Here is a 57,671-nt window from a genome sequence, read left to right as displayed (position 1 = left end):
GGCGCGCCTTGGGCCACGGGTCGGGGAAGAAGGCGTGCACCGCGTCGAGCGACCCGGGTGCGAGGCGTCGTCGGACGAGGTCCAGTGCGTCGCCGTACCCGACGCGCACGTTCGTCAGGCCCGCGGACTCGACGAGCAGCAGCAGGTCGGCCAGCCCCGCGATGTGCACGTCCACCGCGAGGTAGTCGCGTCCGGCGTCCGCGGCCGCCATCGTGGCCGTCGTCCCGCCCATGCCGGGCCCGATCTCCAGCACCAGCGGCGCGGTGCGGCCGAACAACGCGTCGGTGTCGAGCGTGCCGGTCTCGACGCGGTCCGACTCGTCGCGAACGTCGAAGCCGAGGGTCGGCCACAGGCGACGCAGCGCGTCCTGCCGGACCGGGCTCAGCACGGCGCGTCGCGGGTGGAACGTGTGCAACGGCTCGTGCGGGCGCGACGCGACGTGCCGGAACGCGTCGGACGGGAGGCTCACGACGCCCAGCCTACGGAGGTCGTGCCGTGGGTCGGTCGCGTCGCTACTGTCGGGCTATGGCCGAACCGACGAGCGAGCCGCACGAGCCCGCGACGGAGTCCGCGCCGGCACCCGCGCGCGAGCTCGTCCCGCCGGCGTCGCTGCGCCGGCTGAGCCTGCTGGGCGCGCTGATCGGCATCCCGGTCGGGCTCGTCGCGTTCGGCTTCATCACGTCCGTGCACTACGTCGAGGGGTGGCTCTGGGAGGACCTGCCCGAGGCGCTCGGGACGAGCACGCCGCCGTGGTACCTGGTGCTCGGGCTCCCCGCGCTCGGCGGCGTGCTCGTTCACGTCGCGCGCATGCTGCCGGGCGACGGTGGGCACTCGCCGATCATGGGGGTCGCAGTCGGCGGGAACGCCCGCCCCCGCGACGTCTGGGGCGTCGCGCTCGCCGCGCTCGCGACGCTGCCGTTCGGCATCGTGCTGGGCCCGGAGGCCCCGCTCATCGCGCTCGGCACGATCGTCGCGGTGTGGCTCACGGGGTGGGCTCGTCTGGGACCGCGCGAGGGGCAGGTCGTCGGGGTCGCCGGCGCCGGCGCCGCGATGTCGACGCTGTTCGGCGGGCCGCTCGTCTCGGGCCTCATGCTGCTCGAGGGCGGCGTCGGGGCGGGCGCGCTCGTCATCCCGATGCTCATCCCCGCGCTCGCGTCGTCGGCCGTCGCCTACGTGCTCATCACGGGCCTCGGCACCTGGAGCGGGCTGCCGATGGCGGGCCTGGCGATCGTCGGGTTGCCCGAGTACCGCACGGTCCTGGTGCGGGACCTCGTCGTCGCGGTGGTCGTCGGAGTCCTCGCGGCGCTGCTCGCCCGGTCGGTGCGGTACGCCGCCACGAGGCTCGCGCAGCGCGAGTCGCCGACGACCCGCCTGCCGATCCTGGTGCTCGGTGGTCTGGCGGTCGGCGGGCTCGCGCTCGGTGCGCGCGCGCTCGGCGCGGACTCGCAGGACGTCCTGTTCTCGGGGCAGGCGTCGGTCGGCGGGCTGGTCACGCAGACCTCGGCATGGACGGTCCTCGTGCTGCTCGTGGCGAAGGCGCTTGCCTACACGATCAGTCTCGGCGCCGGCTTCCGCGGCGGGCCGATCTTCCCGGCGATCTTCCTGGGCGCAGCGCTCGCGACGTTCGCGGTGATCGCGTTCGACGTCTCGCCCACGGTCGCGGTGGCGATCGGGGCGGCGGCGGGGATGACGGCGATGACCCGCATGGTCGTCGCACCCGTGCTGTTCGCGGGGCTGCTCGTGGGACGTGACGGAGTCACGTCGATCACGGTCGCCGTGCTCGGAACGGTCACCGCGTGGCTGACGTCGGCCGCGCTGGACCACCAGGCGCTGCGGCACGAGCGGGGAGTCGACGCCGACCGGGCCGCGGTGAGCACCGCGCCCGCGGGCTCGGCGCTGCCGGGCGTGACGCACCACGAGGAGGCAGAGCAGCCGTGACGGCGCCGGACGGTCCGGGGCCGGACCTCACGGGTCCGACGTCCGACGAGGGTGCGGGCGGCGGCGAGAGCACGCTGACGGTCGTCGTCGCCCTGGGGGCGAACCTGCTGATCGCGATCGCGAAGTCGGTCGCTGCGGTGGTCACGGGCGCCGCGTCGATGGTCGCGGAGGCCGCGCACTCGTGGGCGGACACCGGCAACGAGGTCTTCCTGCTCGTCGCGCAGCGCAAGGCCGAGCGTGAACCCGACGAGAGCCATCCGCTCGGGTACGGACGCGAGGTGTACGTGTGGTCGCTGTTCGCGGCGATCGGGCTGTTCGCTGTCGGCGCGGGCGTGTCCGTGACGCACGGCATCACCGAGCTGGCGAACCCGGAACCCGCGACCGACTTCGCCGTCGCGTACGTCGTGCTCGCGATCGCGTTCGTGCTCGAGGGCGTCTCGTTCCTCCAGGCCAACAGGCAGGCGCGCGCCGCGGCGCAGCGTCGCGACATGGACCTGCTGCCGCACGTGCTGCGGACGTCCGACCCGACGGTGCGGGCCGTCTTCTTCGAGGACGCCGCCGCCCTCGTCGGGATCGTCATCGCGGCAGCGGGGATCGCGGCCCACCAGATCACCGGCTCGGCCGTGCCGGACGCGATCGGTTCGATCCTCGTCGGCGTGCTGCTCGGGGTGGTGGCCGTGGTGCTCATCGAGCGCAACCGCCGGTTCCTCGTCGGCGAGGTCGCCGACGACCGGGTGTGGGACGCGGCGCTCACCACGCTGCTCGCGCAGCCCGAGATCGCGCGCGTCACCGAGCTGCGGCTCGAGCTCGTCGGGGCGCGTCGCGTGCTCGTCACGGGTGCGGTGGACCTGCAGGGCGAGCCGACCGAGACGGCTGCCGCGCACGCGCTCGCGGTGCTCGAACGGCGCGTCGCCGCGCTCCCGGGGGTCGTGGGCGCGCTGCTGTCGTTGTCGGAGCCGGAGGAGCCTTCGCTCACGCCGCGCCTTGCGGCGGGCTGACCGACGGGCCGGCCGACGGGCCGGCCGACGGGTCGCGGGGCTCGTCGGTCACTTCGGTCCACCGCCCACCGCGCACGAAGCGCCCGACGGGCCCGTCGTCCGACGCGCATGCGTGCCCGATCGTCGTCGCGCCCACGACGACGAAGGACAGGACGAACAGCCAGCCGAGATAGGCGAACACGATCCCGAGCACGCCGAACTGCCGCGCGCCCGAGGACAGCACGATCGGCAGGTAGATCGAGCCGACCCGTCCGAGCACCGCGAGCGCGACCGCGGTGAGCACCGCCGTGAACGCGAGCAGGCGCCCCGGGACCTGCCGCTGCAGGAGCACCCACGGCGCGAACCACCAGACCACGCTCCACAGCACGATCTGGAGGACGAACTGGGTCAGCCCCCGCCACGGGCCCGCGACGAGGCTGCGCGTGAACGCGATGATGGTCGCGGCGAGCGCGACCGCGACGACGGTCGCGACCCAGCGCCACGCGGTGCCGACGCCGGCCCGGCGGACCTGCCAGACGCGCAGGTAGATGCGCTCGAGCGCGCGCGAACGACGTCGCGGAGACGATCGCGACGAGGATCCCCAGCACGCCGACGCTGCTCGCGACGGTCGCCGAGCTGGGGACGGCGCCGGCGAGTGCCGCTCGCGTCGTGTCGGACAGACCGAGGGAGTCCGCGATCACCTGCCCGCCGCCGCTCTGGTTCGGTCGCAGGGCGGCGGCGACGAGCATGAGCGGGACGATCGAGGTGAACGCCTGCGCGGCGAGCGTCATGGCGCGGTCGAACAGCTCGATCCCGAGGATCTCGCGCACGATCCGCTCCAGCAGCCGGCCCGTCGGGGTGTCGCGGATCCCCTCCCAGCGCCGCAGCCCGTACGCCCGGACGGACTCGACCCGCGTGGCAGCGCCCGTGATCGGGCGGGCCGGCTCGTCGGGAGCGTCGTCGTCGGTCATCGTCAGCCCGCGAGCCTGGCGTCGAGGAAGCGCACGACCTCCTCGAGGTAGCGCTCGCGCGCGGGCGCGGGGGACAGTGCGAGGTCGTGCGCGCCGCCGGGCACGGCGACGAGCGTGACGTCCGGGCCGAGCAACGGCGCGCGGGCCGCCATGTGCGCGACCTCGAGCACCGAGTCGGTGGTCACCAGCGCGTCGTGCTCGCGGTCGTCGGGACCGGACGCGTCGGAGGTGAGGACCAGGACGGGCACGTCGACCTGCAGGCCGTGCGCGACGCGCGCGTGGCCGCGCCGGATCGTCCGGATGAAGGACGCGCGGACCGGGAAGCCCTCGTGCGGCTTCCACGCGAGGTCGAAGTCCCACTCGCCGCCGGTGTCCGTGTGCAGCGCCCGTCCGTAGTGCGGCGCGAGGTGCCCGACGACGAGATCGGGCGCGATCCGGCCGAGCGGCCCGAGCGCCCACGTCAGCGGGTACCGCTCGAACCAGCTCCCGCGCAGGTCGAGCCACGGGGAGTTCAGCACGACCGCGTCGACGCCGTGCGGCCGGGCGTCGGCCCACAGCGCGGCGACGAGGCCGCCCGTGGAGTGGCCGAGCAGCGCGACCTCGTCGTGCTCCGCGCGCGCGAGCCCGACGGCGCGGTCGAGCTCCTGCGCGTACACCGCGAGCTCACGCGTGTGGTTCGGCGGCCGGCCGGGCCGGATCGAGCGGCCGTAGTCGCGCAGTTCCAGCGCGTACAGGTCGTAACCGGCCGCGTCGAGCGCGTCCGCGACGTGCGGGTGGAAGAAGTAGTCGACGAACCCGTGCAGGTAGACGACGGCCCGACGATGGCGCGGTGGCCGGTGCACGAGCGTCGCGACCGGGTCGACCCCCGTGCGCCCGGCCGTGTCGTCCGGGGGCAGGTGCAGCGTGATCGCGGTCCACGGCGAGCCGAGCACGTCGGGCTGCTCGTCGAGGCGCTTCGTGTCGGCCCTGTCGCCGGCCCAGTTGTCGTTCATGTCCGCATCGTCGCACCTCACACGACCCGCGGCGGGGTGTGCGAGGTGCGACGCGCGGTGCGTCAGGCGACCGTCGCGAGCGCGGCGGGCCGGGCGGCGATCGCGCCCTGGTCGGCGACGTCGAGCCCGATGGTGAGGATCTGGGTCCCGTCGTCGGTCACCTCGACCCTCGAGACCGACGCGTTGGGCAGCGGGACGAGCCCGACCGGTTCGAGCGTCGCGAGGTACGCGCCGAGCGCCAGGCCGTGCCCGACGACGAGGACGTGCTCGTCCGTCCCGGCGCGCTGCTCGACCAGGCGCGTGAACACGTCGCGTGTGCGTCCCATGAAGTCGGCCCCGCTCTCACCTCCGGGCAGCCCCGGGTGCGTGCCCGCGAGGACGTCGGCGACGAGGTCGGGCCAGGACACCACGGCGTCCAGCGCGCTCTCGGGGCGACGCTCGAACGCGCCGAAGTGGTACTCGCGCAGATCGGGGTCGGTGCGCAGGCGCAGGTCCGGGTGGTGGCGCAGCAGCTCGACCGCGGTGGCGACCGCGCGCCCCGAGGGCGAGCTCCACGCTGCGGTGAAGGGGGTGTCGGCGAGGTGCCGGGCCGTGGTCCGCACACCCTCGCGGCCGGCGCGGGTGAGCGGGGAGTCGCAGCGTCCCTGCAGGACACGGCGGGCGTTGAAGTGGGTGCGCCCGTGCCGGACGAGCGTCATGGTGAGGGTCATCGTTGCCCTTTCGTGTGTGTCGGTCGTTCGCGACGCTAGGGGCCCGCGGTGTCGCGACGACGACGCGCACGTGTCCGTGCGATGACGAGTCGGTGTTGGTCGTCCGGGTGAACTTGAGCGGAATAGACTCAACTTCGTCGCGTTGTGAGAGGAAGGTCAGTCCGACAGGCTGACGGCAGCACGTAGCTCAACGACCCGCGCGGGGTGCCGCGCATGGAGGACACGTGGACGCGAAGTTCACCACCCGCTCGCAGGAGGCGCTCGGCAGCGCCATCCAGTCGGCGAGCGCCGCCGGCAACCCCCAGCTCGAGCCGGCGCACATCCTGGACGCGCTGCTCCAGCAGGACGGCGGTGTGGCGAACGGCCTGCTCGATGCGGTCGGCGCCGACCGCGGCGCGCTCGGCCGCTCGGTGCGCGCGATCCTCGTCAACCTGCCGGCGTCGAGCGGCTCGACCGTCGCGCAGCCGTCCGCGTCGCGCGCCACGTCCGCCGCGCTCGAGGCCGCCAACGCCGAGGCGCGCTCGCTCGGCGACGACTACGTCTCGACCGAGCACCTGCTCGTCGGCCTCGCGGCCGGGCAGTCCGGCGTCGCCGACGCGCTGCGGGCCGCCGGCGCCTCGCGTGACGCTCTGCTCGCCGCGCTGCCGACCGTGCGCGGGTCCGGGCGCGTGACGTCCGCCAACCCCGAGGGCACCTACAAGGCCCTGGAGCAGTACGGTCTCGACCTCACGCAACGCGCCGCGGAGGGCAAGCTCGACCCGGTGATCGGCCGCGACGCCGAGATCCGCCGCGTCGTGCAGGTGCTCTCGCGGCGCACCAAGAACAACCCCGTCCTCATCGGTGAGCCGGGCGTCGGCAAGACCGCGGTCGTCGAAGGGCTCGCGCAGCGCATCGTCGCGGGCGACGTGCCCGAGTCGCTGCGCGGCAAGAAGCTCGTCTCGCTGGACCTGGCCTCGATGGTCGCGGGCGCCAAGTACCGCGGCGAGTTCGAGGAGCGCCTCAAGGCGGTGCTCGCGGAGATCACCGCGTCCGAGGGCGAGGTCGTGACCTTCATCGACGAGCTGCACACGGTCGTCGGGGCGGGCGCCGGCGGCGAGGGCGCGATGGACGCCGGCAACATGCTCAAGCCGATGCTCGCGCGCGGCGAGCTGCGCCTGGTCGGCGCGACGACGCTCGACGAGTACCGCGAGCGCATCGAGAAGGACCCGGCACTCGAGCGGCGGTTCCAGCAGGTGTTCGTCGGGGAGCCGTCCGTCGAGGACACCGTCGCGATCCTGCGCGGGCTCAAGGAGCGCTACGAGGCGCACCACAAGGTGACGATCTCCGACGCGGCGCTGGTCGCCGCCGCGGCGCTGTCCGACCGCTACATCACCGGCCGCCAGCTCCCCGACAAGGCGATCGACCTCGTCGACGAGGCCGCCTCGCGGCTGCGCATGGAGCTCGACTCGTCGCCGGTCGAGATCGACGAGCTGCAGCGTGTCGTGACGCGCCTCGAGATGGAGGAGGTCGTCCTGTCCGAGTCCGACGACCCCGCCTCGCGCGAGCGGCTCGAGCGGCTGCGCGCCGACCTCGCCGACCGCCGCGAGGACCTCGCCGCGCTCACGGCCCGGTGGGAGAAGGAGAAGGCGGGCCACAACCTCGTCGGAGACCTCAAGGCCCGGCTCGACGAGCTGCGCTCCGACGCCGAGCGCCTGCAGCGCGAGGGCGACCTCGAACGCGCCGCGCGCATCCTGTACGGCGAGATCCCCGCACTGCAGCACCAGATCGCCGAGGCCGAGGCGTCCGAGCAGGTCACGGACGCCGAGGTCGTCGCGCTGGGGACGCCGATGATCGCCGAGAAGGTCGGGCCCGACGAGATCGCCGAGGTCGTCTCGATGTGGACCGGCATCCCCGCCGGGCGGATGCTCGAGGGCGAGAGCGCCAAGCTGCTGCGCATGGAGGAGGTCGTCGGCGAGCGGCTGATCGGCCAGTCGAAGGCGGTCGCGGCAGTGTCCGACGCGGTGCGCCGCGCGCGCGCCGGCATCTCCGACCCCGACCGTCCCACGGGCTCGTTCCTGTTCCTCGGCCCCACGGGCGTCGGCAAGACCGAGCTCGCCAAGGCGCTCGCGGACTTCCTGTTCGACGACGAGCGCGCGATGGTGCGCATCGACATGTCGGAGTACTCCGAGAAGCACTCGGTGGCCCGTCTCGTCGGCGCCCCTCCCGGCTACGTCGGCTACGAGGAGGGCGGCCAGCTCACCGAGGCCGTGCGTCGCCGGCCGTACTCGGTGGTCCTGCTCGACGAGGTCGAGAAGGCCCACCCCGAGGTGTTCGACGTGCTGCTGCAGGTGCTCGACGACGGGCGCCTGACCGACGGCCAGGGCCGCACGGTCGACTTCCGCAACGTCATCCTCGTGCTGACCTCCAACCTCGGCTCGCAGTACCTCGTGGACCCGACGATCACCGACGAGGACAAGCGACAGGCCGTGCTCGGCGCCGTGCGCACGGCGTTCAAGCCGGAGTTCCTCAACCGGCTCGACGACGTCGTCCTGTTCGACCCGCTCTCGCTCGAGCAGATCGGCAGCATCGTCGGGCTGCAGATCGACGCGCTCGCGCACCGGCTCCGCGACCGGCGGCTCACGCTCGAGGTCTCGCCCGCCGCGCGCGAGTGGCTCGCGATCGAGGGTTACGACCCGGCCTACGGCGCCCGCCCGCTGCGCCGGCTCGTGCAGCGCGAGATCGGCGACAACCTGGCCCGAGCGCTCCTGTCCGGCCAGATCAAGGACGGTCAGACCGTCGAGGTCGACCGCTCGGAGACGGGCCTGACGCTCACCACCGCCTGACCCGCGGCCGGCACCCCCGTCCCGCGACGCCCACGGACCCATCGAGCGTCTGCGGACCTCTCAACCGTCGACGGACCCCTCCGTTGCACCGTCCGCAGACGTTCGAGGAGTCCGTCGACGGTTGAGGGGTCCGTCGAGTGCCCGGTCGTCGGCGTCGCGATCACTCGGTCGCGGCGACCGCGGCCAGGAGCGCGTCGAGGTCGTCGGCCGTCAGTGGGGTGCCGTTCCAGTCCGAGAGCACCTTGAGGGGGACGTCCGCGGCCCACGCGAGCTCCGGGCCGTCGAGCGCGGGCGCTCCGGCCGCCGCGAACGCGTCGCGCAGGATCGGGTGGCCCGTCGGGTGCGACACCCACTCGTGGATCGTCGACCAGCGCGTGAGCGGCAGCACGATCGGCTCGCTGTCGACGTGGACGGTGGCGCTGAGCCGCAGGTCGCGCGACGACGACGCGGCCTCGACCACGAACTCGCCGCCCTCGACGACCCAGCGCCCCAGTGCGGGGTGCCAGAACGACAGGGCGCGCGCGTCGAGGGTCAGCTCGACCCGGTGCGACTCGTCGGGCTCGAGCGCCACCTTGGCGAACGCGCGCAGCTCGCGCACGGGCCGGACCAGCGTCGACTCCGGGTCGCGGACGTAGACCTGGACCACCTCGGCGCCGGCGCGCGGCCCGACGTTCGTCACGGTGAGCGCGACCGACACGCGCGCGGAGTCGCCCGCGCCCTCGACGGCGACCGCGAGGTCCGACCAGTCGAAGGACGTGTACGTGAGCCCGTGGCCGAACGGGTAGGCGACGTCGACCTCACGGGTGTCGTACCAGCGGTACCCGACGAGCACGCCCTCGCCGTATCGCGAGTGGCCGGCCTCGCCCGGGAACGAGCCGAACGCGGGGGTGTCCACGAGCCGGTGGGGGATCGTCTCGGTGAGCCGGCCCGACGGTGCGACCGCGCCCGTGAGCACGTCGGCGATCGCCGACCCGCCCGCCTGCCCGCCGAGCCAGGTCTCGACGACCGCCGGCACCAGGTCGTGCCACGCGCTGACGGTCACGGCAGAGCCGTTGGCCAGCACGACGACGACGCGCGGGTTCACCGCCGCGACCGCCCGCACCAGGGCGACCTGCGAGTCCGGCAGGTCGAGGTGCTTGCGGTCGTAGCCCTCGGACTCGTCGGGGCCGGGCAGCCCGAGGAACGCGACGACCGTGCCCGCGTCCCGGGCGGCGGCGACCGCGGCGGCCAGCAGCGCGTCGTCGTCGCCCTCGGGCCCGCCCGCGATCGTGAAGCCGGGCTCGAACGGCACGTCGCCGAGCACCGCGCGCAGCGCGCCGAGGGCGTCGTCCAGCCGGGTGGGGTTGACCTGCGACGAACCCGCACCCTGGTAGCGCGGCGTCCGGGCGAACTCCCCGACGAGCAGGACGTCTCCCGCGGCCGGGTCCATCGGGAGCAGCGGGCGCCCGTCGACCTCGTCGTTCTTGAGCAGCACCGTGCCGGCGGCGGCCGCCTCGCGCGCGAGCGCGTGGTGGGCCGCGTCGTCGACCCTGTGCTCGTCCGTGCTCCGGGCGCCCTCGATCCCCTGCGCGACGAGCCGCAGGACGCGGCGGGCGGCCTGGTCGAGGACCGCCTCGTCGAGCCGGCCGTCGCGGACCGCGGCGACGACCTCGTCGTCCGGCCGTGTGCCGCCCGACGGCATCTGCAGGTCGAGTCCGGCGGCGAGCGCGGTGACCCGGTCGTGCACCGCGCCCCAGTCGGACACGACGAGTCCTTCGAAGCCCCACTCGTCGCGCAGCACCTCGGTGAGCAGCCAGTGGTGCTCGGACGCGTAGGTGCCGTTCAGCTTGTTGTACGCGCACATGACCGTCCACGGCTGGGCGCGCTTGACGACCGTCTCGAACGCCGGCAGGTAGATCTCGCGCAGCGTCCGCTCGTCGACGTCCGAGGAGACCGTCATGCGGGCCGTCTCCTGGTTGTTGGCGGCGAAGTGCTTGAGGGACGTGCCCACGCCCTGCGCCTGGATGCCCTCGACGATCGCGGCGCCGAGCTCGCCGGCCAGGTGCGGGTCCTCCGAGACGTACTCGAAGTTGCGGCCGCACAGCGGGGTGCGCTTGATGTTGACGCCGGGACCGAGCAGGACGTGCACCTTCTGGGCGCCCGTCTCGCGGCCCAGCGCCTCACCTACCCGGCGCAGCAGGTCCGGGTCCCACGACGAGCCGAGCGCCGCGGCCGTGGGGAAGCACGTCGCCGGGGTGGACTCCGCGAACGCCTCTGCCTGCGCCTGCTTGCGCAGCCCGTGCGGTCCGTCGGAGACCCAGATCGACGGCACCTCGACGCCGTCGTCGGGCCGGGAGACGGGCTTGGTCTGCCAGAAGTCCAGCCCCGACGTCAGGGCGGCCTTCTCCTCGAGCGTCAGGCTCGCGAGCAGGCGGTCGATGTCGAACGGCAGCGTCATGGGAGCACCTCGTCGTGCGGGTCAGCGGCTGATACGCCGCACGCTACCCCGCACAGAGAGCGCTCACAGCACGTGGATCCGGCGAACGTCAGCCGGTCACGACGAGGCAGAGACCGGACCGGTCACCCCGCGACCAACCCTGCTGCGTCGGGGCCCAGGTGACGATGCGGGCGCCGGCGGCCTGCTCGTCGTCGGACAGCTCGCACGAGCGGGCGACCCGGGCATCGGCCTGGGCCTGGCCCGGCCACACCGCCGCGGCGTCGAAGTCGTAGACGCTGACGACCTCGGCCTCGTGCGCCTGCGCGCACGGCACCGCCGTGACCTCGTCGACCGTCCCGTCGGGCGGCAGCTCACGCAGGCACGTGCCCGCGACGAGCTGGCGGGCGTGGACGGTCTGCTCGTGGTCGACATCGCCCGCGAGCGGCCGGGTCTGCTGCCACGTGAGCACCACGGTCACGACGAGAGCGATCGCGACGACCATTTCGAGTGCGCCGATCACGACGCCGGCGATCGCGAGCCCGCGGCCGGCCGTGCCCCGCCGGCGGATCCGCACGAGCGCCGCGACACCGAGTCCCACGGCCACCAGCCCGAGCCCGACCAGCGCGGTCACGAGCGCGGCGATCGCGAGGCCGTCGGTTCGTGGGCGCGGCGGCGCGGGAGCCCAGCCCGCGTAGTACGGGTCGGCGGGGACGTAGCGGGCGTCGAACGCGGCGTCGTCGGGCGTCGTCATCGTGCCTCGATCTCGAGCACCACCGGGACGTGGTCGGACGGGGTCTTGCCCTTGCGCTCGTTGCGCTCGATCGTGACGCCCGTGACGCGCTCCGCCAGAGCGGGCGAGGCGTACGTCAGGTCGATGCGCATGCCCATGTTCTTGGGGAAGCGCAGCTGCTGGTAGTCCCAGTAGGTGTACGTGTGCTCGGCGGGCAGGTGCACGCGGGACACCTCGGTGTACCCGGCCTCCGCGATCCCCGCGAAGGCCTCGCGCTCCGCGGGCGTGACGTGCGTCCGGCCGGCGAAGAACGCCGGGTCCCACACGTCGGAGTCGAGCGGCGCGACGTTCCAGTCCCCGACGAGCGCGACCTGCGCCGCGGGATCGGCCGCGAGCCAGCCCGAGGCCGCGTCCCGGAGCCGGGCGAGCCAGTCGAGCTTGTACGTGAAGTGCGGGTCGCCGATCTCCCGGCCGTTCGGGATGTACAGGCTCCACACCCGGACGCCGCCGCACGTCGCACCGATCGCACGGGCCTCCGCCGCCGGCGGGTCACCCCACGTCGGCATGTCCGGGAAGCCGACCTCGACGTCCGCGATCCCCACGCGCGAGACGATCGCGACCCCGTTCCACTGCGAGTGCCCGACGTGCGCGACCTCGTACCCGAGCGACTCGAACGCCGCCGCCGGGAACTGCTCGTCCTTGCACTTGGTCTCCTGCAGCGCGAGGACGTCGACACCCGTGCGCTCCAGGAACGCCGTCGCGCGGTCCACGCGTGCCCGGATCGAGTTGATGTTCCACGTCGCGACGAGCACCCGACGACCCTACTGCCCACCACCCCCACGACTGCGCCAGAGCGGCCCCACCGTGATGGCTGCACGGATCAATGCAGATCCCGCCGGGTGACGGGCATGCGCGGTGGGGTCGCGCTGATGGGTGTCGGGGTGGGTGCAGGGATGGGTGCAGGGTTCGCCGGGTGGACCCGCCGGGATCTGCATCGACTGCTGCATCGAGGGCCGGGCAGGGGCGTGGGCGGGGAGGAGAGGTCGCGCGGGCGTGGAGGGGGCGGGCATGCGCCTGGTGGGGCCGCGTTGGTGGGTGTCGGGATGGGTGCAGGGATGGGTGCAGGGTTCGCCGGGTGGACCCGCCGGGATCTGCATCGACTGCTGCATCGAGGGCCGGGAAGGGGCGCGGGCGGGGTGGGGTGGGGTCGGGTGGGTGAGCGCCCGGGGTGGGGGTCGGCGAGCGTCTGCCGGTGAGGGTCGCGTTGGTGGGTGCAGGGATGGGTGCAGGGTTCGCCGGGTGGACCCGCCGGGATCTGCATCGACTGCTGCATCGAGGGAGCGGGCCGCATCGAGGGAGCGGGTCGCATCGAGGGGGGGTGGGTGCGGGACGGGGGTGGGGGGCGGCCGGTCGGCCACCTCCCACCCCCGTCGCGTGGTGCGTGGTGCTACTTCACGTCGTCGTCGACCCAGTCGAAGGTCTTGGTGACGGCCTTCTTCCAGAGGCGGTACTGGCGGTCGCGCTCGTCGTCGGCGATGTCGGGGCTCCAGCGCTTGTCCTCGGCCCAGTTGTCGATGACGTCCTGCTCGCCCTGCCAGAAGCCCACCGCGATGCCGGCCGCGTACGCGGCGCCGAGCGCGGTGGTCTCGGCGACCTTCGGCCGGACGACGTCCACGCCGAGGATGTCGGCCTGGAACTGCATGAGCAGCTCGTCCTGCACCATGCCGCCGTCGACCTTGAGCTCGGTCAGGTCGACGCCCGAGTCGGCGTTCATCGCGTCGAGCACCTCGCGGGTCTGGAAGGCCGTGGCCTCCAGGGCGGCCCGCGCGATGTGACCCTTGTTGACGTACCGGGTGAGCCCGACGAGCGCACCGCGTGCGTCGGAGCGCCAGTACGGCGCGAACAGGCCCGAGAACGCCGGCACGAAGTACGCGCCGCCGTTGTCGTCGACGGTCCGGGCCAGCGTCTCGATCTCCGGCGCCGAGGTGATCATGCCGAGGTTGTCGCGCAGCCACTGGATCAGGGATCCGGTGACGGCGATCGAACCCTCGAGCGCGTAGACCGCGTCCTGGTCGCCGATCTTGTAGCAGAGCGTCGTCAGCAGGCCGTTCTTGGACGGGACGATCTCCGTGCCCGTGTTGAGCAGCATGAAGTTGCCCGTGCCGTACGTGTTCTTGGCGTGGCCCGGCTCGAAGCATGCCTGGCCGAACGTCGCGGCCTGCTGGTCACCGAGGATGCCCGCGATCGGGACGCCGGCGGCCAGGCCGCCCTCGCGGTCGTTGCCGTACACCTCGGACGACGAGCGGATCTCGGGGAGCATCGACAGCGGGATGCCCATCTCGCCCGCGATGTCCTCGTTCCAGGACAGCGTGTCGAGGTTCATGAGCATCGTGCGGGACGCGTTGGTCACGTCGGTGACGTGCACACCGCCGTCGACGCCGCCCGTCATGTTCCACAGCACCCACGAGTCGGTGTTGCCGAACGCGAGGTCGCCGCGCTCGGCAGCCTCGCGTGCGCCGTCGACGTTGTCGAGGATCCAGCGGATCTTCGGACCGGAGAAGTACGTGGCCAGCGGGAGGCCGACCTTGGCCTTGTACCGGTCGGCACCGCCGCCGAGAGCACCGAGATCCTCGGCGATCTTCTGCGTGCGGGTGTCCTGCCAGACGATCGCGTTGTAGACCGCCTTGCCGGTCCTGCGGTCCCACACCACCGCCGTCTCACGCTGGTTGGTGATGCCGATCGAGGCCAGGTCCTTGGCGGTCGCGTTGGCCTTGGCGAGCGCGAGACCGACGACCTCACGCGTGTTGTCCCAGATCTCTGCCGGGTCGTGCTCCACCCAACCGGCTCTCGGGAAGATCTGCTCGTGCTCCTTCTGACCGGTGGCCACGAGCTGGCCGCCGTGGTCGAAGACGATCGCGCGCGTGCTGGTCGTGCCCTGGTCGATGGCAAGGACGTACTTCGGGTCAGCCATGGGTATCTCTCCGTTGAGTTGTCGACGGGCGGGGTGCCGTCACAGGCCGTAGAAGCTCTTGAGCGCCAGGTAGGTGAGACCGGCGAGGACGGCTCCGACGATCGGACCGAACACCGGGACCCACGAGTACGCCCAGTCGCTGCCGCCCTTGCCCTTGATCGGCAGGATGGCGTGCGCGATGCGGGGGCCGAGGTCACGGGCCGGGTTGATCGCGTACCCCGTGGGGCCACCGAGGCTCGCGCCGATGCCGAGCACGACGAGCGCGACCGCGAGCGGGCCGATCGCGTGGGGCGTCGCACCCGAGACGAGGACGAAGATCACCAGGACGAAGGTGCCCAGAACCTCGGTGATGAAGTTCCAGGTGTAGCTGCGGATCGCCGGGCCGGTGGAGAAGACCGCGAGCTTGGTGGCCGGGTCGGCGTCCTCGTCGAAGTGCTTCTTGTACGCGAGGAACGCGAGCACGGCGCCGATGAATGCGCCGATGAACTCCGCGAGGAAGTACCAGGCGGCGTTGCCCGCTGTCGGGAGCAGGCTCGCGGTGACCATGCCGTCGGGGCCGGTCACCGTGAAGAACGGCTTGTCCGCGACCCAGAGGCCCACGGTCACGGCAGGGTTCAGGTGCGCACCCGACCTGAACGCGACGAACACACCGGTGAAGACGGCGAGACCCCATCCGAAGTTGATGAGGAGCCAGCCGCCGTTGAAGCCCTTGTTCTTGGGCAGGATGACGTTGGCCACCACGCCGGCACCCAGCAGCAGCAGGGTCGCAGTACCGAGGATCTCTGAGACGAACGCTTGGGACATCAGCTCGTTCACGAGCCACCCCTCTCTTTGACGGACGTCGTTGTCACGTGCACCTCGCGCCCGACGGGCGCGAGGAGTTCTAGGTGCCCAGGGGCTGCATCGGGGCGAGGTCGACCGCGCGCAGCCGGGCCTTCACGGCGGCGACGTCGTCGAGCTCCTGGGCGGCGGCGTCCTCGGCCTCGGCGCGGGCGACGTACGCCTCGATCTCCTTCGACCGGGTGCGCTCGTCCCAGCCGAGCACCGGTGCGACGAGGTCGGCGATCTCCTCGAGTGCGCCGACCCCCTTGTCCACCTGCTCGTAGTTGAGCCGGGTGCGGTGCATGAGCACGTCGTCGAGGTGCAGCGCACCCTCGTGGCTCGCCGCGTAGACGATCTCGGCGCCGATGTACGCGGGTGCGTGCTGCAGCGGCGCGGCCAGCTCGGGCCGGGCGTCGCACAGGTCGGTGAGCTCCTGCACCAGCGAGCCGTAGCGGTGCAGCAGGTGGTCCATGCGCGGCCGGTCCCAGCCGTAGCGCCGCGCGATCGCCCGCGCCTGGCGCTGCACGACGTTGAGGCCCTCGGCGCCGACGAGCGGGAGCTCGTGCGTGAGCGACGGCAGGCTCGTGGCGCGCGACCCGATCGCGAAGTCGACGGCGTCCTTGGCCATCACGCGATACGTGGTGAGCTTGCCGCCCGCGATCACGGTCAGGCCCGGGCTCGGGGAGGCGACGGTGTGCTCGCGGGACACCTTGGCCGACGACGTGCCCGCCTTGACCTGCGGCTGCAGCAGCGGCCGCAGCCCGGCCCAGGTGCCGATGACGTCCTCACGCGTGAGGGGCCGGGCCAGCACGGTGTTGGCGTGGTCGATCACGTAGTCGATGTCCGCGCTCGTCGCGACGGGGTGCACCAGCTCCTGCTCCCACGGGGTGTCCGTCGTGCCGATCACCCAGTACCGCGACCACGGGATGATGAACAGCACGGACTTCTCGGTCTGCAGGATCAGACCGACGTCGCCGGCGATGCGCGAACGCGGCACGACGATGTGGATGCCCTTGCTGGCCAGCACGCGCAGGCCGCCCTCGCTGCCCGCGAGCGACTCGGTCTGCTCGGTCCACACGCCGGTCGCGTTGATGACGTGCCGGGCGCGCACGTCGATGTGCTCACCGGTCTCGAGGTCCACGACCTCGGCGCCGGTCACGGCACCCCCGGTCGTCGTCTGCAGCCCGAGCACCTGCGTGCGTGACGCGGCGTGCGCGCCGTAGGAGACCGCGGTCCGCACGAGCGTCGAGACGAGGCGCGCGTCGTCGACGCTCGCGTCCCAGTAGCGCACCGCGCCGATGGCGGCGTCGTGCCGCAGGTCGGGGAACAGGCGCTCCATCCCCTTGCGCGTCAGGTGCCGGTGGATCGGCATCGCGCGCTTGGCGCCGTTGACGCTCGCGAGCGTGTCGTACAGCGCGACGCCCGCGCCGACGTAGGCCCGCTCCCAGACCCGGTTCTCCAGCGGGTACAGGAAGCTGACGGGCTTCACGAGGTGCGGTGCGAGCGTGTTGATCAGCAGGTCGCGTTCGGTCAGCGCCTCGCGCACGAGGTGGAAGTCGAGCATCTGCAGGTAGCGCAGACCGCCGTGCACGAGCTTCGACGAGCGCGACGACGTGCCGCTGGCCCAGTCCTGGGCCTCGATGATCGCGGTCGAGAGCCCACGGGTCACCGCGTCGACCGCGATGCCGGCCCCGGTGACGCCACCCCCGACGACGAGGACGTCGAGCTCGCTGCCTCGTTCCGCACTGGTGCGCAAGGCCCCCAGTGCGTCCTGGCGTGCGTCTGCCGTCAGCGGCGCGGTCCTCATGGCGGGCCCCTCCCCGTTCGTCGTGCGTCCGGATCGTCCTGATCCACCGGGATCGACCTGATCCGTGACGCTCGCTATCGTCGTCACCAACGGAACACATGCGCAACCGCAGTGCACGAACGTGCAGCGCCGGGGCCGGTGAGGGGGAGGTCGTCGTGGAGGTCGATCGCGAGCAGGACGTGCTCCGCGCGGCGTCGATGTACTACCTGCAGGACCTCAAGATGGAGGTCATCGCGCGCCATCTCGGGACCTCGCGCTCGACGGTCTCGCGGCTCATCAAGCGCGCCCGGGAGACGGGCCTCGTCGAGATCACGCTGCGGCCGGCGAGCACACGTGCGCCCGGGCTCGGCCGGTCGGTCGCCGCGGCGTTCGGCATCGACACGTACGTCGTGCCGGTGCCGGACTCGTCGTCGCACATCGAGCGGCTCGACCAGGTGAGCATGACCGCGGCCAAGCTCGTGGGCTCGTGGTTCGACTCGGACATGGTGCTCGGCGTCGCGTGGGGCACGACGCTCGCCTCGGTCTCGCGGTTCCTCACGCCGAAGCCGACGCGTGGCGCGGCCGTGGTCCAGCTCAACGGCGCCGCGAACATGCGCACGTCCGGCGTGGACTACGCGAGCGACCTGATCTCGTCGTTCGGCACGGCGTTCAGCGCGGCCGTGCACCACTTCTCGGTCCCGGCGTTCTTCGACTTCTCGGACACGCGGGCCGCGATGTGGCGCGAACGTTCGGTCCGGCGCGTGCTCGACATGCAGCGCCGGGCGGACATCGCGCTGTTCTCGGTGGGTGCGGTCGCGGGTGCCGTGCCGTCGCACGTGTACTCGGCGGGCTACCTCGACGACGCGGACGTGCGCGTGCTGCACGACGAGGGCGTCGTGGGCGACGTGTGCACGGTGTTCCTGCGCGCCGACGGGTCGTGGAGCGACATCCCCCTGAACGCGCGGGCGACGGGGCCCAACCCGGTCGAGCTGCAACGCATGCCGCGCCGGGTGTGCGTCGTGGCCGGGGACAACAAGGTCGCGCCGCTGCTCGCGGCGCTGCGTGCCGGTGTGGTGACGGACCTCGTCGTCGACGAGATCACCGCGACCGCGCTGCTCGACGCGTCCGAGCCGCGCACCCGCCGCCCGCGCGGTCACCCGGCCGTGGCCGCCTCGGGTGCGGTCCGGGCGCGGTGGGGGGCGCGCTAGGACGGCAGTGCGTACGCGGGCTCGTCGTCGGGACCGGCCTCGTCGTCGGGACGCGCCTGGACGACGAGGCCGTCGGCGACGAGCCCGGCGAGGCAGCGCGCGCGCTGCGCGGGCGGCGGCCAGGCCTGCGCGAGGGCGTGCTCGGGCACCGGGGAGGTGCTCTCGCGCAGGACCGCGAGCAGCCGGCCGCGGGCCTGGCGGTCGGTGCCGGCCCACGCCTGGGTGCGACGACGGTGGGCGTGCGCGTCGTCGGGCCGGCCGGCCGCGACCCACGCGCACGACGAGACCAGCGGGCACCGATCGCAGCGCGGGGCGCGCGCCGTGCACACGAGTGCACCGAGCTCCATCGACGCCTGGGCCCAGCGTGCGGCGTCGGCGGCCCGCGCGGGGACCAGTGCCAGCGCCCGGTCGGACTCGGCGCGGGTGAGCGCAGGCGCGGGCAACGCCTCGCCGCCGATCGCGCGGGCCAGGACGCGGCGCACGTTCGTGTCGAGCACCACCGCGCGCCGGCCGAACGCGAACGCGCGCACCGCGGCGGCCGTGTACGGGCCGATGCCGGGCAGCGCGAGCAGCGCCGCCTCGTCGTCGGGGACCTCACCCCCGTGCCGCTCGACGAGCGTGCGCGCGCACTCCTGCAGGCGCAGCGCCCGACGCGGGTAGCCGAGCCGGTCCCAGGCCCGCAGCACGTCGGCGGTCGGCGCGGCGGCGAGGTCGGCCGGCGTGGGCCAGCGCGCGAGCCAGGCCTGCCACGCCGGCTCGACGCGCACCACCGGCGTCTGCTGGAGCATCACCTCGCTGACGAGCACGCCCCACGGCGTGCGGTCCGGTCCGCGCCACGGCAGCTCGCGGGCATGCTCGTCGTACCAGGCGGCGACCGCCGACGTGAGGTCGGTGCGAGCGTCGTTCACGCGAACAGCGCGTCGCCCAACGGGCGCGTGTCGTCGTACCCGGGCAGGACGAGGAAGCTCGCGGAGCCGGTCGGCGTCGCGTACGCCATCAGGTCGTCGGTCTCGTCGAGCCGCTGCTGCGTGCGCACGAACGTGTCGAGCGTGCGCTGGTAGCAGGCGAACAGGAGCCCGGCGTCGGCGATGCGGCCCGCCGGGCCGTCGACCTCGCCGTCGTCGAACGCGTACCCGCGGCGCAGCATGAGCGGTGAGCCGGTGAACGACGGGTGCGCGGCGCGCGCGTGCGCCCGGGCGGGCACGAGGTACTCGCCCTCGGGGGTCTTGGCGTCGAGGTCGACCTGCGAGGTCGGCGAACCGCCGGACAACGGCACACCGTCGGCGCCGCGACCGATCGTCGCGTCGCGCGCGGGGACCTCGAGCGCGAGGAACGCGCGCGAGTCGAGACGCAACCGGCGCAGCACGCACACCGTGGCGCCGGCGAGCGCTCCCTGCGTGATCCAGACGTTCTCGGCGAGCTCCGCGGTGGTGTCCGGGACGATGATGCCGTCGAGGTAGCCCAGCGGGTTGCGCGCGACCGTGCCGGTGCCGGGCGCGCGGAAGCCGTGCTGGGTCCAGCCCGCGACGAGGCCCGGGACCGCCGAGGTGACGCGGTCGAGCAGCGCGCGCAGCATCGTGGCATCGCTCGCGGCGACCGCGACCAGCAGGTCCGGGTCGCGGCGTTCCGACGGGATCGCGTCGTCGCCGACGAAGTCCGGCATCGGCGTCGCGCCGGGCAGCGAGGGGTCGACCGACGCGAGCGGGCGCGGGCCCAGGCCGATCGTCACGGTCAGATCGCCGCGGCCGTCGGGCAGCAGGTCGCCGCTGTCGCGTACCGTCGCGAGCACCGCACGACCCAGCGCGGCGAGGTCCGCGCGCAGCGACGTGAGGTCGGGCAGCGCGAACGTCGCGAACAGCGCGTGCGCGGCGGGCGTGGTCGGGCGGGCGACGCCGGCCTGAGTGCTGCCGGCCGGCTCGACCTCGCGCCGGGCACCGTCGAGCGAGGCGCCGGGGCCCGTGCCGCCCTCGGACCCGGTGGTCGTGTCGCGCACCGTGACCGCCGACGTCGCGATCGTCGCGATACCCGCACCCGCGACGAGCGTGCCCGCGCCGGCCAGCAGCGCGCGCCGGCTCAGACCCTGCGACTCGGTCATGAGCCGCCCCCGGTGCCCAGGCCCAGCTTGGCGGGGTCGATCGCGTCGCCGAGGTCGACCGTGCTCCACTCGCCGCCGACCAGCACCTCGAACCGGCGCAGCAGACCTTCGGCGTCGACCCAGTAGCGCGCGTTGCCGTCCGCCGTGGCCGTCAGCACGCTCACGGGTACGCCCCCGACCTCGTCGGACCGCACGAACGTCGCCCCCTCCTGCTGCAGCAGGAGCGGGTTCTCGGGGCGGTCGTCGGCGAGGTCGAGCAGCACGAGCAGGAGCGCCTGCTCGCGCGACGCCGAGGCGTCGATCGAGGTGGGCTCGCCGGTCAGGAGGTCGACGGGTGCGGGCAGCGGGGCGCTGGTCGCGCCGTCCGGCGCCGCACCGACGACCGCCTGCGAGCCGTCCCACGCGATCAGCGACGGGTCGGCGGTGTCCTGCGTGAGCAGCGCGTAGCCGCGGTGGTCGGCGAAGTCGACCCAGCCGTCGAGCTGCACGTCCTCGGCGTCGGTCTCGCCCTCGACGACCGTGGAGACCTCGCGGGCGCCCGCGTCGTAGTTGCGGAACCGCACGGTCGCGAGCAGCTCCGCCTCCTCCTGCGTCACCGGGCGCGGCTCGTCGTGACCGCCGCACCCGGCGAGCAGCCCGACGAACGGCACCAGCACGACGAGCCCGACGAGCCCGACGACGAGCCGGGCGACGCACGCGCCGCGGCGACGGCCGCCGGCCGGCCTCACGCCGTGCCCGTCAGCTCGGCCAGGAAGTCCGGACCGGGCAGGTCGAACGTGTCGGGGTCCGGCAGCGCGACGGTCGCCGGCAGCGGCTCGGCCTGGCCGGTCCACGGCCCCAGGTCGGGCTGCGGGGCGGGCGCCGCGACCTTCAGGAAGCTCACGCCGCGCGGCACCTCGACCGGTGGCAGGTCGGTCGCCGTCGCGGCGGGCTGCTCGCCGTCGGGGCACGGGTCGGTCAGGGCGGCGGGCAGCAGCGTGACGGGGGTCGCCGCGGCGTTCGTCGTCGAGACGCAGTTCCCCGATGCGGGCGCGCGCGACGCGGAGACGTTCGCGAGGTCGATGCCGTTGCCGGCCCAGCCTGTGTCGACGAACGAGTTGTCGACCGCGGCGAGGTCCTCGGTGTTGGCGAGCAGCACGCCGGCGACCGGGTTGCCCGTGACGGTGTTGCGGGCCAGGACGTTCTCGCGCGCACCGCTGATGCCGATGCCGATACCGAACCCGCCCGTGGCCTGCGCGGGCGAGTCGGGCTCGACGTTGTCGACCACGAGGTTCCCCACGACCGTGTTGGCGCGCTGCGGCGTGAACGCCTCGCGGTAGTTGGAGATGAGCGTCATCCCGACGCGGTTGCCGGAGAACCGGTTGCCGGCGATCGTCAGCGGCCCGGACGCGTTGGCGTTCTCGAAGCCCACCGCGTTGCGCTCGGCGACGTTGCCCGTCACCAAGATGTTGCAGTCCTCGCACTGGCCCACGTAGAACCCGGAGTCCGCCGACCCGGAGGCGTACGAGTCGCGGATCACGCCGTTGTTCGCGTCGAACGCGTAGATGCCGTAGAGCCCGTTGTTGTGCGCCGTGACGTGGTCCACCGAGAAGCGCTGCACGGGCGGGAACTGCTCCGGATCGAGCGTGTCGTAGCCGTCGCCGTTGTGGGCGGACGGGCCGTTCTCGTCGTGCAGGCCCGTGACGAGCACGCCGTAGAACGTCGCGGCGCGCACCGTGAGGTTCTCGATGCGCACCCCGTCGGAGATCGCGACGATGCCGTACGGACGCCGACCCTCGCCGTCGATGATCGTGGCGTTGCGGTCCTCGCCGCGGATCGTCACGTCCGTCTTGTCGACGAGCACCTGCTCGGGGTAGACGCCCGCGCCGACCAGCACCGTCCCGCCCGGGCTGACGCGCGCGACGGCCTGGGTGACGGTCTCCGCGTCGCCCGGGACGCGCACGAGCGCGAGCGGTTCGGGATCCGACGAGCAGGCGGCGACCAGCCCCGCGCACGCCATCCCGATCGCGAGCCCGAGCGCGAGCAGCGAGGTGAGGGGACGGGGCCGGGGCACGTGCAGATCGTAGGCCGCGAGGTCGGGGTTCACCCGATGCGACGTCGCTCGGACGGGTGAACCCCGGTGGCGCCCTGGGTGCTTCCCCACCCGCATCCCGGACACGCGTCCAGGCAATTCGGACACTCGTCCGAAATGGCCTCTGACCTGTGGTTCTCTTACCGCGCGTCTGCGCCCGGGACGTTGGTCCCGGGTGCGCGCTCCGGCAACGCCCCCCACGAAGGGAAGTCCCGGTGAGCACCCGTCACCGCCCAGCCCCCCGCCTCGTCGCCGGCCTCACGGCGCTCGCGATCGCCGCCACCGGTTCGGTCGTCGCGCTCGCGGCGTCCTCTGCCTCGGCCGCGAGCTCGACCGTCTCCGGGCGCGTGTACCGCGACTTCAACGGCAACGGCGCCTACGACACGACGACGGGCCTCGGCCGGTCGATCGACGCGGGCCTGACGGGCCTCGACGTGGTCGTCACGGACCGCGCCGGTGCGTCGGTGACGACGACGACCGGTGCGAGCGGGCTGTGGTCGGCGAACGTCTCGACCCTGGCGGGGAGCCGGCTGCGCGTGCAGTTCGAGACCCCGGACGGCATGGCGGCGACGGCCGCGGGCGCCGACAACGGCACGAGCGTGCAGTTCGTCGACGACGGTGCGACGGGTGTGGACTACGCGGTCAACGTCCCCGCGGACCACGTGCAGACGAACCCACCGGTGGTCGTGACCATCCAGACCGCCGGCTCGCGCAGCAACGCCGCCACCACGGGGACGGCGGCCGTGGCGGCGACGCCCTGGGACGTCGCGCGCAACGACAGCGGCGCCAACAACACCACGCGGTTCTCGGCCCGCACGACGATCGCGACCTACGGCCAGGTCGGGTCCGTGTGGTCGAGCGTGTACTCGAGCCGGTCCGACGAGCTGTGGGTGTCCGCCACCTACAAGCGTGAGTCGGACCTCGGCCCGGCGGGCATCGGCGGCATCTACCACTTCGCCGACGTGACGAGCGACTCGGGCGCGGTGCACGCGAGCCCGGCGATGACCTGGCTCGACGTGCGCACGCTGGTGGACCAGGACGGTCAGCCGATCGACGTCGGCACCGTCCCCACGCGGACGCTCGGGGCACCGAGCGTGACCAACCCCGACACCGACGCGTTCGCGCAGGCCGCGCGCGTCGGCATCGGCGGCATGGCGCTCGACCCGACCGGCACGGTGCTGCTCTTCGTGAACCTGCGCGACCGGAACCTGTACGCGATCGACCTCACGCAGCCGGTGATCACGGAGGCGACGCGGATCGACCTGGGCCTGGCGGCCACCCGCCAGCCCTGGGCGCTGACGATCCGCGACGGCTCTCTCTACGTGGGGACGGTCGACACCGGCACCACCGCGGGCCAGTCCGCCGCCGCGGCCGGCCTGCGCGCCTACGTGCTGCGCGCCCCGGTGCTGGACGCGCTCGCCGGCACGGCGACGTGGACGAGCATCGTGCGCAGCGCGGGCGTGGACGGCGTCGACCTGGGCTACACCCGCGGCAACCCGATCTCCGCGTGGTCCGGTACCGACTACAGCGGCACCTACCCGCAGATCATCCGCTGGAACACGTGGACCAACACCTGGAAGTGGGGCACGACCGGCACGGTCTCGTTCGCCGCCGGGAGCAGCTGGGGCCCCGTGCACGTCTACCCGCAGGCCGTCCTCACCGACCTCACGTTCGACGAGGACGGCTTCCTGGTGCTGTCGTTCGCGGACCGCACCGCGATCCAGGGCGGCAACCGCAACGTCGCCGCGGACACCTCGGTCACCGGGACCTGGGAGAGCATCTCGTCGGGCGACACGCTGATCGCCGGCCCGAACGCGGCACGCACGGTCTACACGCTCGAGAACAACGGCTCGGTCACGGGGGTGAACCACCTCGGTGCCGCCGTGACGCGGACCGGCTCGGGCAGCGCCAACGAGGGCCCCGGCGGCCGCGAGTTCTTCGCGGACCAGCAGAACCTCAACACCGGCACGACGCACCGCGAGATCACGCTCGGCAGCGCGGTGTCCTTCCCGGGCTCGACGCAGGCGATCGTCTCGTCGTCGTTCGACCCGCTCAGCGGCATCCGGCTCGCGGGCCTGACCTGGTTCAGCGCGACGAACGGCTCCGCGACCCGCGGCTACGAGCACACGCTGGACCTGTGGGACACCGGCGACTCCTCCTCGTTCCAGAAGGGCGGCGGCCTGGGCGCGATCGAGGCGCTGGCCGAGACGGCGCCGGTCGAGATCGGCAACCGCGTGTGGTTCGACGCGGACCAGGACGGCCTGCAGGACGCCGACGAGCCGGGCGTCGCCGGGGTCACCGTCGAGCTGCGGGACGGCGCGACGCTCGTCGCGACCACCACGACGAACGCCGCGGGCGAGTACTACTTCCGCTCCGACGACGCGACCCACCCGTTCGACCCGTTCGGCACCTACGACGTCGTCGTCGTCCCGCCCACCAGCGGGAACTGGCTCACGGGCGACCCGACCTTCGGCACCGTCCCCTGGTCCTGGCTGAGGTTCACCGACCAGGACGCCGGCGACGACGACCTCGACAGCGACGTCGACCCGACGACCGGGGCGGTGACCTACACCGTCGGCGGGCCGGGCGTGAACGACCACTCGATCGACGCGGGCCTGGTCGCGGACGTCGCGTTCACGGTCGAGAAGCGCATCGACGCGTCGGGTGGTGCGTCCGCGTCGGGTGCGACCTACGCGATGGCCGTCGCCGCCCGCGACTTCCGTGGCGTCGCACTGACGCTGCCGGCGGGCGACGCCGCGTTCGCCGTCACGGTCGGGGCGGGCAACGGCCACACCGTGACGGTCCCGGTCGGGACGCGCGCGACCGTGACCGAGACGAGCACCGCGGGCCAGCGCTCGGCGCCCGTGGTCTCCCCGGCGGGCGAGTTCCTCGTCACCGGGTCGACCGCCACGCCGCAGCTCGTCACGGTGACGAACACGCTGCGCGCGCCGGGCCGGTTCTCGGTCGCCAAGACGGTCACGGGCGGCGGCGCCGCCCTCGTCGGGGCGTCGCAGTCGTTCACGATCGAGTACTCGAGCGACGCCGGCGGGAGCTGGCAGTCGCTCACGGTGGACCGTGGCTCGTCGGCCACGTCGCCCGACCTGCCGTACGGCACGACCGTCCTGATCCGGGAGGCGACCCGCCCCTCGGTCACCGGCGTCGTGTGGGGCACGCCCGTCTGGACGATCGGCGCGGCCGAGCCGGTCACGCAGGCCCAGGTCTCGATCACGATCGGCGACGCGACGACCGTCGCGATCGCCCTCGAGAACCCGACCACCCGCACCACGGCCGGGCTCTCGCTGACCAAGTCGGTCACGGGCGGCGCCGCGGCGTCCGTCCCGAACGGCTTCCACTTCCTGGTCGACGCGACGTGGACGAACCCGGTGACAGCCCTGCCGGGCAGCGCCGTGCTCGACCTGACGAAGTCCGCGCCCACCGACTCGCTCGCGGGCCTGCCGTACGGCACGGTCGTCACGCTCGCGGAGCGCGCCCGCACCGGGGCGCCCGCGGACGTCCAGTGGGGCACCCCGGTCTGGTCGGGCACGGGCGTCACGACGAACGGCGACGGCTCGGCGTCCGTGACGATCGGCACCTCGACCGTCACGGTCGGCCTGGAGAACCCGACGACGCAGCTCGTCGGCGGGTTCTCGGTGACCAAGCGCGTGACGGACGCGGCGAGCGCGTCGGCGCCCGCGACCGGCTACACGTTCCGGTACTCCTACGGCGCGACGACGGGCTCGGGCTCGGTCGACGTCGACGACACGACGAGCGTGAGCGGGATCCCGGCCGGCACCACCGTGACCCTGTGGGAGGACGCGCCGCCCGCCGGCGGCCCCGACCTGGCCTGGGAGACGCCGGTGTGGTCCGGCACGGGCGTCACCGACAACGGCGACGGCACCGCGACGCTCGTCGTGACCGCCGGCTCGACCGCCGCGCTGACGCTCACCAACCCGACCACGCAGCTCGTCGACGGCTTCTCGATCACGAAGTCGGTCACGGGCGGCGCGTCCGCGTCGGTCCCGCCGACGTTCGAGTTCGAGGTCGACTACGACCTCGACGGCGTCCCGCAGACGCCGATCACGCTGACCAAGGCCGACCCGAGCGCGTCGTTCTCCGGCCTGCCGCGCGGCACGGTCGTCACGCTGCGCGAGGTCGCCCCGACGGGTGCACCCGCGGACGTCGCGTGGCAGACGCCGGTCTGGTCGGGCGCGGGCGTCACGACGGACGACGACGGCTCGGCGACGTTCACGATCGGCTCGTCGCCGGTCGCCGTGAGCCTGGAGAACCCGACCGAGCGGCTGTACGGCTCGTTCGCCATCACCAAGGACGTCACGGGGGAGGGCGAGCACCTGCTCGTCGGCGACCCGGGCTTCCAGGTGACGTACACGCCCGAGGGCGGCCTCCCGACGACCGTCACGGTCCACCACGGTGAGCGCTGGGAGCTCGACGGGCACCTGCCCGCCGGCACGGTCGTGACGTTCGTCGAGGCGACGCCGCTGGACGGCCTGCCCGACGGCGCGTCGTGGCGCACGCCGCGGTTCCTCGTCGACGGCACGCCGGTCGACGAGATCACGATCGGCGACGGTTCGACGATCGAGGTCGTGCTCGAGAACCCGACGGCGGTGACGCCGCGGATCGACATCGAGAAGGGCGACGGCGCCGCGGGCGTCATCACGCACGACGCGGACACCATGGACGACGGCGAGCTGTACGCGCCGGGCGAGACCCGGGACGTCGTGCTCGTCGTGACGAACACGGGCACCGAGCGCCTGCGCGAGGTCACGCTGCGCGACGAGTCCGTCTCGGGCGGCGACATCACCGCGATCACGTGGACGTTCCCCGACGACACGACGGCCGTCGCGACGCGCGACGGCGACGCGTGGGTCGCGCGCTGGGCCGACACGTTCGGCCAGGGCTCGGCCAGCTTCGCGCCCGGCGCCGTGATCACCGGCGTCGCGACGCTGACCGTGACCGCGTCCGACGCCCCGCACGTGGACCGCGCGAGCGTCTCGGGCGTCGGCATCGCGTCGGGCACCACCGTGTCCGACGAGGACGCGTACAACGCGTTCACCGGCGCCATCCAGGTCATCAAGTACGACGGCGAGCAGGACGACCCGGTGGTGCGTGCGGACGGTGCGTGGAGCGTGCCGGTCAAGCCGCTCGTGAGCGCCGACCAGGACGCCAACGACGCCGCGCACGCCGTGAAGGCGACGTCCGAGGTGGCGCGTTCGGTGCGCTGGGTCGTGACCAACACGGGCACGACGACGCTGTCCGACGTCACCGTCGCCGACCGCACGCACGTCGGCCCGACGATCACCGACATCTCGTGCGACCTGTCGCCGTTCGGCGGTTCCACCGCCTACTCGTTCGAGACGTCGGGCGCGTGGCACGGGCTGTTCCCGCCGTCCGCGTCGTTCTTCTGCGGCGGCACGCTGGTGCTCACCGCGACGGATGCCCCGGTGGACCACGCGGACACGGTGGCCGTCGAGGCGACCGTGGTCGTGCCCGAGGTCGACGGCGACGGCGTGCCGACCGGTGAGCCGCGCCTGGTCGACGGTGAGCCGGACCTCGCGACCCACGACGACGGCACCCCGTACCGCGTGGGCGACGACGATCCGTACCACGCGACCGTCCCCGCTCTGACGACGCCGGACCCGGACCCGACCGACGGCCCGACGCCGACACCGGCGCCGACCTCGACCCCCGGTGACGACCTCGCCACGACAGGTGCGGACATCGCCGCCGCCGGCGGCCTGGCCGGGCTCGTGCTGCTGCTCGGTGCCGGCCTCGTCCTCGGAGCACGCAGCGCACGTCGTCGAGCGACCCCCACCGGCCCGCTCGACTGACGTGTAGGTCACAGGCCGATCCGCGGCGCGCCGCGGACGACGCCCGGCTGGCGCGCCGACCCCTCGTACGGTTCGTAGGGGTCGGCGCGCGGCGCGTCGACCGGACGGCTTCGGGAGGACGAGCGTGCCGACGCAGGTGCCACGGCGGGTGTTCTGGGTGCGACGGCTCGTCGTGCTCGGCGTGCCACTGCTGCTCGTCGGGCTCGTCGTGTGGGTGCTCGCCGGACGCGGCTCGGACGCCGCCGCCCAGACCGCGCCGACGCCGAAGGCCGGCGTGACGTCCGGCGCGCCGGTCCCGGACGCCACGACGGCGCCGACGAAGGCCGACGAACAGCTCCAGGACGATCTCGACGAGCTGTCGCGCAAGGCCGCAGTGAGCGGTGTCGTCGTGTGCGACGCGGCGAGCCTGCAGGTCGACGCGACCGCGACCGCGGGGTCCTTCGCGGGTTCGACGAAGCCGACGTTCACGATCGCCGTGACCAACCGCGGTGACGAGGCGTGCCTGGTCGACGCGGGCGACGAGTTCCGCACGGTGCTGGTCACGTCGGGCAAGGACCGGGTGTGGTCGAGCACCGACTGCCTGGGCGACGACCCGACGAGCCGTCCGCTGCTGCTCGGCCCCGGGGACACGAGCAAGGAGACCTACACGTGGCCCCGCGTGCGCTCGGCGGAGGACTGCCGGGGCGGTCTCAAGGCACCCGGCCGCGGGACGTACTCGGCACAGGTCGTCGTGGTCGGCGTCCCGGCGGCGCCGGCGGTCTTCGACCTGGGCTGATGCCCGCGGGGCTCAGACGTAGCGCTCGAGGATGCTCGACTCGGCGAGCCGCGACAGACCCTCGCGCACCGCGCGGGCGCGCTGCTCGCCCACGCCGTCGACGGCCATGAGGTCGTCGATCCCCGCGGCCAGCAGCTTCTGCAGGCCGCCGAAGTGCGTGACGAGCCGGTCGACGATCGCGCCCGGCAGCCGCGGCACGCGCGAGAGCAGCCGGTAGCCGCGCGGCCCGACCGCCGCGTCGAGCGCGTCCCCGCCGCCCGGCAGGCCGAGCACGCGCGCGATGTGTGCGATGTCGAGCAGCTGGGTCGCGTCGAGCTCGGCGAGCGCGGCGAGCACCGACTCGTCGTCGCGGCGCGAGGGGTCGACGTAGTCGCGGATCACGAGCTCGCGGTCCGAGCCGATGCCGCCGACGAGCTCGTCGAGCTGCAGCGTGAGCAGGCGGCCGTCCGTGCCGAGCTCGACGACGTAGCTCTCGATCTCCTCCGAGATGCGCCGGACCATCTCGAGGCGCTGCACCACCGCGGAGACGTCGCGGACCGTGACCAGGTCCTCGATCTCGAGCGCGGACAGCGTGCCGCTGACCTCGTCGAGCCGGGCCTTGTAGCGCTCGAGCGTCGCGAGCGCCTGGTTGGCGCGGGACAGGATGGTCGTCGAGTCCTCGAGCACGTAGCGCTGGTTGTCCACGTAGAGCGCGATGATCCGCATCGACGCGGACACCGAGATCACGGGCAGGCCGGTCTGCTTGGCGACGCGCTCGGCGGTGCGGTGCCGCGTGCCCGACTCGGAGGTCTCGATCGTCACGTCCGGCAGCAGCTGGACCGCGGCGCGCACGATGCGGCTGATGTCGCGGTCCACGACGACCGCGCCGTCCATCTTGCACAGCTCGCGCAGGCGGGTCGCGGAGAACTCGACGTCGAGGACGAACCCGCCCGAGCAGATGCTCTCCACCGTCTTGTCGAACCCGAGCACGATCAGCGCCCCGGTGCGCCCGCGCAGGATCCGCTCCAGCCCGTCGCGCAGCGCACCGCCCGGCGCGACGGCGGCGAGCGTCGACCTGAGCAGGTCGTCGGGGGTGTGCTGGTGGGCCACGGGTGCATCGTACTGACGCCGCGCCGCGACGCGCGGGACCGCCGAACCGCGGACAACCTGCGCTCGGCGGGGTCGCTCCCGGCCGACCAGGTCAACCCGGCCGCGGTCGCGGCGATGGCCGAGGTCGGCATCGACATCGCGCACGAGCGGCCCAAGGCGCTGACGTCGCAGGCCGTGGTCGACTCCGACGTCGTGATCACGATGGGCTGCGGTGACGCGTGCCCGTTCTACCCCGGCAAGCGCTACGAGGACTGGGTGCTCGACGATCCGGCGGACCAGGGCCTCGACGCCGTGCGCGTCATCCGCGACGAGATCCGGACCCGCGTCGAGGCCCTCCTCGCCGATCTGGGCATCGACCGGGCCGGCGGCTGACGCGCCCGCACCGCACCGGGCTCCGGACGGCACGCCGACCGGTCGGTCAGCCGGCCGCGACGAGGTCGGCCAGGACGACGGTCCGCCGAGACCTCGACCTGGCGCCGCCGGCCTTGCTCAGACGTCCATTAGCACCTCTGCCACGGCTTCGACCAGGTCGGCCGCGGCCACCGTCGTGAGCCCCTCGGGCGGGCGGACCTCGTCGAGCGCGCCCGCCGGGACGATCGCGCGCGTGAAGCCGAGCCGGGCCGCTTCCGCGAGCCGTTGCGTGACGCCCGTGACGGTGCGGATCTCGCCCGCGAGCCCCACCTCGCCGATCGCGACGAGCCCGCGTGGCAGCGCCTGCTCCTGGCGGGACGAGACCGCGGCGAGCGCGAGCGCCAGGTCCGCGGCGGGCTCCACCGCGCGGGCGCCGCCGACCGTGGACACGTAGACGTCCTGGTCGGCGAGGCGTACACCGAGGCGGCGCTGCAGCACCGCGAGCACCATCGCGAGGCGGGAGGAGTCGACGCCGCTCGTCGTGCGGCGGGGGTTGGGCGCGGCGGACGGCGCGACGAGCGCCTGGATCTCGGTCGCGAGCGGTCGGCGGCCCTCGAGCGTGACCGTCAGGCACGTGCCCGGGACGGCGTGGATCGCCTGCGAGACGAACAGGCCGCTGGGGTCCTCGACGCCGAGGATGCCGGTGTCCGACAGGTCGAAGCAGCCGACCTCGTCCGTCGGCCCGTAGCGGTTCTTCGTCGCGCGCAGCAGGCGCAGCCGCGAGTGCCGCTCGCCCTCGAACTGGCAGACGACGTCCACCAGGTGCTCGAGCGTGCGCGGCCCGGCCACCGACCCGTCCTTGGTGACGTGGCCGATCAGGACGACCGGCAGGTCGCGCGCCTTCGCGGTCTGGATCAGCGCCGAGGCCACCTCGCGCACCTGCGCGACGCCGCCCGCGGTGCCCTCGACCTGCGCCGAGGCGATCGTCTGCACCGAGTCCAGCACGAGCAGGTCGGGGGAGACCTGCTCGACGTGGCCGAGGACGGTCGCCAGGTCGGTCTCGTCGGCCAGCAGCAGGTTCGGGTCGAGCGCGCGGATGCGCCCCGCCCGCAGCCGCACCTGTGCCGCCGACTCCTCGCCGGTCACGTAGAGCACCCGCCGCCCGCCGCGGGCCGCACGCGCGGCGACGTCGAGCAGCAGCGTCGACTTGCCGACGCCCGGCTCCCCCGCGAGCAGCACGACCGCGCCGGGCACGATGCCGCCCCCGAGCACGCGGTCCAGCTCCGCGACGCCGGTGGGCCGGGCAGCCGCGGACTCGACCGGGATCTCGACGATCGAGCGTGCGGGGGAACGCGTGGGCGCGACCGCGGCCGTGCGCGGTGCACCCCCACCCGGTCCGAGGCCCTCGACGACCGTGCCCCAGGCCTGGCACTCGCCGCAGCGACCGACCCACTTCGCGGTGGTCCACCCGCACTCGGCGCACCGGTAGGCCGGCCGCTCGCCCCGCTTCGTCGTCGTCGCGCTCACGTGCGGCACGCTACCGAGCCGCACCGACATCTCCGGTCCTGTCCGGGGCTGAACGACCGTCGAGGCGACCTGGTGCGGCTCGCGCTGCGGGCGGACCGGTTCCGGATCGTCGCGGCGCCGTTGCTCGTCGTCGGACTCGCCGGGCCGCGACGGCGTGACCTGGCGAGCGCTGGGTAGGCTGCACGAGGTCCGGTGAGCACGGGTCGGCGCGACGGCCGGCGGACGACGAGGGGGAATCGATGACCGAGAGCGGACAGCCGAGCCAGGACGGGCCCGTGTGGTCGCAGACCGGCCCGAGCGGGAGCACCCCGCCGGCCACGCCCCCTGCGGGTCCCGTCGGGACGCCGCCGCCCGCGGGTGGGTCCGGCCGCCCGGCCTGGCTGCTGCCCGTGGCGATCGTGGTCGCGGTCCTGCTCGTCGCGGGCGTGGTCGTCGGCATCGTGCTCGCGAACCGCGGGGGCGACGAGACCGCAGAACCACCCGTCGCGATCACGACGATCCTGCCCGTGCCGACGCCGGACGTGGAGCCGGTCGCCCGCACGGCGACCACGCCGTTCGCGCAGACGCTGCCCGACGCGGTGCTGCAGTACGCGCTCGCGAGCAGCGACCCGGCGCCGCAGTGGGTGGACGCCGGTGCGCTCGAGGCGTACCAGGAGACGTACACCGACGGCGCGGGCGCCGAGGTCACGATGCTCGTCGGGCAGTGGGCGACGGGCGACGAGGCCAAGGCGTTCTACCAGGCACAGCTCGCCGAGCTGCCGGGGGCCGCCGCGCTGTCCTCGTCGGACACGGACTCCGAGCAGACGGGTTCCGGCAACGCCGGTTCCGACGAGAAGGGCAGTGACAAGGGCGAGCCGTCGCCCGCGCCGACCCGGACGCAGTCGGGCGACGTGACCGCCCAGGGCGACACGGCGCGCGACAAGCTGCCGCAGACGGGCGCGGTGCGCGTGGGTGACAAGCGTGTCGGCACGTACACGGCCGTGGACAAGGGCGACGGGACCGGGATCGTGCTGTGGTTCAACCGCACGGCGGTGTTCCGTGCCGTCGTCCCGGTCGCCGACGTCCTCGACTTCTACCGCGCGTTCCCGGTCTGAGGTCGGCTCAGAGCGCCGGGCGCAGGACGTACCCGATGCCGCGCAGGGTGTGCAGCATCGGCGCGCGACCCTTGTCGATCTTGCGCCGCAGGTAGCTGACGTAGAGCTCGACGACGCCGGCCTCGCCGCGCCGGTCGTCGCGCCACACCCGGTCGAGGATCTGGCGCTTGGAGAGCACCCGTCGGGGGTTGCTCATGAAGTAGCGCAGCAGAGCCTGCTCGGTGGGCGTCAGGTGGATGGGGTGCTCGCCGCGGGTGACCTCGCCGGTCGTCTCGTCGAAGCGGAGGTCGCCGACGACGAGAGTGGTGTGCTCCGTCGTTGTCGTCATGCCTCAACGATCCCGGAGGGCACTGGGATGCCCCTGGGACGTACCTGGGAGTTCCCTGTACGCCGGGGGTGAGGTGGCTCAGTCGAGCGAGGGCAGCGTGACCCCGGGCGGACACACGGCCTGCAGGATCGCCTCGATCGCGAAGCGGGTCGCGTGGGCGAGGTGCACGGTGTCGTCCAGGAGCCACTGCACCTGCAGACCGTCCATGACGCCGATGATGGCGCTGGCGGCCTCCACGGCGCGCTCGTGCTCGACGCCCGGGCCGACGACGGTCTCGACCGCGTCCGTGATCTCGCCGCGAAGAACGGTGAAACGCTCCGTCACCCAGGCCCGGGCAGGGTGGTTCTCGGTGACGGACTCACCCGTGAGCACGGAGTAGCTCTGCACGATGCCGGGCCGGTCCTCGTTGGCGGCCGCGGTGCGCACGAGGTGCCTGAACAGCTCGATCCCGCCGGGGATGTGCTGGCCCTCGAGCTCGCGCACGTCCTCCTTGTCGCGGTACTCGAGCACCTCGACGAGGAGCTGGTCCTTGGACCCGAAGTGGTGCAGGACGCCGGCATGCGTGATCCCGACCTGCTCGGCGACCTCGGCCAACGAGCCCGTCTTGTAGCCCTTGGTGCCGAACGTGTGCGCGGCCGCGCGCAGGATCTCGGCGCGCCGTTCGACGGTCGCCTGGCGAGTGCGGCGGGCGCGCTTGGGCGCGCCGGACGTCGTCGCGGGTGCCGGCGCGCGGGTCGGCTCGGGTGCCGGCGCGGGGGCCCCGCCGGATGCAGCCACGGCGCTGGCCGTGGGCGGAACGTCGTCGTCCATACCGCAACCATACTGTGACCTACCGGCTTACTGACAAGTCAGTAAGTTGTGTTCTACTAGTCCGACACCCGACGACGACGTCGAACCGAGGAGACCCACCCGTGTCCCTGGACACCGCAGAGCAGCCGATGGCTGACCGGCCCGCCACCGTTGGCGGCACCGGCCACCCGGAGGCGGCGCCGGCCACGCAGCTCGTCGAGCTGCGGTCCCGGCTCACCATCGAGGAGAAGGTCGGCCTCGTCGTGGGTGCGGGTCTCTGGTCGACCTCCGCGGTGCCGCACATCGGGCTGCGCCCGCTGTTCATCTCCGACGGTCCCGCGGGTGTGCGCGGCGTGTCCGACGACCCCGACGAGACCGCGGCGTCCTTCCCGGCGCCCAGCGCGCTCGCCGCGACCTGGGACCTCGGCCTCGCGGACGAGGTCGGCGCGGTGTTCGCCGCCGAGGCCCGTCGCCACGGCGTCGACGTCGTGCTCGCGCCCCAGGTCAACCTGCAGCGCACGCCCGTGGGCGGCCGGCACTTCGAGTGCTACTCGGAGGACCCCGAGCTCACGAGCCAGGTCGCGGTCGCGGTCGTCCGTGCCGCGCAGGAACGCGGCGTCGGCATGTGCGTCAAGCACTACGTCGCCAACGACTCCGAGACGCAGCGCACCAGCTACCTGGCCCGCGTGGACGAGCGCACGCTGCGCGAGGTCTACCTCGCGCCGTTCGAGCGGCTCGTGCTCGAGGCCGGCGCGTGGTCCCTCATGGGCGCGTACTCGGGCATCGACACGGGCGAGGTCGCGGCCCCCGCGCTCGAGCACCGCCCGCTGCTGACCGACGTGCTGCGCGGCGAGTGGGGCTTCGACGGCGTCGTCGTGAGCGACTGGGTCGCCACCAAGTCCGTCGCGGCGGCCGTCGACGGCGGTCTCGACCTGCAGATGCCCGGGCCCGACGGCGTGTGGGGCGACGGCCTGCTCGCCGCGGTCCGCTCGGGCGAGGTCGCCGAGTCCGCGATCGACGAGAAGGTCGACCGTCTGCTTCTTCTTGCGCAGCGGGTCGGCGCGCTCGCCGACCTCGAGCCGTCGGGCGCGTTGCGTGACAGGCTCGGCGAGGTGGACGTGCGTGGCGTGCTGCGCCGGCTCGCCGCCCAGGCCATGGTCGTGCTGCGCGACGAGACCGGCCTGCTCCCGCTCGCCGCCGACGACGTGCGCAGCGTCGCGCTCCTGGGACCCAACGCTCTCGTCCCGTTCGTGCAGGGCGGCGGCTCGGCCTACGTCCGGCCCGACCGGCACTCGAGCCCGCAGGACGCGGTGCGCGAGGCGTTCCCCGCCGCCGACGTCACGGTCCTGCCCGGCGCCGTCTCCCGGCTGCTGCCCCCGGCGCTCGACCTCGCCGGCCGGTGCACGACTCCCGACGGTGCCCCCGGCGCGCTGCTCGAGCTGGTCGACGACGAAGGCACCGTGCTCGCCTCGCGTGTCGTCACCGACTGGCCCGGCTGGCTGCGCGACGTGCCGTCCGCGGCCGCCGCGCTGCGCATCCGCACCACGGTCGCGCTCGACGAGGTCGGCCACCACGAGGTCGGCGTCGGCACGGTCGGGCGGCACCGCATCGTCATCGACGGCCAGGAGCTGTCGACCTCGGACCGCGTCGTCGGCGCCGAGGTGATCCTCGACTCGAGCGTCAACCAGCCCGTCCCGGTGATGCTCGTCGCCGAGCCGACCGAGCCGACGACGCTCGACATCGACGCCACCGTGCAGGCGGTCCACCCGGTCGGGTACGCGTCGTTCGTCCGGGCCGACCTCGTGCACCGCGCGCCGGCCGCGTCGCCCGCGGAGCTGCTCGCACAGGCGGTGGAGGCGGCCGCCGCGGCCGACCTCGCGGTCGTCGTCGTCGGCACGAACGAGGAGATCGAGTCCGAGGGCTACGACCGCACGTCGCTCGCGCTGCCCGGCACGCAGGACGAGCTCGTCCGTGCCGTGCTCGCGGCCAACCCGCGCACGGTCGTCGTGGTCAACGCGGGCGCGCCCGTGGTGCTGCCGTGGCTCGACGAGGCGCCGTGCGTCGTGTGGGCGTGGCTCGGCGGCCAGGAGTGGCCCGAGGCGCTCGCGGACGTGCTGACCGGTCGGACCGAGCCCGCTGGCCGGCTGCCGTGGACCCTGCCGGCCGACGAGGCCGACGTCCCCGTGCCGCACGCCGTGCCGGTCGACGGGGTCGTGGACTACGCCGAGGGCGTGCACGTCGGCTACCGCTCGTGGCTGCGGCTCGGCCGCACGCCCGCGGCGCCGTTCGGCCACGGACTCGGCTGGACGACGTGGGAGCACGTCGACGCACGGGTGCAGGACGCGGGCGACGGTTCGCTCGACGTCGTCACGACGATCCGCAACTCCGGACCTCGCGCGGGCCGCGAGGTCGTCCAGGTCTACGTCGAGCCGCCGGCGGGGTCGAACGACCGCCCCGTGCGCTGGCTCGGCGGGTTCGCCGGTGCGTCCGCCGCACCGGGCGAACAGGTAGAAGTCCGGGTCCGGGTGAGCGCCTCGGCGTTCCGGGCCTGGGACGTGGTGCGTGGGGGCTGGGTCACTCCGGCCGGCACGTACCGCATGCGCGTGGGCCGCTCGTCGAGCGACCTCCGCCACACGGTCGACGTGGCCGTCCCGGCCGCGCCGCCCGAGCCCGGGCAGTAGTCCCAGTCAACCAGCACCATCGAAGTATCGAAGTACCCCGCAGCACCGGTCCGACGAGCTCCGCAGTCCCGTCGGGCCGGGACAACCGTGCAGTTCCCTTCAGTGCAAGGAGGCACTCCCGTGAGGATGCGCAAGTTCGCTACCGCAGTGGCAGGCGTGGCCGCCATCGCCATGCTCGCCACCGCGTGCTCGGGCGACGACGACCCGAAGACCGACGGCACGTCGGCCGCGACCCAGGACCCGGGCGGCGACACGCCCGAGCGTTCGGACAAGGTCCTCGTCGTCGGCATGCCCAACGGCGAGGCGGCGGCCAACCAGAACCCGATCGCGCCCGGCTCGGGTTCGACCTCGTTCGGCTACGCCTACGCCATCTACGAGTCCCTGATGCAGGTCAACGAGATCAAGCCGACCGAGCCGTCCACTCCGTGGCTGGCCGACAGCATCGAGTGGAACGACGACTACACGCAGGCCGTCATCACGCCGCACGCCGGCATCAAGTGGAGCGACGGCGTCGACTTCACGGCCGAGGACATCCAGTACTCGATCCAGATCCGCAAGGACAACGAGGCGCTCAACACCGACTTCCCGGGCCAGTACGGCGACATCACCTCGGACGGCGCGACCGTCACGGTGAACTTCACCACGGGCCAGTTCGTCAACGCGGCGAAGCTCGACAAGCTGCTCATCGTCCCGAAGCACATCTGGGAGAGCCAGGACCCGGTCACCTACACCGCGGACGACATGATCGGCACCGGTCCGTTCAAGCTCAAGTCGTTCACCCCCCAGTCGGTGCAGCTCGAGCCCAACGACGACTACTGGGGCCCGAAGCCGCTCGTCGGCGGCCTGCGGTACGACGCGTTCAAGGACAACGCGGGCCTGACCACGGCGCTCACCACGGGTGACGCCCAGTGGGGCTGGGTGTTCATCCCGGACTTCGAGAACACCTTCATCGCGCAGGACCCCGAGCACTTCCACCAGGTGGCGGGCGGCGGCTTCGGCGTCGACGTGCTGTTCCTGAACAACCTCGAGAAGCCGTTCAACGACGTGGCGTTCCGCAAGGCGCTGAACATGGTCGTCGACCGCGCGGACATCTCGGCGACCGCCGGCTACGGCGTGTGGCCGCAGATCAAGTCGGTGACCGGCCTGCCCCAGCCCTCGGGTGACGACTTCATCTCGGAGGAGTTCAAGGGCCAGGAGCTCTCGGTGGACGTCGACGGCGCCAAGCAGGTGCTGACCGACGCGGGCTACACGTGGGACGGCGACGCGCTCGTCGACCCCGACGGCGACAAGGTCTCCTTCGAGCTGACCAACCCGCAGGGCTGGACCGACTACCTCGACGCGCTCGGCATCATCGCCGAGGGTGCCAAGGCGCTCGGTGCCGACGCCTCGGTGAACGCGGTCGTCCAGGACACCTGGTTCAACCAGATCATCAACCTGGGTGACTTCGACGCCTCGCTGCACTGGACCGACGGTGGCTCCACGCCGTGGAACCTGTACTCGAACATCATGGACGGCGCCTCGTACGTCGACCCGGGTCAGCCCGCGAACTGGAACTTCGGTCGCTACAAGAACGACGAGGTCACCGCCGCGCTCGCCGCGTTCAAGTCCGGGACGACCGACGCCGACCGCATGGCGGCGCTGGCCATCGTGCAGAAGCACTTCGTCGAGGACGTCCCGGGCCTGGTCATCTGGTCGCGCCCGGCCGTCGCGCAGTACTCGACGGCGAACTACACGGGCTTCCCGTCCGACGAGGACCCGTACGCGAACCCGCAGCCCACGGGCCCGCAGGCCGCGCTCATCCTGTCCAAGCTGGTCCCGACCGACAGCTGACCTCGGGTGCCCGTCCGGTCGCGTGAGCGGCCGGACGGGCCCGACCGGGTGGGTCGGGCCTCGCCAGACGTCCGACCCACCCGCAGCCCCGGTCCGTTCCATCCCCCCAAGGTGATCCGATGAGCGCAGATTCACCCCGGCGGCTCGAGCCCGTGATGGGCACCGAGCCACCGACGCCCGAGCCGGAGACCCCGGTCCTGCGGGCAGTCAACCTCCGCAAGCACTTCCCGATCGGCGGGTTCCGCTCGAAGAAGGTCGTCCACGCCGTGGACGACGTGAACCTCGAGCTCTACCGCGGGCGGGTCGTTGCGCTCGTCGGCGAGTCCGGGTCCGGCAAGTCCACGATCGCGCGGCTGCTCGCCCAGCTGATGCCCGCCACGGACGGCCAGATCCTGCTGAACGGCGAGGACGCCACCGTCAAGGGCCGCCGGGCGTTCCGTGCCTACGTGCGCCGCGTCCAGATGATCTTCCAGGACCCGTTCGGGTCGCTGAACCCCATCCACACCGTCCGTTACATGCTGACGCGCGCCATCCGCATCCACCGGGGCAACCTGCGTGGCGAGGCGCTCGAGGACGCGCTGAGCGAGCTGCTCACCCGCGTGCAGCTCACGCCGCCGGAGCGGTACGTGGACAAGTTCCCCCACGAGCTCTCGGGCGGGCAGCGTCAGCGTGTCGCGATCGCCCGCGCCCTGGCCGCCGAGCCCGAGGTGCTGCTCGCCGACGAGCCGATCTCGATGCTCGACGTCTCGATCCGGCTCGGCATCCTCAACCTGCTGCGCGACCTGCGCGACCGGCTGCAGATCGCGATCCTCTACATCACGCACGACATCGCGTCGGCCCGCTACTTCGCGGACCGCACGATGGTGATGTACGCCGGCCGCGTCGTCGAGGCCGGTGACAGCGAGTCGGTGACGCAGGACCCCAAGCACCCCTACACCCAGCTCCTGGTGCGGTCCGCGCCGGACCCGGACGACCTCGACGCCCGCGCCCGTGGTGCGCGCGGCGAGGCTCCCAGCCTCGTGCGCCCGCCCGTCGGGTGCCGGTTCAACCCGCGCTGCCCGTTCGCCAACGACCTGTGCCGCAGCGAGGTCCCGCCCCTGCTCCCCGTGGGCGAGGGCCGCACGGCCGCGTGCTGGGGCTACGCCAACCGTGAGGACGGTCCCGTGCTCGGCTCCGTGCTCGACGCGTACGGCCGGCGCCCGCAGGCCGACGCCGGTCTGCTGCAGGTCATCGAGGTCACCGGTCGCAGTGCCGACCGGTCTGCCAGCAAGGAGGACGAGCGATGAGGTTCTTCCTCCGCCGCGGCATCTTCTACCTGATCACCTTCTGGGCCGCGATGACGATCAACTTCTTCATCCCGCGCATCATGCCCGGAGACCCGGTCAGCGCCATGCTCGCGCGCAACCAGGGCAAGATCAGCCCCGACGCCATCGAGGCGCTCAAGGCACTGTTCGGGCTCGACGAGAACATGAGCCTCTGGCAGCAGTACACGACGTACTGGAGCCTGCTGCTGCACGGCAACCTGGGCATGTCGTTCACCAACCGTGAGCCGGTCGTCGACATCCTCGCCCGCTCGCTGCCGTGGACCATCGGCCTGGTCGGCATCGCGACGATCATCAGCTTCACGGTCGGCACGCTCGCCGGCACCGCGATCGGCTGGCGCCGGGGTACCCGCGCGGACATCCTGCTGCCGATCTCGACGTTCTTCTCGTCGGTGCCCTACTTCTGGCTCGCGCTGATCATCATCTCGATCTTCTCCGTGAACCTCGGCTGGTTCCCGTCGAACGGGAGCTACGACCGCAGCATGGTGCCCAACTGGTCCTGGGAGTTCGTCGGGTCGGTGATCTACTACGGCACACTTCCAGCGCTGACGATCATCATCACGTCGATCTCGGGCTGGATCCTCGGGATGCGCAACATGATGGTCACCGTCTCGTCGGACGACTACGTGACGGTCGCGCAGGCCAAGGGCCTCTCGGAGCGCAAGGTGATGTTCGGCTACGCCTCGCGCAACGCGATCCTGCCGCAGCTCTCGAGCTTCGCGCTCTCGCTCGGCTTCATCGTCGGCGGCACGCTCGTCATGGAGACCGTGTTCTCCTACCAGGGCATCGGCTACCACCTGCTGACGGCGACGTCCAACAAGGACTACCCGCTCATGCAGGGCTGCTTCCTGGTGATCACGGTCGCCGTGCTGCTGGCCAACATCTGCGCCGACTTCGCGTACGGCGTCCTCGACCCCCGCACGCGACAGGAGGGCTGACCCGTGGCAGAGTCCCTGACCCTCGAGGAGCTCCCGCAGACCGCCCTCGACGACACCGCTCCCTCCGGCAAGAAGCGCCGGTTCCTGTGGGCGCGCAACACCAAGGCCGTGACGGGCCTGTTCATCCTCGGCTTCTTCGTGCTGATCGCGATCATCGGGCAGTGGATCGCGCCCTACGACCCGGACGCGCGCAACAAGGACGCGATCCTGCAGCCGCCGTCGTGGGAGCACTGGATGGGCACGACCCACCTGGGCCAGGACATCGCCTCGCAGGTGATCCTCGGCACGCGCCCGGTGCTGCTCATCGCGTTCGTCGCGGGCATCCTGGCGACGTTCATCGGCGTCGTCATCGGCATCACGGCCGGCTACGTCGGCGGCCTGGGCGACGAGAGCCTCTCGGCGCTGTCGAACGTGTTCCTCGTGATCCCGCAGCTCCCGCTCATCATCATCATCGCGGGCCAGCTGCCCTCGGCCGGTGGTCTGACTGTCGCGGTGGTCATCGCGATCACGGGCTGGGCGTGGGGCGCCCGCGTGCTGCGTGCGCAGACGCTGTCGTTGCGCAAGCGCGACTTCGTCGAGGCCGCGCGGGCCAACGGCGAGAAGACCTGGCGGATCGTCCTGGCGGAGATCCTGCCCAACCTGACCGCAATGATCGCCGCCGGCTTCGTCGGCACGGTCGCGTTCGCGGTGCTCTCCCAGATCACCCTGTCGTTCATCGGCATCACGCCGAGCGACGAGTGGAACTGGGGCACGATCCTGTACTGGGCGCAGGCCCAGCTCGCGCTGCAGCGGCACGCCTGGTGGTGGTTCACCTTCCCGGGTCTGTGCATCGCGCTGGTCGGTATCTCCCTGACGCTGATCAACTTCGGCATCGACGAGTTCGTCAACCCGCGCCTGCGCAGCACCGGCCTCAACGCCCGGATGCTCCGCAAGCGCAAGATCCGCCCCCGCATCGGCTTCACGCCGGTGGTCTACGAGGCCAAGGAGGACCGGTCATGAGCGCGCTGGCCGAGCCGCGAGCACCTCGGGCCGCACAGCCCGCCAAGGACCCGGTGCTCGAGATCAAGAACCTGTCCGTCGACTACGGGTACGACGAGCCGACGCATGTGCTGCGTCAGGTCTCGCTGACCCTGAACCGTGGCGAGGTGCTGGGCCTGGCCGGCGAGTCCGGCTGCGGCAAGTCGACGCTCGCGTACGCCGCGACCCGGCTGCTGCCGCCGCCCGGGCTCATCACCGGCGGGCAGGTGCTGTTCACCGGCCGCGACGGCGCCAAGCAGGACATCCTGGCCCTGAACGACAAGGACCTGCGGGCCTCGCGCTGGCAGGACATGGCGATCGTGTTCCAGGGCGCGATGAACTCGCTGAACCCGGTGCACCGGATCGGGCGCCAGATCGCCGACGCGATCACGGCGCACGTGCCGAGCATGGGCAAGAAGGACGCGCTGGACAAGGCGGCCGACCTGCTCGACCTCGTCGGCATCAACCCCGACCGGCTGCGGGACTTCCCGCACCAGCTCTCGGGCGGCATGCGCCAGCGCGTGATGATCGCGATGGCCCTCGCGCTCGACCCGCAGGTGCTCATCATGGACGAGCCCACCACGGCGCTCGACGTGGTGATGCAGCGCCAGATCGTCGAGCAGATCGCCGACCTGCGCGAGCGGCTCGGGTTCTCGGTCATCTTCATCACGCACGACGTGTCGCTGCTGATCGAGATCGCGGACCGCATCGCGATCATGTACGCGGGCGAGATCGTCGAGGAGGCGGCGGCGCAGGACGTGTACCGCCGGCCCCGGCACCCGTACGCCGACGGTCTGCTGCACTCGTTCCCGCCGCTGCGTGGTCCGCGTCGGGAGCTCGGCGGCATCGCCGGCTCGCCGCCCGACATGGCCAAGCTGCCCACGGGCTGCCCGTTCCGGCCGCGGTGCGCGTTCGCGTTCGACGCGTGCAGTGCGATCCAGCCCGAGCTCGCCCCGAGCGCCGTCCCCGGCGACGACCCGACCCGTCGGGTCGCCTGCCACCTGCACACCCCCGACCTGGTGACCGCGGCAGGCTTCGAGCCGCGGCCCCTTCCGGAGCGTCTGACGACCCCCTGACGTCAGGACTCCACCCGGTGGCACCGTCCCCCTCCCGTTCTCCGCAGCCTCGCCTGGACCCCGCGGCTGGGGACGGGGACGGTGCCCTCAGGGTCGCGTGGCCTAACGTGGCCGCGTGACCGCACCCCTGACCGCCGCACCGCGGGTGGACTCGCGCCCGCGCTGGGGTGTCGTCGTCGTGTCGCTGCTGGTCGCGCTCGCGAGCGCGGTCGGCGTGTGGGCGCTGTGGCGGCTGTTCGTGACGACGACGGACGGCCAGATCGTCGAGCAGGCGGTGATGGCCGGTTCGGCGTACGGCCGCAACCGGCTGTGGCAGGTGGCCGAACCGGTGCTCGAGGTGATCTCGGTCGTCGCGCTCGCGGCCGTGCTGTCGGTCGCGATGATCATCGCCGTCGCACGCCGGCGCTGGGAGCTCGCCGTGCAGGTCGCGGTCGTGATGGGCGGCGCCAACCTGACGACGCAGGTGCTCAAGCACGTCGTGCTGACCCGGCCGGACCTCGGCGTCTCGGGTTCGCCGCACGCCAACTCGTTGCCGAGCGGTCACACCACCGCCGCGATGTCGATCGCCGTCGTGCTCCTGCTCGTCGTGCCCGCCCGGACGCGGCCGTGGATCGCGCTGCTCGGCGCGGCGTACACCTGCGCGACGGGCGTCTCGACGCTCATCGGCCACTGGCACCGCCCCTCGGACGTCGTCGCGGCCGTTCTCGTCGTGCTCGCGTGGACCGCGGCGACGTGCGCGCTGACCGCGCTGTGGCCGCTCGCGTACCGCGAGGACCGCCAGGACGGCCCGCCGCCGGCCCCCGCGACGCTCGGGATGACCGCGGCGACGCTCGGTGTCGTCGCGTTCGGCGCGGGCGCGGTCGCGGCGGTCGCGCTGTCCCGCGCGTTCGCGCTGGTCCCCGATCTCGACACCCGTCGCCAGGTGCTCGCCGCCTACGCGGGAGGGGTCGCGGGGATCGTCGCGGTGACGTCTGCCGCGTTCGTCGTGATCCTCCTGCTGCGCCAGGCGGCCTCCCGCCGATTGCCCGACGCTTGACCGCACGTCGTAGAGTCCGCAACGGCGGTGCGTGTCCGCGCACCTGCCACCCCGTCGTGAGGAAGAGCCCGCATGTCCCGCAAGCTCGTCATCGTCGAGTCGCCCGCGAAGGCGCGCACCATCGCGGGGTACCTGGGCGACGGGTACGACGTGGAGGCGAGCGTCGGACACATCCGTGACCTCCCGCAGCCCTCCGAGATGCCCGCGGACATGAAGAAGGGTCCGTTCGGCAAGTTCGCGGTCGACGTCGACAACGGCTTCACGCCCTACTACGTCGTCGACGCGGACAAGAAGAAGAAGGTCAGCGAGCTCAAGAAGCTGCTCAAGGAGTCCGACGAGCTCTATCTCGCCACGGACGAGGACCGCGAGGGCGAGGCCATCGCGTGGCACCTGCTCGAGGAGCTCAAGCCCAAGGTCCCGGTCAAGCGGATGGTGTTCCACGAGATCACGCGCGAGGCGATCGGCCGCGCTCTCGAGAACACCCGCAGCCTCGACCTTCGGCTCGTGGACGCGCAGGAGACCCGCCGCATCCTCGACCGGCTGTACGGCTACGAGGTCAGCCCGGTGCTGTGGCGCAAGGTCCGCCAGGGCCTGTCCGCCGGACGTGTGCAGTCGGTCGCGACGCGGCTCGTCGTGGAGCGTGAGCGCGAGCGGATGGCGTTCGTCCCCGCCGAGTACTGGGACGTGGTCGGGACGTTCGCGGTGTCCGACGAGGGCGAGCCGGTCTTCCCGGCGCGCCTGTCCGGTCTGGACGGGCGTCGGGTCGCGACCGGGCGCGACTTCTCCGACCGGGGCGTGCTGACCAGTGACGCGGTGCACCTCGACGAGGCGTCTGCGACCTCGCTCGTCGTCGGGCTCGCGGACGCGACCTTCGAGGTGCGCAGCCTCGAGACCAAGCCGTACACGCGCCGCCCGGCCGCGCCGTTCACGACCTCGACGCTGCAGCAGGAGGCGTCCCGCAAGCTGCGGATGGCCTCGCGTCAGACGATGCGCACCGCGCAGTCGTTGTACGAGAACGGCTACATCACCTACATGCGCACCGACTCGCCCGCGCTGAGCACGCAGGCGATCGACGCCGCACGGCGCCAGGCGGCCGAGCTGTACGGCGCGGAGTACGTGCCGGACGCGCCGCGCGTCTACACGTCCAAGGCCAAGGGCGCGCAGGAGGCGCACGAGGCCATCCGCCCCGCCGGCGACCACTTCCGCACCCCGGCGCAGGTCGCGCGTGAGCTGTCGGGGGACCAGTTCCGGCTCTACGAGCTGATCTGGAAGCGCACGGTCGCCTCGCAGATGGCCGACGCGCGCGGCCAGACCGCGTCCGTGCGGCTCGGTGCGGTCGCCGCGGACGGGCGCGACGCCGTGTTCTCCGCGTCCGGCACCGTCATCACGTTCCGGGGCTTCCTCGCGGCGTACGAGGAGGGCCGCGACGTCTCGCGGTACGACGAGGACGGCGCCGCGAGCGGATCCGACGAGAAGGGCGAGTCGCGCCTGCCGCGGATGGCGCAGGGCGACCCTCTGACGGCCGCCGACCTGTCCTCGGACGGGCACCGGACCTCGCCGCCGCCGCGGTTCACCGAGGCGTCGCTGGTCAAGGCGCTCGAGGAGCGCGGTATCGGCCGGCCGTCGACCTACGCCGCGACGATCAGCGTGATCCAGGACCGCGGGTACGTGACCTCCCGCGGTCAGGCGCTGGTCCCGACCTGGCTCGCGTTCGCGGTGACGCGGCTGCTCGAGGAGAACTTCGAGTGGCTCGTCGACTACGACTTCACGGCCGAGATGGAGGAGGACCTCGACGCGATCGCGGCCGGCGACAAGGACCGCGTGGCGTGGCTGACGCGCTTCTACTTCGGTGACGGCACCGGCCGCACCGAGGGTGAGGGTCTGCGCGACCTCGTCACGAACCTGGGCGAGATCGACGCGCGCGAGGTCAACTCGATCGACATCGGCGACGGCCTGACGCTGCGCGTCGGACGGTACGGCCCCTACCTCGAGGACGCGTCCGCGCTCGACGCCGAGGGCAACCCGCGTCGTGCGTCGGTGCCGGAGGACCTCGCACCCGACGAGCTGACGGTCGCGAAGGCGCGCGAGCTCATGGAGACCGAACCCGAGGGCGACAAGGTGCTCGGCACCGACCCGGCGACGGGCACGACGATCGTCGCGAAGAAGGGCCGCTACGGGCCGTACGTCACCGAGGTGCTCCCCGAGCCGGAGCTCGACCCGTCGCTGTCCGCCGCGGCCCGCAAGAAGGCCCTCGCCGCCGCGCCCAAGCCGCGCACCGGCTCGTTGCTGAGCTCGATGTCGCTCGACACCGTGACGCTCGACGACGCGCTGCTGCTGCTCTCGCTGCCGCGTGTGGTGGGCGTCGACCCGGAGTCGGGTGCCGAGATCACCGCGCAGAACGGCCGCTACGGCCCGTACCTGAAGAAGGGCACGGACTCGCGCACGCTGCCGTCCGAGCAGGCGATGTTCACGACGACGCTCGAGGAGGCGCTCGCGATCTACGCGCAGCCCAAGCGCGGGCGCGGCGCGACCGCGACGCCCCCGCTGCGCGAGCTGGGCGACGACCCGACCTCGGGCAAGCCGATCGTCGTCAAGGACGGCCGGTTCGGGCTGTACGTGACCGACGGCGAGACCAACCGGACGCTCCCGCGCGACGTGACGGCCGAGTCGATCACGCCTGAGCAGGCCGTCCAGCTGCTCGCCGACAAGCGCGCGTCCGCGCCGGCCAAGAAGAAGGCCCCGGCCCGCAAGCCCGCGGCCCGCAGCCGCGCGAAGGCGAAGTAACCCCGCACGTCGTCCGTCAGTCGGCGGGCGCCAGGACCGCCCAGCCGCGCGCGGGCACGACACCCGCATCGGCGTGGCCGGCGACGACGGCGGCTCCGGCCGCCTCGGCGGGCAGCGGCCACGGCTCGTCGGCGAGGTTGAGGGCCACGAGCAGCCGCTCGCCGGCGGCCGACGACTCGTAGAGCAGGTGCGTGTTCTCGGTGACCAGCACGCGCGTGCGGGCGCGGTGCAGCCACGGGTGCCGCCTGCGCAGCCCGATCAGCTCCTGGTGCAGGTGGTAGCACCACCAGCCGTCGGGATCCAGGCCCGCGGGCGTGGCCGGCAACGGCGGGCGCACGGCGTCGTCGCCGCCCACGCGCTCCTCCTTGGCGCCGCGGAACGCCTGCTCGTCGCCGTAGTACACGGCCGGGGTGCCGGCGACCGTCAGGAGCACGACGAGCGCGTGGCCGATCAGCGCGTCGTCGAGCGTCGTCGCGAGCCGCGTCACGTCGTGGTTGCCGACGAACGTCCACGGTGCGAACGACTCGACGAGCGCGTCGTGCCGTCCCAGCGCGTGCGCGAGCTCCCAGAGGTTGGTGTCGAGCAGTGACGACCAGATCGCCTTCCACAGCTCGTACTGCGTCACCGCGTCGAGGTGGCCCGACTCGACGAACGCCGCGTACTCGCCGTGGATCACCTCGCCGACGACGTAGGCGTGCGGGTGCCGCGCACGGACCCGGTCGAGCACCGGAGCCCAGAACGCCGGCGGCACCGCGTACGCCGCGTCCAGCCGCCAGCCGTCGACGCCCGCGTCGAGCCATGCCGTCATCACGTCGGCGACGAGGTCGGCCACCGCGGGCTCGTCGTGATTGAGCGTGACGAGGTCGCGGTGACCCTCGAAGCAGTCCCACGTGACCTCGGCGCCGTCGCGGTGCAGCCGGAACAGGCGCTGCTCCGGTCCGCCCGCGAGCGCCTCCGTGAAGAGCGGGTGCTCGCGGCCGACGTGGTTGAACACGCCGTCGAGCAGGATGCCGAGCCCGCGCGCGTGCGCCTGCGCGAGGAGCTCGTCGAAGTCGGCGCGCGTGCCCAGCCGCGGGTCGATCGCGAGGTGGTCGACCGTGTCGTAGCCGTGCGTGCTCGAGGCGAACACCGGGCCGAGCGCGAGGCCCGACGCGCCGAGGTCACGCGCGTAGTCCAGCCAGTCGACGAGCCGGCGCAGCGCATCCGGGGCAGCCGGCCGGTCCGGGGGCCGGGCGCCCACCGCGCCGCTCACGCCGAGCGGGTACACCTGCCACCAGATCGCGTGCTCGGAGTCCACGAGCCCCAACCTACGGCCGCGGTCCGACACCCGCGTAGGCGCGCGGGTCGCTAGGTTGGCGTCATGGCTCGCACCGAGGACCCGCGCACCGCACCTCCGATCCGCTGGGGCATCCTCGGCCCCGGCCGCATCGCCTCCGCTTTCGCCGACGCGGTCGCGCAGCACACGCGCGCGCAGCTCGTCGCCGTCGGGTCGCGGCACCGCGACCGCGCGCAGCGGTTCGCGACTGCGCACGGCATCCCGACGACGCACGTCGGCTACGACCGGCTCGTCGAGGACCCGCACGTCGACGTCGTGTACGTCGCGACGCCGCACTCGCAGCACCTCGAGCACGCGCTGCTCGCGATCCGCGCGGGCAAGCACGTGCTCGTCGAGAAGGCGTTCACGCGCAACACGGGCGAGGCGGAGCAGGTCTTCGCGGCCGCGCGCGAGGCGGGCGTGTTCGTCATGGAGGCGATGTGGACGCGGTTCCTGCCGCACGTCGCCGCGCTGCACCAGGTGATCGACGCCGGCGAGATCGGCGAGATCGTCAGCCTCACCGCGGACCACGGGCAGCCCATGGCCTTCGACCCGGCCTCGCGGCTGTACGCGCCCGAGCTGGCGGGCGGCGCGCTGCTCGACCTCGGCGTGTACCCCGTCTCGTTCGCGCACGACCTGCTGGGCGTGCCCGACCGGGTGCACGCGATCGGCGCGCTCACGTCGACCGGCGTCGACGGGCAGATCTCGATCGTCCTCGAGTACGGCGAGCGCGCGCAGGCGTCGCTCTCCACGACGCTGTGGGCCAAGACGCCGACCGTCGCGCACATCTCGGGAACCGAGGGGTACGTCGAGGTGGCCGGCAACTTCTACGGGCCTTCGTCGTTCCGCGTGCAACGCCTGGACGGCCGGGTGTGGACGTTCGACCAGCCCGGGACCAAGGGGCTGCAGTACGAGGCCGCGGAGGTCGCGCGGCGGGTGGCGGCCGGTGAGGTCGAGAGCCCGCGGATGTCCTGGCAGGGCACGCTCGACGTCATGCGCACGCTCGACGAGGTGCGCCGCGCCGTCGGCGTGGTCTACCCGGGCGAGTGACGGCGGCTCCGGTCGGGCATGTGGGTCCGTCCGGCTAACCTGACGCCGTGACCACGCCTGCCGCCGCCGAGCCGCGCGGGCTCTTCGTGTCGTTCGAGGGCGGCGACGGCGCGGGCAAGTCGACGCAGTCACGCCTGCTGGCGCAGTGGCTGACCGGGCTGGGCCGCGAGGTCGTGCTCACGCGCGAGCCCGGCGGCACCGAGCTGGGCCGGACGCTGCGGGACGCGGTGCTGCACGGCGGGCACGTCGATGCGCGCACCGAGGCGCTGCTGTACGCGACCGACCGCGCGCACCACGTCGCCTCGCTCGTGCGGCCGGCGCTGGCCCGCGGCGCGGTCGTCGTGACCGACCGCTACCTCGACTCGTCGGTCGCGTACCAGGGGTCCGGCCGGGACCTGGGGGCCGACGAGGTGGAGCGCCTCAACCTGTGGGCGACCGACGGGCTGCTGCCCGCCGTGACCGTGCTGCTCGACCTGGACCCGGCGCTCGGCCGCACGCGCCTGACCGGGGCGCCGGACCGGCTCGAGCGGGAGGGCGACGACTTCCACACCCGCACCCGCCGGGCGTTCCTCGGCCGCGCGGCCGCCGACCCGGCCCGCTGGCTCGTGCTCGACGCGACGCGGCCGGCCGAGGAGCTCGCCGCAGCCGTGCGGGCACGCGTCGCCGTGTCGCTCGGGGTGTCGCCAGACGTGTCCCTCGGGGTGCCGCCCGGGATGTCGACCGGGGTGACGCCGTGAGCGTGTGGGACGAGCTCGTCGGGCAGGAGCCTGCGGTCGCGGAGCTGCAACGCGCGGTCACGGACCCGTCGGCGATGACGCACGCGTGGCTGTTCACCGGTCCGCCGGGGTCGGGGCGCTCCAACCTCGCGCGTGCGTTCGCGGCGGCGCTGCAGTGCGTGCACGGCGGCTGCGGCGAGTGCCACGACTGCACGACGACGCTGCGCGGGACGCACCCCGACGTGACGGTCGTCGCGACCGAGGGCGTCAACATCCTCATCGACGCGGTGCGTCCGCTCGTAGAGCTCGCGCAGCGTTCGCCGTCGCAGGGGCGCTGGCGCGTGATCCTCGTCGAGGACGCGGACCGGCTCGTCGAGAAGACCTCGAACGTGCTGCTCAAGGCGCTCGAGGAACCCGCACCGCGCACCGTGTGGATGCTGTGCGCCCCGAGCCCGCAGGACGTCCTGGTCACGCTGCGCTCGCGCTCACGGGCGGTCGCGCTGCGCGTCCCGCCGGTCGATGCGGTGGTGCGGCTGCTCGTCGAACGGGACGGCATCGACCCGGACGACGCGCAGGTCGCGGCGCGTGCGGCGCAGAGCCACGTCGGCATCGCGCGGCGCCTCGCGCGGGACCCGGAGGCGCGCGCCCGGCGCTCGCGCGTGCTCGAGCTCGCCGCGGGGATCCGCGGGGTCGGCGACGCCGTGCTCGCGGCGGGCGAGCTCGTCGCGACCGCGCAGGCCGACGCGAAGGCGGCCACCGAGGAGCGCGACGCGACCGAGCGCGCGGCGCTGCTGCGCGCGATGGGTGCGGACGCGGGTGCGACGATCCCCCCCGCCCTGCGCACCCAGGTGCGCCAGCTCGAGGAGGACCAGAAGCGCCGCGCGACACGGGCCCAGCGCGACGTGCTGGACCGCGCGATGGTCGACCTGCTCTCGCTGTACCGCGACGTGCTGGTGGTCCAGCTCGGCGCCGACGTCGCGCTGGTCAACGCGGCGCACGAGGAGACGGTGCGCGCGCTCGCTGCTCGTTCGACGCCCGAGCAGACGCTGCGCCGGATGGACGCGGTCGGACAGGCCCGCACCCGGCTCGAGGGCAACGTCGCACCGCTGCTCGCCGTCGAGGCGATGGCCGTCGCGCTGCGTCCACAGGGGTGAGTGCGTGACCGGGAGACCCGCTCGGCGCGGCTACCGTTTGCGGGTGCCGTCCTCGCGTCTGCGTCGCCCTGCCGTTGTCGTCGTCCTCGCCGTGCTCGTCGTGCTCGGTGCGTGCGCAGCCCCGAAGCACCAGTCCAGCAACGCGCTGCCGACACCGGACGTGTCCAGCGCGCCCGACGGGCTCGCGGAGCTCTACGGCCAGCAGCTCGAGTGGACGACCTGCGACGAGGGCGAGTGTGCGACCGCGCAGGTGCCCGCCGACTACGCCGACCCGTCGGGCCCGACGATCCAGCTCGCGCTGGCGCGCATCCCTGCGGACGGCGACGACCGCATCGGCTCGCTGCTGGTCAACCCGGGCGGCCCGGGCGGTTCCGGCGTCGACTCGCTGACCGGGATCGCGGCGCGCATCAGCGCGGACGTCCTGGCGCACTACGACATCGTCTCGTTCGACCCCCGCGGCGTGCAGCACTCGGTGCCCGCGGTCGCGTGCCTCGACGACGCGGACATGGACGCGTTCGTCGCGTACGACGCCGACTACTCGACGCCCGAGGGCCTCGCGGCGGCGGGCGAGCAGTGGCGTGCGTTCGGCGCGGCCTGCCTCGAGCAGACCGGGCCGGAGCTCGCGACCATCGACACGATCAGCGCCGCGCGCGACCTGGACCTGCTGCGCGCCGCGCTGGGCGACGACACGCTGCACTACCTCGGCTACTCCTACGGAACGCAGCTCGGCGCCACCTACGCGGCGCTGTTCCCGCAGACCGCGGGTCGCCTGGTCCTGGACGGCGCGGTCGACCCGACCGTGGACCCCGACGACGCCGCGTACGAGCAGGCCGTCGGCTTCGAGAACGCGCTGCGTGCGTACGTCACGGACTGCCAGGGCGGCCCGGCCTGCCCGCTGACGGGCTCGGTCGACCACGGGCTGCAGCAGATCCACGACCTGCTCGACCGCGCCTACGCCGACCCGTTGCCCACCGGCACCGATCGCCGGCTCACGCGTGCGCTCGCGTTCTACGGCGTCGCCGTCGCGCTCTACGACGACCAGTACTGGCCGACCCTGACCGCCGCCCTGACCCCGGCCATCCAGGGCGGCGATGGTTCGATCCTGCTCATGCTTTCCGACGCCTACACCGACCGGCAGACCGACGGCACGTACGCGAGCAACTCGCTGCCCGCCTTCTGGTCGATCTCGTGCCTCGACGGCCGCCCGAGCTCCGACCCGGCGACGATGGCCTCCGAGGCCGAGCGCATCCTCGCGGACGCCCCGACCCTCGGCGAGTCGTTCGCCTTCGGTGGCGTCGTCTGCGCGCAGTGGCCCGCCCCCGAGATCGGTGGGCTCGACGACTACTCCGCCGCGGGTGCCCCGCCGATCCTGGTCATCGGCACGACGAACGACCCGGCGACCCCCTACAAGAACGCCCAGGCGCTCGCGGACCTGCTCGACTCCGGCACGCTGCTCACGTTCGAGGGCGAGGGCCACACCGCCTACGGCCGTTCGAACGACTGCATCACCGACAACGTCGACGCGTTCCTGCTCGAGGGCACCGTGCCCGCCGAGGGCACCGTCTGCTGACCTCTCCGGCCCCCGCCGCGGTCGCTTTGGAACCGCGGCATCGTGCCAGGTACAGTAGGCGCGCTCGCCGGACCGTCAGGCCCGACGACGCCGCCTTAGCTCAGTCGGCAGAGCGTCTCACTCGTAATGAGAAGGTCAAGGGTTCGATTCCCTTAGGCGGCTCCACATGTGACCTGCGGCTTCACCTCTCGGGGTGGGGCCGCATCGTCGTTCCTGGGCTCCCACGCTAGGGAACTGCTAGGGAACGGCGCGCGAACTGCGCTGGACGAGGTCCGCAGCGGCCTGCGCAGCGGCCACCCCGACACCGCCGACGAGGTGGCTGTACGTGTCCGACGTGACGGCCAACTGGCTGTGCCCCAGCCGCTTGCTCACGACCGTGAGGGGGACGCCCGCCGCGAGCATGAGGGACGCCTGAGCGTGCCGCAGATCGTGGAAGCGGCAGGGCCGAAGGGGAGCACCGTCGACGGTCACCTTCGGCACAAGACGGCGGAACGCCTGACCGATGCTGTCCGGGTGCCAGCCGGTGCCGTCCTCGTGCGTGAACACGAGGCCGCTGTCCGACCACGCCGGACCCCACGCCAGCCGCTCGACGGCCTGGGCGCGCTTGACGGCCCGCATGACCGCGACGGTGCGGGTGTCGAGGTCGACGGCCCGGTGCTCGCCGCTGGACGTCTTCGGGGCCGTGACGACGGTGCGCGCGCCGAGCGCCACGACCTGCTGACGGACGGTCACGCGAGCCCGGTCGAGGTCGACGTCCTGCCAGCGCAGCCCGGCCAGTTCGCCACGGCGTAGACCGGTGTGCACGGCGGTGTGCAGCAGCGGGTGCAGGCGGTGCGCGACGACGGCCGGGGCCGACAGGAACGCGGCCAACTCGTGTGGCTCCCAGGGCTGGACCGGCTTGCGGCGGACGCTGGGCATGTCGACCAGCGCAGCGGAGTTGCGCGCCACCTCATCGCGCTTGACGGCCGTGCCGAGGGCGGATCGCAGCGTGGCCCGGATTCGACCGAGCGACGAGGCAGACAAGCCCGGGTGCTCGGCGGCGATCTGCCGGAACGCCCGCTCGACGTGGCGCGGCGTGAGTTCGGCCAGGCGGACGGTTCCGAGGGTCGGCACGAACAAGCGCTCGACGTGATCGCGGTACGCCTGCTCCGTCTTGGGCCGAATCGTCCCCGCTGCGACCTTGGCCGCGAGCCACGAGCGGAGGTACTCCGCAACCGTCACGCGACGGTTGTCGACGACGAGCCCGGCGCGGTTGTCCGCGAGCACGCCGTCCCGGGCAGCCTTGGCCGCACGCTGGCCTGCGAAGCCACCCTTCGTGACCTGGCGGCGTCGCCCGTCGGCGGTCGGTGGCAACTCGACGATGAACGACCATGTGCAGTCGCAGCGGGTCGGTCTGGTGCACGCCACGCGATGTCGCTGGAAGACGCCGGCGCTGGTGCTTCTGTTGATCGTCACACCTCACGCACCTTTACAAGTCTCTGGGGCGGACTCGACGGCTGCCGGATGGTAACGCCGGCGAGCGCGGCGTCCCGTCGGCGGCGCGTGCGGTCTTCGGGCAGTCGCCCTCGCTCTCGCGCCTCGGAGATCAACTGGTCGGCTCGCTTTAGGCCGACGTGCATCGCGTCTGCGATCACCGAGCGCGCGCTTCGGCCCTGCGCTACGGCACGGTCGTAGGTATCCGCGATCCAGTCGCTGAACTCGTCGGAACCGCCCCGTGGTCGGATGGGCGCGACCTCGGGCGCCCAGAAGGCCGGCAGCCTACCGTCAGTGAAAGCCTCTTCACCTTCGGGAGCCCGGGTTCTGCCGTCGGGCATCAGGTCCAGCACGCGGGCGGCCACCACGGTGAGGGTCCGGAGCGGGAGCCGAGCGATCGTGGAGGCGTCGAGGGCTACCTGGTCTGCCGTCACGCTTGTCGGCTTCAACTGCAGCCCGATAAGCCGCGGGGCGCCATCTACTAGCCCGACGAGGACTGCGATCCAGCCGGCGAAGAGTTCGGTTTCTCGGAACATCACCCAGCCGGGTGACGGGGCGTTCCGCACAAGGAGGCCGCCCACCATGCCCACGCCGCCCACCACTCCTACGGCGTCTTCGTCCATCGTCGAAGACTAGCAAGCATCCCATGGTCATTGCTACCTAATCACTACGACACTTGGGCTATGCGATCCATAACGGCGGCCCACCTGGCCGAACTCGACACGCTGCCCGCGACCGTGGACCTTCCTCAAGCCGGCCGTTTCTGGGGCATCGGGCGCGACGCCGCTTACCGCCTGGCCCACTCCGGGCAGTTCCCGGCACCGGTCCACCGCGTCGGCGCCCGTTACGTCGTCACCAAGGCCGATTTGGCCGCGGCGCTGGGTGTGCCGCTGCGCCGCTCAGTGGCCGACGACGAGACCAACTGAGGAGACACGCGCTGTGGGCGACAACACGACCGGACATCGCGTCGAGGCCACGATCAAGGTCTACATGACCTGGGACGTCGCGGAGCAGCGCTGGATCGCCGACAGCATCAACGACGACGGCTGGCCTCTCGACTACGCGGCCGGGCCGGAACTGGTGGACGAGCCCGGCGACGGCACCGAGGCCGACCTGGCCGCCGCCTGTCGGTCCCATATCTTCGCCGCCGACCTGTACGCGTTGCTGGCCGTGGTGCTGGGGCGTTGACGTGGGCGACACCAACCCGGCCGGTCACAGGCCCCCGCTTCCGGATCTCGAAGATAGAAGAATCTCGAGACTCGAGCGCGAGATGGACTTCGCGGATTCACTGGTGAGTGCTGGCGCCCCGGTCGTCGTCGCAGAAACTGCGTGGACGGGCGCGGGCGTCGCGGGTACGGGCTACGGGCATGTTCGCGCGCGATGACAGGCAGAGAGATTCCACAGTTCGCCGGGAGCGGCTCCCGGCCTTGCTTGAGCGCCATCCCGTACTGAACCCGTTCTCGGAGCCCTCTACTAACAGGGACGCGAAGCCTCCACTTTCTTCCTTCGGAGTCTCGCCCATCACTCGGGTGGACACAGTTCGCGTGGTTGGCCGGATCTCCGATCACGCCATCCGGAGTTGGCGATCCGTGCACTCGGTCGACGACAACGGCGAAGTTCACGAGAGGGTCACCTCCAACACATGTGCGCTACCCGACGTCGACCTACTGGTTCGCCACACGCCTCGCGGGATGGAGGCCGTCCTTGAACGCTCGCTCCCGACCCTGGTACGCGGGCACAACATCACCTCGCTGGACGCAAGTGAAGCCGTAGAAGCGATCCGCTACCTGTACGAGCAGGCCGCCGAGGTCGTGGACTGGGCCGACGACCTGGGAGCGCTGCGTATCACTCGACTCGATCTCGATCGGGACTTCACCGACGTGACGGCCCTGAGCCCGCTCCTGTACAACTTGGCCCGGCTTCCCGCCCGAAGAACACACACGACGAGGCTGCACGTCGCTCCCGGCGGAGCGGTCGGCCTAGAACGCGCCACCCCATCGCGGACGTGGCGCGCCTTGCTCTACGACAAGCAAGCACAGATCGAGGGCCTCGCGAGCGTGTCGCGTCAGCGCAACGGTCGCGTGATGCTGACCGCGAGTCCGACGGCGATGGCCGTCGCCCGTGTCCGCTTTGAGGTCCAACTGCATCGCGACACCCTGCATCGGAAGGGGATCCGCACTGTGAGCGACCTAGATCACCCAACCAGGCTCGACGAAGTCAGCCGGGAGTTCTTCCGCCGGGTCAGGTTCGACACCCCGGTCGGTGGGCCCTCACACCTGGAAGAAGTCCACATACGGCTGGCGACATCGGGCGACACCGACTACAAGTTCCTCGGCCAGGTCATGGGCATGCTGCATGCGGACGCGCTGGGCCTGCCGCCGCCAAGTCAGAGCCCCACCACGATCGCCCGATACCGAGCCCTCGCCCTGAAGTGGGGGCTGTCAGCGGCTGACGTCCTAGCGCAAACCGCAGGCTCGGCGATGGCCTTCGACTACGCATCTGGCCGAGTGAGGGCTGCCTAGGCGCGGGAGCGCTTCGGAGGCGGGCTGACCGCCAGGCACTGCATGGCCCGGTGGATGACCTCCCACGACCCTGGGGCTGATCAGCCGACCCGTTCCGCATCTGGCAGTCCAAGTCAGATCCGGACCTCGGCCTGTGGGTTGGTCGCTGGCGGGAAGGGGTGTTCAAGGCAGGTACGCCGGACGCTCCTTGTCCCACAGAACCGCTGGGATCGTCACGTACCGAGGCGTCGAGCAGTCGGACGTCAAGACCCAATGCGGGCCGATCATCAACACGGGCACCGGCTACGCGGCCAAGGCGATCCTGACGGCCCCAGCCCGAGGAGCAGGCGGTACCTCGCACATTGCACACCGGGCATGCGCGCGGCACCGTCCCGGGACGGCAGGGGCTGGTGACAGGATGACCCCATCCGACGTGCGAGAAGGGTGATCGTGCCACCAAAGAACAAGACCCAGACCGAAAGCCTGGAAGCGACACTCTGGGCGGCCGCGGACAGACTCCGCGGGAAGATGGACTCCGCCGTCTACAAGCACGTCGTGCTCGGCCTGATCTTCCTCAAGTACGTCTCGGACACCTTCATGGTCCGGCACAGCGAACTCGCCGAACTGGTCGACGACGAGTCCTCCGACTACTTCATGCCGACGGCCGAGGCGAAGAAGTCGGTCCTAGAGGACCGTGACGAGTACACCGCCGAGGGTGTGTTCTGGGTCCCGCAGGGGCACCGCTGGGACGACCTGCGCAAGGCCGCCAAGCAGGCCGACATCGGCAGGCGCGTCAACGAGGCCATGGACGCCATAGAGCGCGAGAACCCGACGCTCAAGGGCGTGCTGCCGAAGAACTACACGCAGGCCGAACTACGCAGCGAAGACCTCGGCGGTCTC

General features: G+C 72.7%; 44 protein-coding genes, 1 tRNA gene and 1 pseudogene (2 of these 46 cut by a window edge). 25 read left to right on the top strand and 21 right to left on the bottom strand.

Going from position 1 to position 57,671, the window contains the following annotated elements; genetic code table 11:
• Positions 1-469, bottom strand: partial view of a tRNA (guanosine(46)-N7)-methyltransferase TrmB gene (trmB, locus tag CCO02nite_RS09965; protein WP_146842986.1) — the 5' portion only. It extends 257 nt beyond the left edge of the window; only the first 469 of its 726 coding nucleotides appear in the window; it begins with the start codon at positions 467-469; the stop codon falls past the left edge of the window.
• Between the two features lie 56 nt (positions 470-525).
• Here trmB and CCO02nite_RS09960 point away from each other — a divergent pair, with 56 nt between their 5' ends.
• Positions 526-1,938, top strand: coding sequence for a chloride channel protein (locus CCO02nite_RS09960; protein WP_146842985.1), 1,413 nt, complete (start codon positions 526-528; stop codon positions 1,936-1,938).
• On the top strand, positions 1,935-2,936 hold the full coding sequence (locus CCO02nite_RS09955) for a cation diffusion facilitator family transporter (protein WP_146842984.1): 1,002 nt from the start codon (positions 1,935-1,937) through the stop codon (positions 2,934-2,936). Before CCO02nite_RS09960 ends, CCO02nite_RS09955 begins: the two co-directional genes overlap by 4 nt.
• Here CCO02nite_RS09955 and CCO02nite_RS09950 read toward each other — a convergent pair.
• From CCO02nite_RS09950 to CCO02nite_RS09940, 3 genes are all read right to left on the bottom strand, one after another.
• Positions 2,911-3,303 (bottom strand): hypothetical protein, encoded by a 393-nt coding sequence (locus CCO02nite_RS09950; RefSeq protein WP_146842983.1) that lies wholly within the window; start codon positions 3,301-3,303, stop codon positions 2,911-2,913. The genes CCO02nite_RS09955 and CCO02nite_RS09950 overlap by 26 nt on opposite strands.
• A gap of 585 nt (positions 3,304-3,888) precedes the next feature.
• Positions 3,889-4,878 (bottom strand): alpha/beta hydrolase, encoded by a 990-nt coding sequence (locus CCO02nite_RS09945; RefSeq protein WP_146842982.1) that lies wholly within the window; start codon positions 4,876-4,878, stop codon positions 3,889-3,891.
• A gap of 62 nt (positions 4,879-4,940) precedes the next feature.
• A complete protein-coding gene (locus CCO02nite_RS09940) occupies positions 4,941-5,588 on the bottom strand; it encodes a histidine phosphatase family protein (RefSeq protein ID WP_146842981.1) in 648 nt (215 codons plus the stop codon).
• Positions 5,589-5,812: 224 nt separating this feature from the next.
• Here CCO02nite_RS09940 and clpB point away from each other — a divergent pair, with 224 nt between their 5' ends.
• Positions 5,813-8,410, top strand: a complete 2,598-nt coding sequence (gene clpB, locus CCO02nite_RS09935) for an ATP-dependent chaperone ClpB (protein WP_146842980.1) — start codon at positions 5,813-5,815, stop codon at positions 8,408-8,410.
• A gap of 160 nt (positions 8,411-8,570) precedes the next feature.
• On the opposite strand, the gene CCO02nite_RS09930 is transcribed toward clpB, so the two are convergent.
• The 6 genes from CCO02nite_RS09930 to CCO02nite_RS09905 all read right to left on the bottom strand — a co-directional run bounded on the left by CCO02nite_RS09930 (position 8,571) and on the right by CCO02nite_RS09905 (position 17,156).
• A complete protein-coding gene (locus CCO02nite_RS09930) occupies positions 8,571-10,847 on the bottom strand; it encodes an aryl-beta-d-glycosidase (RefSeq protein WP_146842979.1) in 2,277 nt (758 codons plus the stop codon).
• An 88-nt stretch (positions 10,848-10,935) separates the two neighbouring features.
• Positions 10,936-11,577 (bottom strand): DUF4190 domain-containing protein, encoded by a 642-nt coding sequence (locus CCO02nite_RS09925; protein ID WP_146842978.1) that lies wholly within the window; start codon positions 11,575-11,577, stop codon positions 10,936-10,938.
• Entirely contained in the window at positions 11,574-12,368 is a 795-nt protein-coding gene (locus tag CCO02nite_RS09920) for an exodeoxyribonuclease III (protein WP_146842977.1), read from the bottom strand. Before CCO02nite_RS09920 ends, CCO02nite_RS09925 begins: the two co-directional genes overlap by 4 nt.
• Before the next feature lie 635 nt (positions 12,369-13,003).
• The gene (glpK, locus tag CCO02nite_RS09915; RefSeq protein WP_146842976.1) at positions 13,004-14,527 is read right to left on the bottom strand and encodes a glycerol kinase GlpK; all 1,524 of its coding nucleotides are present in this window, start codon (positions 14,525-14,527) and stop codon (positions 13,004-13,006) included.
• A 39-nt stretch (positions 14,528-14,566) separates the two neighbouring features.
• The gene (locus tag CCO02nite_RS09910; RefSeq protein WP_146843079.1) at positions 14,567-15,331 is read right to left on the bottom strand and encodes an MIP/aquaporin family protein; all 765 of its coding nucleotides are present in this window, start codon (positions 15,329-15,331) and stop codon (positions 14,567-14,569) included.
• A 79-nt stretch (positions 15,332-15,410) separates the two neighbouring features.
• On the bottom strand, positions 15,411-17,156 hold the full coding sequence (locus CCO02nite_RS09905; protein ID WP_146842975.1) for a glycerol-3-phosphate dehydrogenase/oxidase: 1,746 nt from the start codon (positions 17,154-17,156) through the stop codon (positions 15,411-15,413).
• 155 nt (positions 17,157-17,311) lie between these two features.
• On the opposite strand from CCO02nite_RS09905, the gene CCO02nite_RS09900 reads away from it, so the two are divergent.
• Positions 17,312-18,343: a sugar-binding transcriptional regulator gene (locus CCO02nite_RS09900; RefSeq protein WP_146842974.1), complete on the top strand. Its 1,032-nt coding sequence runs from the start codon at positions 17,312-17,314 to the stop codon at positions 18,341-18,343.
• On the opposite strand, the gene CCO02nite_RS09895 is transcribed toward CCO02nite_RS09900, so the two are convergent.
• From CCO02nite_RS09895 to CCO02nite_RS09880, 4 genes are read right to left on the bottom strand one after another with little or no spacing between them, the layout of a single operon-like run.
• Positions 18,340-19,251: an HhH-GPD family protein gene (locus CCO02nite_RS09895; protein ID WP_146842973.1), complete on the bottom strand. Its 912-nt coding sequence runs from the start codon at positions 19,249-19,251 to the stop codon at positions 18,340-18,342. The two genes, CCO02nite_RS09900 and CCO02nite_RS09895, sit on opposite strands and share 4 nt — an antisense overlap.
• A complete protein-coding gene (locus tag CCO02nite_RS09890) occupies positions 19,248-20,438 on the bottom strand; it encodes a Dyp-type peroxidase (protein WP_146842972.1) in 1,191 nt (396 codons plus the stop codon). Before CCO02nite_RS09890 ends, CCO02nite_RS09895 begins: the two co-directional genes overlap by 4 nt.
• On the bottom strand, positions 20,435-21,166 hold the full coding sequence (locus CCO02nite_RS09885; protein ID WP_146842971.1) for a hypothetical protein: 732 nt from the start codon (positions 21,164-21,166) through the stop codon (positions 20,435-20,437). The genes CCO02nite_RS09890 and CCO02nite_RS09885 overlap by 4 nt, the downstream gene beginning before the upstream one ends.
• Positions 21,163-22,491: a right-handed parallel beta-helix repeat-containing protein gene (locus CCO02nite_RS09880; RefSeq protein WP_222593183.1), complete on the bottom strand. Its 1,329-nt coding sequence runs from the start codon at positions 22,489-22,491 to the stop codon at positions 21,163-21,165. Before CCO02nite_RS09880 ends, CCO02nite_RS09885 begins: the two co-directional genes overlap by 4 nt.
• Before the next feature lie 233 nt (positions 22,492-22,724).
• Here CCO02nite_RS09880 and CCO02nite_RS09875 point away from each other — a divergent pair, with 233 nt between their 5' ends.
• Positions 22,725-28,355, top strand: a complete 5,631-nt coding sequence (locus CCO02nite_RS09875; RefSeq protein WP_146842970.1) for a DUF5979 domain-containing protein — start codon at positions 22,725-22,727, stop codon at positions 28,353-28,355.
• A gap of 124 nt (positions 28,356-28,479) precedes the next feature.
• Positions 28,480-29,130, top strand: a complete 651-nt coding sequence (locus CCO02nite_RS09870; protein ID WP_146842969.1) for a hypothetical protein — start codon at positions 28,480-28,482, stop codon at positions 29,128-29,130.
• A gap of 12 nt (positions 29,131-29,142) precedes the next feature.
• Here the strand turns inward: CCO02nite_RS09870 and disA are convergent, their stop codons facing one another.
• Positions 29,143-30,219, bottom strand: coding sequence for a DNA integrity scanning diadenylate cyclase DisA (disA, locus tag CCO02nite_RS09865; RefSeq protein ID WP_146842968.1), 1,077 nt, complete (start codon positions 30,217-30,219; stop codon positions 29,143-29,145).
• Between the two features lie 6 nt (positions 30,220-30,225).
• Between disA and CCO02nite_RS09860 the strand changes: the two genes are divergently transcribed.
• A complete protein-coding gene (locus CCO02nite_RS09860) occupies positions 30,226-30,591 on the top strand; it encodes an arsenate reductase/protein-tyrosine-phosphatase family protein (protein ID WP_246117480.1) in 366 nt (121 codons plus the stop codon).
• A 117-nt stretch (positions 30,592-30,708) separates the two neighbouring features.
• Here CCO02nite_RS09860 and radA read toward each other — a convergent pair whose 3' ends face one another.
• A complete protein-coding gene (radA, locus tag CCO02nite_RS09855; RefSeq protein WP_146842966.1) occupies positions 30,709-32,127 on the bottom strand; it encodes a DNA repair protein RadA in 1,419 nt (472 codons plus the stop codon).
• Positions 32,128-32,336: 209 nt separating this feature from the next.
• Here radA and CCO02nite_RS09850 point away from each other — a divergent pair, with 209 nt between their 5' ends.
• Positions 32,337-33,191: a hypothetical protein gene (locus tag CCO02nite_RS09850; RefSeq protein ID WP_146842965.1), complete on the top strand. Its 855-nt coding sequence runs from the start codon at positions 32,337-32,339 to the stop codon at positions 33,189-33,191.
• 7 nt (positions 33,192-33,198) lie between these two features.
• Here the strand turns inward: CCO02nite_RS09850 and CCO02nite_RS09845 are convergent.
• Together CCO02nite_RS09845 and CCO02nite_RS09840 are read right to left on the bottom strand one after the other, a co-directional pair.
• A pseudogene (locus CCO02nite_RS09845) lies at positions 33,199-33,495 on the bottom strand (winged helix-turn-helix domain-containing protein); the annotation flags it as partial.
• 102 nt (positions 33,496-33,597) lie between these two features.
• On the bottom strand, positions 33,598-34,329 hold the full coding sequence (locus CCO02nite_RS09840; protein ID WP_146842963.1) for a TetR/AcrR family transcriptional regulator: 732 nt from the start codon (positions 34,327-34,329) through the stop codon (positions 33,598-33,600).
• Positions 34,330-34,430: 101 nt separating this feature from the next.
• Here CCO02nite_RS09840 and CCO02nite_RS09835 point away from each other — a divergent pair, with 101 nt between their 5' ends.
• From CCO02nite_RS09835 to topA, 8 genes are all read left to right on the top strand, one after another.
• Entirely contained in the window at positions 34,431-36,989 is a 2,559-nt protein-coding gene (locus tag CCO02nite_RS09835) for a beta-d-glucosidase (RefSeq protein WP_246117474.1), read from the top strand.
• Positions 36,990-37,115: 126 nt separating this feature from the next.
• Positions 37,116-38,819 carry an ABC transporter substrate-binding protein gene (locus CCO02nite_RS09830; protein WP_246117479.1) on the top strand — a complete coding sequence of 568 codons (1,704 nt, stop codon included), beginning with the start codon at positions 37,116-37,118 and terminating at the stop codon, positions 38,817-38,819.
• A 119-nt stretch (positions 38,820-38,938) separates the two neighbouring features.
• The gene (locus CCO02nite_RS09825) at positions 38,939-40,105 is read left to right on the top strand and encodes an ABC transporter ATP-binding protein (RefSeq protein WP_246117473.1); all 1,167 of its coding nucleotides are present in this window, start codon (positions 38,939-38,941) and stop codon (positions 40,103-40,105) included.
• Entirely contained in the window at positions 40,102-41,079 is a 978-nt protein-coding gene (locus CCO02nite_RS09820; RefSeq protein WP_146842961.1) for an ABC transporter permease, read from the top strand. Before CCO02nite_RS09825 ends, CCO02nite_RS09820 begins: the two co-directional genes overlap by 4 nt.
• Positions 41,080-41,082: 3 nt before the next feature.
• Positions 41,083-42,078, top strand: a complete 996-nt coding sequence (locus tag CCO02nite_RS09815; RefSeq protein WP_246117472.1) for an ABC transporter permease — start codon at positions 41,083-41,085, stop codon at positions 42,076-42,078.
• A complete protein-coding gene (locus CCO02nite_RS09810; RefSeq protein WP_146842960.1) occupies positions 42,075-43,172 on the top strand; it encodes an ABC transporter ATP-binding protein in 1,098 nt (365 codons plus the stop codon). The genes CCO02nite_RS09815 and CCO02nite_RS09810 overlap by 4 nt, the downstream gene beginning before the upstream one ends.
• Positions 43,173-43,287: 115 nt before the next feature.
• Complete coding sequence (locus CCO02nite_RS09805) at positions 43,288-44,208, top strand: phosphatase PAP2 family protein (protein ID WP_146842959.1); 921 nt, start codon at positions 43,288-43,290, stop codon at positions 44,206-44,208.
• A 72-nt stretch (positions 44,209-44,280) separates the two neighbouring features.
• Complete coding sequence (gene topA, locus CCO02nite_RS09800; RefSeq protein ID WP_146842958.1) at positions 44,281-46,992, top strand: type I DNA topoisomerase; 2,712 nt, start codon at positions 44,281-44,283, stop codon at positions 46,990-46,992.
• Positions 46,993-47,008: 16 nt separating this feature from the next.
• Here topA and CCO02nite_RS09795 read toward each other — a convergent pair whose 3' ends face one another.
• A complete protein-coding gene (locus CCO02nite_RS09795; RefSeq protein ID WP_186812657.1) occupies positions 47,009-48,289 on the bottom strand; it encodes an alpha-amylase family protein in 1,281 nt (426 codons plus the stop codon).
• Between the two features lie 63 nt (positions 48,290-48,352).
• On the opposite strand from CCO02nite_RS09795, the gene CCO02nite_RS09790 reads away from it, so the two are divergent.
• From CCO02nite_RS09790 to CCO02nite_RS09770, 5 genes are all read left to right on the top strand, one after another.
• The gene (locus tag CCO02nite_RS09790) at positions 48,353-49,357 is read left to right on the top strand and encodes a Gfo/Idh/MocA family protein (protein WP_146842956.1); all 1,005 of its coding nucleotides are present in this window, start codon (positions 48,353-48,355) and stop codon (positions 49,355-49,357) included.
• Between the two features lie 47 nt (positions 49,358-49,404).
• Positions 49,405-50,094: a dTMP kinase gene (tmk, locus tag CCO02nite_RS09785; RefSeq protein WP_146842955.1), complete on the top strand. Its 690-nt coding sequence runs from the start codon at positions 49,405-49,407 to the stop codon at positions 50,092-50,094.
• Positions 50,091-51,227, top strand: coding sequence for a DNA polymerase III subunit delta' (locus tag CCO02nite_RS09780; protein WP_146842954.1), 1,137 nt, complete (start codon positions 50,091-50,093; stop codon positions 51,225-51,227). The genes tmk and CCO02nite_RS09780 overlap by 4 nt, the downstream gene beginning before the upstream one ends.
• Before the next feature lie 43 nt (positions 51,228-51,270).
• Positions 51,271-52,797: an alpha/beta hydrolase gene (locus tag CCO02nite_RS09775; RefSeq protein WP_246117471.1), complete on the top strand. Its 1,527-nt coding sequence runs from the start codon at positions 51,271-51,273 to the stop codon at positions 52,795-52,797.
• Between the two features lie 89 nt (positions 52,798-52,886).
• Positions 52,887-52,962 (top strand) — tRNA-Thr (locus CCO02nite_RS09770).
• Positions 52,963-53,034: 72 nt separating this feature from the next.
• Here CCO02nite_RS09770 and CCO02nite_RS09765 read toward each other — a convergent pair.
• Entirely contained in the window at positions 53,035-54,252 is a 1,218-nt protein-coding gene (locus CCO02nite_RS09765; protein ID WP_146842953.1) for a site-specific integrase, read from the bottom strand.
• On the bottom strand, positions 54,249-54,893 hold the full coding sequence (locus CCO02nite_RS09760) for a hypothetical protein (protein ID WP_146842952.1): 645 nt from the start codon (positions 54,891-54,893) through the stop codon (positions 54,249-54,251). Before CCO02nite_RS09760 ends, CCO02nite_RS09765 begins: the two co-directional genes overlap by 4 nt.
• A 60-nt stretch (positions 54,894-54,953) precedes the next feature.
• Here CCO02nite_RS09760 and CCO02nite_RS09755 point away from each other — a divergent pair, with 60 nt between their 5' ends.
• The 4 genes from CCO02nite_RS09755 to CCO02nite_RS09740 all read left to right on the top strand — a co-directional run.
• Positions 54,954-55,196, top strand: coding sequence for a helix-turn-helix transcriptional regulator (locus tag CCO02nite_RS09755; RefSeq protein WP_146842951.1), 243 nt, complete (start codon positions 54,954-54,956; stop codon positions 55,194-55,196).
• A 13-nt stretch (positions 55,197-55,209) separates the two neighbouring features.
• On the top strand, positions 55,210-55,458 hold the full coding sequence (locus tag CCO02nite_RS09750) for a hypothetical protein (protein WP_146842950.1): 249 nt from the start codon (positions 55,210-55,212) through the stop codon (positions 55,456-55,458).
• Positions 55,459-55,859: 401 nt separating this feature from the next.
• Positions 55,860-56,792, top strand: a complete 933-nt coding sequence (locus tag CCO02nite_RS09745) for a hypothetical protein (protein ID WP_146842949.1) — start codon at positions 55,860-55,862, stop codon at positions 56,790-56,792.
• Between the two features lie 423 nt (positions 56,793-57,215).
• On the top strand, positions 57,216-57,671 hold the beginning of the coding sequence (locus CCO02nite_RS09740; RefSeq protein WP_307724047.1) for a class I SAM-dependent DNA methyltransferase. 1,158 nt of this gene lie beyond the right edge of the window; 456 of the gene's 1,614 nt are visible here — the first part of the coding sequence; the start codon lies at positions 57,216-57,218; its stop codon lies beyond the right edge, outside the window.

It is taken from the genome of Cellulomonas composti (assembly GCF_007990245.1).
GTDB classification, from domain to species: Bacteria; Actinomycetota; Actinomycetes; order Actinomycetales; family Cellulomonadaceae; genus Cellulomonas; species Cellulomonas composti.
The sequence above is the reverse complement of the archived record's forward strand: the minus strand, read 5'-3'. Positions and strand labels throughout refer to the sequence as shown.

Excerpts from the sequence above, each read along its gene's own strand:
- CCO02nite_RS09960 (WP_146842985.1), top strand. The coding sequence starts at position 526 with ATGGCCGAACCGACGAGCGAGCCGCACGAGCCCGCGACGGAGTCCGCG.
- glpK (WP_146842976.1), bottom strand. The coding sequence starts at position 14,527 with ATGGCTGACCCGAAGTACGTCCTTGCCATCGACCAGGGCACGACCAGC.
- CCO02nite_RS09840 (WP_146842963.1), bottom strand. The coding sequence starts at position 34,329 with ATGGACGACGACGTTCCGCCCACGGCCAGCGCCGTGGCTGCATCCGGC.
- CCO02nite_RS09910 (WP_146843079.1), bottom strand. The coding sequence starts at position 15,331 with ATGTCCCAAGCGTTCGTCTCAGAGATCCTCGGTACTGCGACCCTGCTG.
- CCO02nite_RS09790 (WP_146842956.1), top strand. The coding sequence starts at position 48,353 with ATGGCTCGCACCGAGGACCCGCGCACCGCACCTCCGATCCGCTGGGGC.
- CCO02nite_RS09760 (WP_146842952.1), bottom strand. The coding sequence starts at position 54,893 with ATGGACGAAGACGCCGTAGGAGTGGTGGGCGGCGTGGGCATGGTGGGC.
- CCO02nite_RS09945 (WP_146842982.1), bottom strand. The coding sequence starts at position 4,878 with ATGAACGACAACTGGGCCGGCGACAGGGCCGACACGAAGCGCCTCGAC.
- radA (WP_146842966.1), bottom strand. The coding sequence starts at position 32,127 with ATGTCGGTGCGGCTCGGTAGCGTGCCGCACGTGAGCGCGACGACGACG.
- CCO02nite_RS09850 (WP_146842965.1), top strand. The coding sequence starts at position 32,337 with ATGACCGAGAGCGGACAGCCGAGCCAGGACGGGCCCGTGTGGTCGCAG.
- CCO02nite_RS09930 (WP_146842979.1), bottom strand. The coding sequence starts at position 10,847 with ATGACGCTGCCGTTCGACATCGACCGCCTGCTCGCGAGCCTGACGCTC.
- CCO02nite_RS09905 (WP_146842975.1), bottom strand. The coding sequence starts at position 17,156 with ATGAGGACCGCGCCGCTGACGGCAGACGCACGCCAGGACGCACTGGGG.
- topA (WP_146842958.1), top strand. The coding sequence starts at position 44,281 with ATGTCCCGCAAGCTCGTCATCGTCGAGTCGCCCGCGAAGGCGCGCACC.
- CCO02nite_RS09820 (WP_146842961.1), top strand. The coding sequence starts at position 40,102 with ATGAGGTTCTTCCTCCGCCGCGGCATCTTCTACCTGATCACCTTCTGG.
- CCO02nite_RS09755 (WP_146842951.1), top strand. The coding sequence starts at position 54,954 with ATGCGATCCATAACGGCGGCCCACCTGGCCGAACTCGACACGCTGCCC.
- CCO02nite_RS09810 (WP_146842960.1), top strand. The coding sequence starts at position 42,075 with ATGAGCGCGCTGGCCGAGCCGCGAGCACCTCGGGCCGCACAGCCCGCC.
- CCO02nite_RS09825 (WP_246117473.1), top strand. The coding sequence starts at position 38,939 with ATGAGCGCAGATTCACCCCGGCGGCTCGAGCCCGTGATGGGCACCGAG.
- CCO02nite_RS09890 (WP_146842972.1), bottom strand. The coding sequence starts at position 20,438 with ATGACCGAGTCGCAGGGTCTGAGCCGGCGCGCGCTGCTGGCCGGCGCG.
- CCO02nite_RS09940 (WP_146842981.1), bottom strand. The coding sequence starts at position 5,588 with ATGACCCTCACCATGACGCTCGTCCGGCACGGGCGCACCCACTTCAAC.
- CCO02nite_RS09925 (WP_146842978.1), bottom strand. The coding sequence starts at position 11,577 with ATGACGACGCCCGACGACGCCGCGTTCGACGCCCGCTACGTCCCCGCC.
- CCO02nite_RS09830 (WP_246117479.1), top strand. The coding sequence starts at position 37,116 with ATGCGCAAGTTCGCTACCGCAGTGGCAGGCGTGGCCGCCATCGCCATG.